Here is a 57,022-nt window from a genome sequence, read left to right as displayed (position 1 = left end):
CACGTACTCGGTGAGGCCGCGCCGGCCACGCCGCGGAGCCGGATAATCGTTCAGCAGTTCGTCGACGTAATAGGGGAACGACACGCTCTGCGTCGCGTTGTCCACAAGCGCGACAAAGAAATTCCGCGCATACAGCAACTCGCCGACAATGCCGTGAAGGCTGCGGAAAAATTCCAGCATGTCGCCATGCCGACTCGACAGTTCGGCGATCTGGAACAGCGCGCCTTGCAAGTGCTCAGCGCGCTTTCGTTCCGCTATTTCAAGGCGCAGGGCGCGATTCACCTCGGACAGCTCAGCGGTCCGGCGCGACACGGTTTCTTCAAGATCCGCCCGATGCAGGATGCGGTCGAGCGCCATTGCCACATGACGCGCGACCACCAGGAAGAGCGCGCGGTCTTCCACGCTAAAGATGCGCGCCACGTCGTAGACCTGCATCGCGATCATGCCGAACACTTCGTCGGATGCGTTCTTGAGCGGCGCGCCCATCCAGAACTCGGGCCGGTCGCCCACGCAATAGAAGCGGCCTTCGTGCTCGGCCGCGGCAATGCCCGCCGCGTCGATCAGCAGCGGCTGGCCCGTGGTCAGGACCTGGCCGGTGAGCGACAGGCACGACGAATCGAGCGTGTCATAGGCGGCGGGGTCGAGCGCGCAAGTGTCGATGACATCGACGTAATACGGATACGTAATCTCGTTGTTCGACGGGTTGTAGAGCGCGAGATAGAAATTCTCGGCATCGATCAGCGTGGCAAGCTGCCGATGCACGCCGAGCAGGAATTCTGAGCGGTCGCGAACCGAACTCGCGAGATAAGCGATCTCGTAGAGCACGCGCTGCGTGTTCTGCGCGCGCGCCAGTGCGTCTGTCTGGAGCGCTTCGCCAAGACTGCGCGCAAAGTCGGCGAGCGTGCGGTTTGCGGCATGCGCCGTCGGCGCGAGCAGCCAGCCGAGGATGTTTTCGCCGCTCCCGGTTGGCCACAGGCACAGACGGTGTGTCGTGCAAAAGGCGTGGAAGTCGTCGGCGGGAAGGATGGCTGGCCAGCCATCGTCAAGAGAACCCTGGGCCGCGAGATGCATGCCGGTGCCGGGCTGATACCACGCCCAACAGGTTGTGTCGATGAGCGTGGCGGCATTGCGCAATAACGAATCGATGCACGTATCCGTATTCACGCGCCTCGGCGCATTGGCGGCGGGGCGCGCAAAACCCGCGGCGGTGTCGTCGCGGCTTGCATCCGCCACAGGCGTGGCCGGCTTCACGGTATAGACGTTCATCAGCGCTCCGAGCCGACGGCGTTGCGGCTCCTCACTCACTTTTTGTTCGACGTCGGCGTATACAAATCGGCGTGGCGGGCGCGGCGGGTGCTTTGGCAGCAACCTCGAATAGTGCCAGGCCTGATTGTAATAACGGCAATGCGGCTTCCGGCTTTAGGAGCGCCGTAGGGCATCATAGCGGGCCGATTGTCCGGCCAGCAAAAAACACCGCATTATGCGACGTGCGAAAGGAGTTGAATACCGCCCTGATTTATTCGGCGCTTATTTCGGCTTACGCGCTTGCCGTGCGCGGACGCGGCGCCATAGCGCGCCGTTCGACCCCAACCGAAACCCCCAGCAACACGATTCCGCCGCACGCGAGAAGCGCGCCTGTCCAGCCAGTTGCCTCAAGGCCGAAACCGAGCGCCACGACCACGCCGCCAGCCCACGCGCCCAGCGCGTTCGCAATGTTGAAGGCTGAGTGATTGAGCGCGGCTGCTACGGTTTGCGCATCGCCGGCCACGTCCATCAGGCGAGTCTGCACGGCCGGGACCACGGCAATGCCGAGCCCCATTGCGAAGAGATTGAGCGTGGCGGTCCATTCGTTTGCCGATGAATACGCGAATGCCGCCAGCGCCGCCGCGTTCCAGATCAGCATGCCGAAAATGGTCCACAGCCGGGATTTGTCGGCGAGTACGCCTCCTATCAGGCTGCCCGCCGTCATGCCGACCCCAAGCGCGCCGAGCAGCAGCGGCACGCGCCACGGCGCGACGTGGGTCACGTTCAAGAGCGTCGGCGTGATGTACGTATAGACCGCGAACAAGCCGCCGAAACCGACCGCGATGACCGAAAGCGTCAACCAGACCTGCGCGCGGCGGAATACGCCGAGTTCGCGCCGGGGCGTTGCGCCCCCGGCGTGGATGGGTGGAAGAAAGACGCGCACGCCGATCATCGTAAGGATACCGAGCGTGCCGACCAGCAGGAAATCCGCGCGCCAGCCGAGCCATTGACCAAGCCAGGTTGCAAGCGGCACGCCGAAAATATTCGCGATGGTCAGTCCCAGCATCACGCGCCCGACCGCCCGCGCGCGCCGGTCGGGCGGCACCAGCGACGCCGCTGTCAGCGCGGCCACGCCGAAATACGCGCCGTGCGGCACGCCTGAAATAAAACGCGCGATCAGCAGCAGCGTGTAATTGGGCGCAAGCGCGCTCAGCAAGTTGCCGAATGCGAACATCAGCATCAGGCCGATCAGCATCGCGCGGCGCGGAATCTTGGCGAAGAAAATGGTGATGAGCGGCGCGCCGATCACGACACCGAGCGCATAGGCGCTGATGATGTGGCCCATGGTGGGCAGCGACGTATCGAGTCCGTGCGCGATGATCGGCAGGATGGTCATGGAAGCGAATTCGCCCGTGCCGATCGCCAGTCCGCCGACCGCTAGCGCGACCTCCGCCGGACCGGCTCCAAAAGGCGCGATGACACGGTCGAGCGGGCTTCCTGCGGAATTGTCGGGGATATCGATAATGGACATTGAGCGGAGAATGTGGGTTTGAGACGATGCAATGCAGCATTATCTCGAAATATCAAATCCTTCGCATGGCGCAACAACTCGAAATTCGGGGCAAATTTGCATTGCTGCACTGCCACTATTTATGGCTGCACGTCCGGCTCGCCTCCGTTGGCGGAAAATCGTTCACGATATGCTTGCGGCGTGACGCCGGTCGAGCGCAAAAAACCGCGTCGCATGGTTTCCTCCGATCCAAATCCACAGCGCGCCGCCACACGTTTGATCGGAAACGCGGTATCGCCGAGAAGACGCCGCGCCGCTTCGAGCCGCAGTTGTTCGATAGCGCGCGCGGGCGTGACGCCGGTTTGCGCCCGATAGTGCCGCACGAAACTGCGTTCGCTCATGCCAGCGCGCTCGGCGAGCGTCGCGACGGACAGGTCCGACGCCATGTTTTCCGCGATCCACGCGTGCAGTTCGCCAAAACGGTCTCCCGCTTTTTGCAGCGATAACGTCGCGCTGAACTGTGCCTGGCCGCCTGGGCGCTTGAGAAAAACCACGAGTTCGCGGGCGACTTCCAGCGCGAGCGCGCGGCCGAGATCGTCCTCGACCAGCGCGAGCGCGAGGTCGATACCTGCCGTCACCCCCGCCGACGTCCATACCGTGCCGTCGCGAATGAAGATGGGGGCAGGGTCCACATTGACCGCCGGATAGCGCTCGCCGAGCTGCTCGCAGTGCGCCCAGTGTGTGACGGCGCGGCGTTTATCGAGCAGACCGGCCGCAGCGAGCAGGAACGCGCCCGTGCATACCGACGCCACCCTGCGGCAGCGCTGCGCCCGCTCCCTGATCCACGCCACCTGCGCGGTTTCCCTCGACGCTGCATGGACACCGCGGCCGCCCGCGATGATCAACGTATCGGCTGTCTCACTCGCCAGCGGCAATGGATGCGCAACGAGGCCGAGTCCCGCCGTGCTCCGGATCTCGCCGGAAACGGCTGCAATGACGCGCGGCACGTATGGCGCGCGGCTTCCCGCAGCGAGCGAGAGTTCATTGGCCGACGCAAAGACCTGCAAGGGACCGGCAACATCAAGTAGCTGGACGTCGGGAAACGCGTAAATATCGATACCGCGTGGCGTCTTTTTCATGTTGGCGGCCTGGAAAGTGGCGTAAAACGAGGGTTAATTGGTAATCACGCCAAAGGGTAGCGGGGTATCGTCAGTGCGTCCAGTTCGCGCGTTCACTCTTCACGAGGTTTATCCCATGGCATTGCATATCGGCTTTCTTGTTTTCCCCAACGTGCAGCAACTCGATCTGACCGGTCCTCACGATGTCTTCGCGTCCGTTCCAGGCGCAACGGTCCACCTGATTGCCGGGACGCTCGATCCCGTGAAGTCGAGCAGCGGCCTGTTGTTGACGCCGACGATTATTTACAGCGATTGCCCGCAGCTCGACGTGTTGTGCGTGCCGGGCGGCTTGGGCGTCAATGAATTGATGGAAGACGCTGCCGCACTCGATTTCATCAAGCAGCAAGCGGCTGGCGTGCGCTTCATGACGTCCGTCTGCACGGGCGCGCTTGTCCTTGGCGCGGCCGGTTTGCTGCACGGACGCCGCGCAACCACGCATTGGGCGTTTCATCACTTGCTGGAGCAGTTCGGGGCAATTCCGGTCAAAGAGCGTGTCGTTCAGGACGGTAACTTGATGACCGGAGGCGGCGTGACGGCGGGCATCGATTTTGCGCTGACGCTATTGACCGGCTTGATTGGCGAGACGGAAGCCCAGGCCATCCAGCTTCAACTGGAATATGCGCCCGCGCCGCCCTTCAATTCAGGCACGCCCGATACAGCGCCTAAGGCTGTTGTGGACCTGGTGTGGAAGCGCGGCGAGAAAGGCCGCGCAATTCGCACCGAGCTTGTCAGGCGTGCGGCCGCACGACTGGATTCATAGCGTGTGCCCAGCCAGCACACGGCGGCGTGTTTCCTAAAGGAGAGGTGTGTCATGTCACGAGCCCGGATTGCATCGATCACCTTGCTGGCGTCGCTTGGAATAATCGTGGGCGCAACGCCTGATTCCTTCGCTCAAAGTGCGGACGCGGCATCGGCTGCGCAACCGATGTCAAAGCAAGCGCAGAAAGCCCAGCGTAAGGCCGACAGAAAAGCCGCACGCGCGAAGAATTCCGCGGAGCTGGGCGAACTGGAGAAGAACGGCTACAACCCGAGTGCGGATCGCAACGATTATCCGCAGGACATTCAGAAAGCTCAGAGCAAGGTGAATGCGGAGCATGGTCAATCGGGGCAATAGCGCGCACAAGCGTAGTGCGCTGTCGTGTTCAAAGTCGAGAGGCCGCCATGTCGAAATTTCATTCCGCACGTACCGGTTTTGTAGTCGTGACGATGACAATTGCATTTGCGTCATCCGCGCAGGCGCAAACCGCGCAGCCGAATAACTCGCCGCCGACGCGTGCCTCGGAGAAAGCGGACCTGAAGAATCTCGAAGCGCACGGCTACAAGCCGGCGGCCAATGAATCGAATTATCCAAACGATATCCAGCGTGCAGAGAAGGCTACGTACGGCTCCGGGGCGACAGGTTCGGCCAGCCCGAACAACGCGACGACGCCATCGACGCCGCAATAGCAGGGCGGATTCATCCGGATTGTGCAGAGGAAACCGGCGTCGGGGAACAGAATTTGCGGCCGCCCACCGGTTCGCCGGGCGGCACGGTGCTGCCCGCATTGACCAGGGCCCCAAGCTGAATGAGACGAAAAGCGCTCCTTTCCGCCATGTTGTGTGTCTGCATTACTGCCGGTGGTTGTTCCGCCATCGGTCCCAAACGGCTCAAGGCCGATCAGGTCGATTACGCAAGAGCGTTGGGCGAAGCGAAAAAGCGCGAGATACTCGCGGCGCTCGTAGGCATCCGCTTCGCCGACTCGCCGGCGTTCCTGAGCGTCAGCCAGATCATCGCCGCCTACACGTTCGATGCCACCGCAGGTTCCACGTTCAGCGCTGGCGACACCACGCAGAACTTCGCCGCTGCAACAGGCAGCGTTTCCTACTCGAACCATCCGACCTTCACCTTCACGCCGACAACCGGACAAGCCTTTGCAACGGCTTATATCCGTCCGCTTGCGCCGGCGCTCGTGCTGCCGCTGGCCGAAAGCGCGATTCCCATCGACTTGCTGTTGCGGATCACCGCGCAATCCATTGGCGGCTTGCAGAACGCGAACGCGATGGGCGGTCCTAACGCGAACGGCAGCGTGGGTTTCTTCGAACTGATCCAGGCGTTCCGGCGGCTTCAGCTTGCGGGTCAGCTTAACGTCGAGACGCGCGACGAGGACCATGTGAGCCGCGTGTACATCACGCTGGGCGCGACTACGAGCGGTGAGAACGCCGAGACGTCGAAGGACCTGATGCTGGTGCGCAACCTGTTGAAGTTGTCACCGAAGACGAAGACGTATGAGGTCGTCTATGGGCAATCGGCCCAGCGCGGCGAACGCATTCCAATGGTCACACGTTCCGTGCTCGGCATTCTCACCGACCTCGGAGCGCAGGTCGACGTGCCGGAAGAACTGGTGGCGCATGGGTCGACGAAGCCGACCATTGGCTTGATCGGGGTGGAGACGCGTCCCACGATCATTGTCCATGTCGGGCAGAAGCCGCCCGAGGATGCGTACATCGATATCCAGTACGGACCTTCGCAATACTGGATCGACCGGAGGGATTTCGATTCGAAGTACGCGTTCACCGTGGTGCAGATGCTGATGGCGCTGGCCGAATCCAATCAGGACGCCAAGACGCCGATCGTCACGATACCGGCGAGCTAGCGTACGTCGCGTACGTCCGGATCGATGCCGATGCTCAGTGCGCTTCTCCCCGGCCTGGTGGGCGGATCGGCACGCCGCCGCCGAACACGCGTGACTCGGACGTATCCGGCTCCGGTGTCTTCGCGGGCGGCGGCACGATAACCGGCTCGCGTGTCTCGACAACAGGCCGCATTTCACGCGCGTCATGGATGACATGCGCTTCGTGCGGGGCGCGCACGGCGGGCGCGGCGAACAGATGCGGTGCGCTGTTGCCGGCCGATGACGACGAAGCCGATGGCGCTGCCGCTGCCGTGTATGTGCTCTGCAGGTTTGCACTCGGTATTGTGCCGCGCGGGACAGCCGGCATGGCGACCGCCTCGCGGATCGGCGCGGTATGCACGGGCGGATGCGCGGCATTGTTCGCCGCCACCAGCGCGGCTGCGTCGGCGGCTTTCTTCGCTTGCGCCGCCTTGAAATTCACTCGCTTGAGCAGGACGCGCGAATCCGGATAGCTTGTATCGATTGCAATTGCTTCCTTCGCATAACGGCGCGCGCAGCGCCAGGAAGACGCGGCGTCGCAGGCCCGGGCACGCTGCATGGCGGCGTCGCGCGCGCTTTCTCGCTGGGCCAGCTCGTCACGAATGCGTTTCGCTTCAACGTCGTCCGAAAGTGTCGATGGAACCTCCGCGAGGTTCTTGCGCGCGGCGCTCAGGTCGTTCGTGAGCAGCGCCAGCCGCGCAATGTAGAGCGTCTCGCCGGGGCTGCCCGCTGGCGGCCGCTCGGCGGTCATCGCCGGTGAGATGGGGGTCATCGACATGCGCGGCAAACCGTTTTCAGTCAGCGCGGAGGGCTGCGGCGCGTGGCTCGCAATGGGAACGTCCGCGGTAGCGGTCGGGCTCGGGGCGAGCACGGCCGGGATCGTGGCGGCGGCCTTGGGTGAGGGGATGTCCGGCACGTTGACAACGGGCGCCGCCACGGTTTTCGTCGATGCGATTTGCGGCGCGGGAGCAGCAGCTATTGCAACGTCAGCCGGTTTGCCTGGCGGACGTGTAGTGTCTGGCGGTGTCGCAATATCTGGCTTGCTTGCGAGCGTGGTATCGGAAGCCGGATCCGGATGGATCGTCGATGCAACCAACGCCAGCAACATGTTGTAGTTGTCCGCGACCGTGTCATTGAACGCACGCGCATGCGCTTCCACTGTTGCGAGCGTAGCCAGTGAATACCTGGCGGCTGTTTCGTATATGGGCGGACTTGCGTCTGCGGTCTTGGCTGTTGTTGTGTCCGCAACCGCCGACGGTGCAATGGATTTTGCTGCTGTCGCAATGGGCGGCGTTGTGGCCACAGGTTTCTCAGGAACCGCCTGCTTCGCGATAACCGGCGCAACAGGCTGGCTTGACTGATTCGGCGTTGTCTTCACTGCATGCGTCGTGGCCTCGGTCGAAACCATAGTAGTGGGGATGGCAGGCTTGACCGGCGCCGGCTTCTCGGCGGCAATCGCTTGCGGCGCAGGCGCGGGCGCGGGCAGTGGCTGCTGCGTGCCCGTCGAACTCGCGGCGGCGAACACCGTTGCGCTGGCGGGCACGCCGACGTCCGCGTGATTCTCGGTAACAACAGGAACAATCACAGCCTTGCGCGCCGCGGGCTCCGGCAGCGCGGCCAGCCGCTGCACGGCAGGCGACCTTAGCGCCGGTGCGTGAGCCAGTCCTAGCGCGAGCGCAAGCATTCCGCCGCTTGCCAGATAGAACGCCACGCGCTTCAACACGCGCTTTCTTTCACGCGCGATGTTCATCTTGGTATCGAGCTCGTCGGGCACGCTCGGATAGGGCACAAGCATGCGGCCGGGCATCAGCACCACGTTTGCCCCATAGTCGACCGAGCTGGGCGTACCCAGCGTGCGCAGGGCGCGCGACTGGTTCGTGCCGCAATGCGGGCATTCATCTTCGCCGTGAGTCAGCGCATTGCCGCAGCGATGACACGCTGCATACAGGACGGGCGCGCGAAAAGATAACAGGCTCATGCCGAAGCCCTCTGGGCAGATGTTTGTGCCGGCCCACGTCACGATCAGGCGAGCCGGATTGTTCATATAAGAATAGTGCAATTAGTTCAGAAGTTAGTAGCCCGGTATGTTTTGTAGGCCGCATTGACGCGCATCGGCGACACTTTCTTCTCGCTGTATCGTGGTCTATGTGGGCTTGCGCACATTTCGTGGCGGATAGTGACATTGATCTGGCCGATAACAGCGGCCTGTTCACAATCTGGTTCGGTATCCGAATGTTTGGCTTTGAGGAACTTGAAGAAAATCCGTCTGTAAAGCGGCCCTGTAAACGCACTGTCCGGGACACGAAAGCGTTCCGTGTCCCGGACAGATCCGGCCATGTTGCTTGAAGAGGCTTACTTGAACCGGTACGTCGCGCCGACCTGGAAGAAGCGTCCCACGTTGGTGTAGAGCGACTGGTCGTAGCCCGTCAGGTCCGCGCCCGAGGTCCATTCGGTATCGAACGGAGGCTTTTTATCGAACAGGTTGTTGATGCCTGCGTAGATGGTCCAGTTCTTGAAGCCGTGATAGCTCGTGAACAGGTTGAACTGGCTATATGAAGCCACCGACAAGGGCGTGTCCCCGTTGATATCCGCAATCGCGTTCGTGTACGGACCGGTGTATTGCCATGTCAGCGTGGTCGTGAACTTGCGATAGTCCCAGGTCAGGTCCGTGTTGCCCTTCCAGCGCGGATTCGATGCACCGAACGGTTGGTTCAACGCCAGATTGTTGCCGGCGAAATCCGCTGTCGCCGCGCCCGGGCTGTGAAGCTTGAAATGCCACACATAGGCCCAGTCACCGGACAGCGTGAACGAACCCACCGGCGTGCCCACCGTCTTGCGCCAGTTGAAGTCGAAGCCGTCTGTATCGAGCGAGCCCAGGTTGATGAACTGCGAGTTGATATAGCGCAGCGTGCCGTCCGGGTTGCGGATCACCTGGGTCGGATCGTTCGCGGCGAGTACCGCCACCGGATCCGGCGTGCCGATTACACCGTCAATGCGCACCTTGTAGAAGCCCGCGCCAATGTCGGTTGTTGCATCCGGCGACAACTGGAAGCCGATGTTGTAGTTCTTCGTGTGCTCAGGCTGAAGGTTCGGATTGCCGTTCGTGAACTCGGTCGTGAACGCTTTGGTCGGGCCGCGCGGATCAAACGGGTCGGTCAGGTTCTGGTGTCCCGTGTACGACGCCTGTGCGTTTTCGACGAGTGTCGGCGCACGGAAACCACGGCTGAACGACGCATAGGTCGTGAATGCCTGCACCGGCTGATAACGCAATGCGAAGCTCGGCGAGAACGCGCCGCCAAAGTCGCTGTAGTGGTCATAGCGGCCCGATTGGGTGAACGTCAGCGCGCGGATGATCGGAATCTCGACCTGGTAGAACACGGCCGCCACGTTGCGCGAGCCGTCCACCGTCTGGATCTGCGCCGGCGACACGATACCCAGCGACGAATAGGTGCGCGGGTTGATGATCGAGCTCTCATGCCGGAACTCGGTGCCAAGACCCAGGCCCACGTTGCCCGTGGGCAGCGTGAAGAGGTTGGACGTCGACGTTTTCGCGCTGACCGTATCGAGCTTCGTGATGGCTTGCTGGAAGTCGTCCCTGAATACGCCGTCCAGGCCGTTGGGCGTCGAGCCCGGGTTCAGGAAGTTGTACGTGCCGTTTTGCAGCACGTTCTGCCAGCCCGCCACATCCAGCGAGTTGTAGAAGTGGCTGTCCACCGTGCTTTGCGAATGGCCCGCGTCCACCGACCAGTCCCAGTCGCCAAGCTTCGGCGTGGTGAACGATCCCTTGATCCCCGTCGATGCCTTCCAGAAGGTCGAGACCGTATCCACGCCAACGCCGGCGGTCGGGAAGGTGTAGTTGATCGGGGTATCGACGCCGAACGGGTTGAACGGATTGCCACCCGGCACAGTGCGGTTGAGCGGCGAGATGCTGTTGGTCGCCGGGTTGTACACGTTCGACAAGCTGCTCGCCGACTGCAGGCCGCCGTACTGCACGGTCTCGTCGCGGCTGCCCCAGAACTCGGCGTACGCCTGCATGTCGTCGTTGATCTTGAACGTGCCGCGCACCTTGGCGTTCAGCCGCGTGGTCGAAGGAACCAGCGAGTAGTCGTGGGCCGTGTTGTAGGTACACGTGGTGCCGCCCGTGCGGCCCGTCGTGGTGTTCGGCGGGCACGGATTGAGCGGGACGTTGGTGCCGTCCGGCGCGGTCCAGAAGCTTTGCTGGTTGTTGCCTGCTGGCGCGTTGGTGCCGCCGAAGCGCGTGAAGTCCTGGCTGCTCGTCATGTCGCGGTCGGCGAGTGTGGAGCCCGAATCGCGATACCAGCTTGCCGAACCCGTGACGTTGAAACGGTCCGTGTTGAGATTGCCGAAGCCGCCGAGCACGCTGAAGCTGCCTTGCGCGTCACCGGGGTGCTGCGCCTTGCCGAGCTGGCTGTCGATCTGGAAACCCTGGAAGTTTTTCTTCGTGATGATGTTGACCACGCCCGCAATGGCGTCGGAGCCGTATTGCGATACCGCGCCGGTCTTCACGATCTCGATCCGGTCGATGGTGTTCAGCGGGATCGTGTTGATGTCGAAGAAGGTGTCGGTGAAGTTGACCGCTTGCGCGTAGTTCGCGACGCGCTGGCCGTCGACCAGAACCAGCGTGTACTTCTCCGAGAGACCGCGCAGTGCAATGCCCGCGCCGCCCGGAGCCGTGCTGTTCATGGTCGATTGCGACCAGCTGCTCGCCGAGTTCGCCGACACGCCGCGCAGGAAATCGGCCACGGTGGTGTATCCGCTTTGTTCGATCTCCTTGGCTGTCACAGTCTGGACTTCTGTGTTGCCTACCTTGTCCGATGTGCGGATCAGCGACCCCGTGACTTCCACTTTTTCAAGTTTGGTCGGAGCCGTTGCCGGCGTGGATGCAGCAGGCGCGGCCGTGGTCGCGGAAGTCGTACCCGAAGCGCCACCGGTGCCGCTTGGGTCTGCGGTCTGTGCGTGCGCCATCGGATTGAATGCGGCGCTCAGCACGAGTTCGGCGCCAATGATGCCCTTGATCGCCGTTACCAATCTCTTCTGTTTCACGTGCTCTCCCTCTTGTCAGTGAGCATATTTGATCGAACCAACCCGGCCGGGACGTGTGTGTTGCACGAACCGGTCACGCGATGCTTTTCAACGCTTTTTATTGCGGGGCGCGTTTAAAACGCTGAATGCGTTGTTTGAGCATCGTCAGTCAAGGCGCAATCTCAATCGTGTTGAAAGGCGCCGTTGATAAGCGGCAGCACCAAGAGCACGAGTTATGCCAATTTGGGAAAAGGGATAAGCGGAAAAGCCGGATACGGCTATTTATTTATGCAATAAGGATTTGAAATAAATGCGTTTTATTTTTATTGAGAATTGTTGTTTAGTGAATAACAAGAAACGGTCAATTTAACGCTCATTACCATTTATTAATTTGGAATAATGTTGTAAATAGCGTGATTTAGAGTGATTCGTCTAAATATAGTGGTGCAAAACTTGCACCTTGAAAGGGAGCTAATGCATCGCGTTGTGCATTACGCTTTGAAAGTCGATTTTGGGGTTGTCACGGCGGGTGTGCACAGTATAAACATAATCAATGCGCTTTTGTAATACCCTCGATGAAACTCTTTGCCATGGAGGGATTGCGTCTATCCAGAAGGCCTAGGGTTTAGGAGCATATGAAGCGGACGATAATCGGAAAGATACCTTCCGCATATTCATTACGAAATTCTTTCATAAGCACCAGAGTAATCATTTGTTGCACAAAGGATGGGTTTTCTTATTTCACTGGTCGGCTTTGACGGGATTATCAGGCTTCCATCTATGCGATATTGGCAGTACGGCAACGACTGCAAAAAAAGTTCGCGAAAACAGGATCGGTCAACAAACTAAAATTCGCCGTAAGATCAACGCGTAATAGGCATTTGGCCCATCGCCGGTAAAAGGCTGGCGTATCTCCTGGCATAGCCGTTGCTTAGAAGGTCGCGCTTTTACGAGCGGCGTCGAAACGAAGCTGCCCGCTCAAAGAACTACCGTCATCTAAAAAATGATTAGCGTCGTTTGTCCTAACCGGAGTCCGCAGTGCTGAATACCCTCATTAATTATTCGGTCCAGTCGATGGGCCTCATTCCCCTCCTTGGCGTCATTTTCCTGCTGGGCATGGCCGTCATCATCGAGCGCATGGTGTTCTTCGCCAGAGCGGTGCGCGCAGGCAAGACCATCGAGCATGATCTGAAGCTGCTGAAGGCCAATCATCCGGAAGATGCCGCGAAGCTCGTCAAGCACTACGACTCGACCGTGCAGGCCGAACTCGTGAAGACCGCAATGAAGGTCAATGGGCGCGACGAAGCGGTGGTGGAGCGCGAAGTGGAAGAGGCGATCATGTTCCAGATGCCGCGCCTCGACCGTAACCTCTGGGTGCTCGATACCGCCGTCACGCTCGGGCCGCTGCTCGGACTGCTTGGCACGATCATCGGCATGGTGGAATCGTTCAACGTGCTGGGCGCGAGCGGCACGGCAAACCCCAACGGCGTGACGGGCGGTATTGGACATGCGCTTACCGCTACGGCATGCGGTCTTGTCATTGCCATCATCTGCGTGATCTTTCTCAACTACTTCAACAAACGTATCCGCATGACGGTCAATCAGTTCGACCTGATCAAGTCGTTGCTGGTCTCGCGCTTCTCTGCGCCGGTTCGCCGCAACGCGGATGTGCGCCCCGAGATCGCAGCATGAGATTGCGGCAAGCGTGTGCCGCATGAGAGTGCTTCACTGGCCGTATGAAGGGCATGCATTGACCGGGTGCCGTTTGGAAACAGAAGAGGTTTGAGATGAGTAGAAATCACCGCAGTCACTATCTGGGCGCGGAAGAGAAGGCACGCATCGAGATCATCCCGATGATCGACATCATGATGTTCCTGCTGGTCTTCTTCATGCTCGCCACGCTCAAGATGATCCAGGGCGCGGGCATCAAGCTGGACCTGCCGCAATCCAGCACCGCTGAAGCGTTGCAGCAGACCATCAAGGTATCGATCGGCGTGACGAAGACCGACGAGCTTTATCTCGACGCGAAGCCCATCACGCCCGACGAACTCACCGCGCATTTGAAGGGCCTCGTGGGTGATTCAAAGAAGGTCGATGTCGCCATCTCCGGCGACGAAGGCACGAGCTACAAGAACATCATTCACGTCATGGACCTGGTGCGCGCCGCCGGCATCAGTTCCGTGGCACTGGCGACGAATCCTTCGACATGAACGCTCCCGTACATCTGGTCAGCACGCCTCGCGTGCCTCTGGACGGGGCGCTGTGGGCGTCCAGGGGTGCGGCGAAAGACGGCAAGGTATCGATGAAAGTCGCGGTCGGCGCCGCGCTGCTGGTCGAGCTGTTGCTGATCGCCGGTCTTTCGCATGTGAACTTCACGCCCGATGCACCGCCGCCGCCCAAAGAACTGCGGGTTCGCATGGCGCCTCCGCCACCTCCGCCACCGCCGCCGCCCGAGGTGAAGAAGCTCGAGCCTCCACCGGCTCCCACGCCGCAAAAGCCGGTGCCGAAGAAGGTCGAGCCGAAGCCGCTGCCCACGCCCAGGCCGCCGCCGGCGAAGCCGTCGGCGGCGCCTAAGGAAGCGCAGATTCCGGCTGCCGCGAACCCGTCCGCCAATGCGCCCGCCGTGGCGACCACGCCGTCCAGTTCGCCGCCCAGTCCGCCTGTGGCGGCAACGGGCGCCGCGCCCGTTGCACCGCCTGCATTGCACGGCGTGGTCGATGGCCGAGGGCATTGCCAGTCGGTGCAGCCGCAGATTCCGCGCAAGGCGCTGCAGGACGGCATCTCGGCGGACGTGGTCGCACATCTGACGATCAATCCGGATGGCAGCGTGGGCGCAGTGAAGATCGTCAGGACCACGCCGCCGACTTCGGTGTTCAATGACGCCGTCACGACCGCCGCCAAGGCATACAAGTGCGAGAAGAATGCCGAGGCCTATGTGGGCGAGGTGACGTTCTCGTTCAAGACCGCGCCAGGCAGCGACGACGAATAACGGTCTGTACACAACCCTGAACTTCGACATGTCTTGTGATCGTGCAAGGCATGTCGAGGGCCGCTGTAACCGCCGATGGCTGTTGGCGGAAAGTCATGTATTCCGGGAGTTTCCTGATGTTTTTCGTTTCATCGAATCGTTCTTTGCGCGGCTTGCCTGTTTTGCTCGTAACCTGTCTGTTCAGCGCCGCGAGCGCTCCCAGCCTTTCAAACGCGGCCGTCATCCCGCCCGGCACGCAACTCGCCGCGAAGCAGGAACTGGTGCGCAACAACGGCAGCGAAGTCGAGACGCTCGATCCCAACGTCGCCGAATCCGTGCCGGCCAATACCGTCACGCGTGATCTCTTCGAAGGCCTGACCGCCGTTCGCTCCGATGGCGAAACGGTGCCCGGCGTCGCCGAGAAGTGGGAAATGAAAGACCCGACCACATGGATCTTTCATCTGCGAAAGAACGCCCGGTGGTCCAACGGCGAACCGGTCACGGCCGCGGATTTTGTCTTCGGCTGCCAGCGGCTTGTCGATCCGAAAACAGCCTCGCCCTATGCGAACACCTACGGCATGTTCCTGCTGAACGGAACAGAGATTGTCGCGGGCAAGAAGCCGGTTGCGTCGCTGGGCGTGACGGCTATCGACGCGAATACGTTGCAGATAAAGACGCCGTATCCCGTGCCCTTCCTGCCCGACCTGATGACGAACACGAACTTCGGGCCCATCAACAAGGCGGCGATGGAGAAAAACGGCAAGGACTGGACCAAGCCCGGCAAGCTTGTGAGCAACGGCGCGTTCATGCTGAAGGATTGGCAAGTCAACAACCGGCTCGTGCTCGCGAAAAACCCGAATTACTGGAACGCGGGCTACGTGCAATTGAATCAGGTCACGTACCTGCCTATAGAAGATGAAAACACCGACGTAAAGCAATACGAGTCCGGTGGCGACGACTGGGTTTATCAATTGCCATCGGGAACGTTCGCGCGCTACAAGCAGGCGTATCCGAACGAGATGCGCGCGGCGCCCATGCTCGGCTTGCGCTATTACTCGTTCAACAACAAAGATCCGTTGCTGAAGGACGTACGCGTTCGCAAGGCCTTGTCCATGGTGATCGATCGCGACATCCTCGCGCAGCGCGTCACGGCCGACGGGCAGATCCCGGCGTATGGCGTGATTGTGAAAGGCGTTAAGGGCGCGGATGTCAGCGCCTACGACTGGGCTTCCTGGCCCATGGCGAAGCGTGTGGAGGAAGCTAAAAAACTGCTGGCCGAAGCGGGCGTGAAGCCGGGCACCAAGCTGCAGTTCGCGATGAACACCAGCGAATATCACAAGAAAATGGCTATCTTCGCGGCATCGGAATGGAAGAGCAAGCTCGGACTTGACACCGATATCCAGGCCATGGAATTCAAGGTGTTGCTTAAAAAGCGCCATGACGGCGACTATCAGATCGCGCGCAACGGCTGGGTGGCCGATTACAACGACGCAAGCACGTTCCTCACGCTGGTTCAATGCGGCTCGGAACAAAACGACAACCAGGCGTGCAACCCGAAAGCCGACGCCCTGATGCGCGACGCGTCGAACTCCACCGATCCCGCCACGCGGCAGAAGCTGCAAACAGAAGCCGGCAAGCTTGCAATGGAAGACTATCCAATGTTGCCGCTGCTGCAATACACGCTGGTGCGCCTCGTGAAAAGCTACGTGGGTGGTTATTCCACGAAGAATCCGATGGACCACTACCGCAGCGAAGACCTGTACATCATCAAGCACTGAGTCCAGACCCGTCATGAACGATTCGCATGAACCCTTGAAGGGCGCGCTGTGGGCGTCCGCTCACGCACAGCATCGGCATCAGCCGATGGGCGTGTTCGTCGCGGCGGCGATCGTCGTGACAGGGCTGATGATCTACGGCCTCACACATGTAAGCTTCGCGCCGTTGCAAACGCCGCCCAAGGAGATGCGCGTGACCATGGCGCCGCCTCCACCGCCGCCGCCTCCACCGCCGGAGGTGCAAAAGATCGAGCCGCCGCCCGCGCCCACGCCCGTGGAGAAACCCAGGCCGACGCCAGTGAAACCCAAGCCGCTGCCCACGCCCAAGCCGCCGCCTGCAAAGCCGGCGCCAGCGCCCAGGGAAGCCAATATTCCGGCTGCGGCCACTCCCGCGCCGAACGCGCCGGCACTTGCAACAGCGCCTGCCAATACAACGCCGGCTGCGCCCGTTGCAGCGGCGGCCGCGCCGGCACCTGCACCTGCGCCCGGATTGCATGGCGTGGTGGACGGCCGCGGACATTGCCAGTCCGTGCAACCGCAGATTCCCCGCAAAGCGCTGCAGGACGGAATTTCGGCGACGGTAACGGCGCGTTTGTCGATTGGCACTGACGGCCAGGTAAGCGAGGTGAAGATCATGCGCGTCTCGCCACCAACATCCGTCTTCAACGAAGCCGTGATCGCGGCAGGCAAGGGCTATAAATGCGAGAAGAATCCCGAGCCATACGTGGGCGAGGTGCAGTTCTCGTTCAAGACAACCGCGAGCGACGATGAGTAATGAGGTAAGAGCGGTCCGGCGCAGGACGTTCACGACGCTCGCGCTTGGCATGGTGTTGGTGGTCCACGGTGCTTTTGCGAGTCCATCGATTGCGCAATACGACGAGCCGAAATATCCGGCTGGCTTCACGCATTTCGACTACGCGGACCCCGACGCGCCAAATGACGGCGACATGAATTTCCAGAATTACGACGAACTGCAAAGCTACGATTCCATGAATCCGTTCCTGGTTCGCGGCGCACCCGCGCCCGACCTGAAGAACCTCATGTTCGACACGCTGATGCAGCGAAGCTGGGATGAACTGGCATCGGAATATCCGTTGATAGCGGACGATGTCAATGTCGCACCGGACGGCAAGTCGGCGACCTTCCATATCAACCCAAAGGCGCGCTTTTCCAACGGCGATGCGATTACCGCCGCCGACGTGAAGTATTCCTTCGATACCCTCGCGAGCAACCAGGTTTCGCCCATCTACAATTCGCAGTTCGCCAACATCGCAAAGGCGACGGTGCTTGACCGCCTGACGGTGCGTTTCGATTTCAGGGAAGCACGCCGCGATGCACCGCTGATTGCCGGCGACCTCTGGGTGTTCTCGCCGAAATGGGGCATGAAGCCGGACGGCACGCGGCCTTCGTTCGACAAGATCGCCAATGTCCCGCCGCTTGCAAGCGGTGCGTACCTGATCGAGCAACGCAAGAACGACAAGCAGATTACCTACGCGCGCAACCCGGATTACTGGGCCGCGGACCTGCCGTCGCGACGCGGCATGTACCGCTTCAAACGCATTACATTCCGCCTCTTTACCGACCACTACACGTCGCTCGAAGACTTCAAGGCCGGGCACACGGATATGCGCGTGGAGTATTCGTCGGGTACCTGGGCGCGTAAGTACGTCGGCAAGAACATCGCAAACGGATCGCTTAGAAGAGGCCTGTTTCCCGATGGCCCCGCGCAGATGCAGGGCATTTTCATCAACACGCGCAAACCCCAGTTCGCCGATCCTCGCGTGAGGCGTGCGCTTACGCTCGCGTTCGACTACGAATGGCTCAACCGGCTGACGTTCTACGGGCAATACCGGCGCACCGGCAGTTACTTCCAGGACAGTCCGTTCGGCGCTACGGGCGTGCCCGATGCGAAGGAACTGGCGTTGCTTGAGCCGTATCGTCCGGAGCTTCCCGCCGCCGTGTTCGGCCCGATGCTCAGGCAGCCCGACACCACGCCGCCGCACTCCCTGCGCGCGAACTTGCGCGAAGCTCAGGCGCTGCTCAACGAGGCGGGATGGAACTATCGCGATGGTGCGTTGCGCGACGCGAACGGCACGGCCATGTCCATTGAAATCATGGACGACCAGCCCGGCATGGACGGCGTGATCATGCCTTACGTGCAGCAGTTGCAAACGCTTGGCATTCAGGCGCACATGCGCGAACTCGACAGTGCGCTCTATGGCAAGCGCATGGACGCGTTCGACTTCGACATGACCACGTACGTCTATTCGCCGGTGACCATTCCGGGCGGGGAACTCACGCGGCGCTTCGGCAGCGCTGCGGCATCTCAACCGGGCTCGGAGAATTTTCCAGGCGTCAGATCGAAAGCCGCCGATGCAATGATCGACGCCGCGCTCACGGCCAACACGCTCGCTGATTTGCAGACCGCCACGCACGCGCTCGACCGCGTCCTGATCAACGGCTATTACATTGTGCCCGAATACTACGCACCCAATGTGCGCGTGGGCTACAAGGCGCGCATGGGTTATCCGAAGGTTCTGCCGAACTCGTACTACGCCGAAGACTGGCTGATCGATTACTGGTTCGTTAAACCGGTGGCTACAGCCAGCACTGCGCCAACCCATTGAGTCCCTATGGCCGCTTATATCCTGAGACGCCTGTTGCTGATGATCCCCACATTGATTGGCGTGGTCACGCTCACCTTCGTGGTCACGCAGTTCGTGCCGGGCGGTCCCGTTGAACAGATCATGAGTCAGCTACGCCACGGCGTGAACCATGGCGGCGAAGCGGGCGGAGGCGGTGGTTATCACGGTGGGCAGGGCGTGGACCCGCAGCAGGTCGAGCAGTTGAAAAAGCAGTTCGGCTTCGATAAACCGCCGCTCGTTCGCTACTTCAGCATGTTGAAGAATTACGCAAGCTTCGACCTGGGGCAATCGTATTATCAGCACCAGAGCGTATGGGCCGTGATCCGTTCCAAGCTGCCTGTTTCCGTGACGCTTGGACTATGGACAGTCTTGCTGACCTATCTGATCGCGGTGCCGCTGGGTATTTCGAAGGCCATACGCAACGGTTCCCGCTTCGACACCGCGACCAGCATCCTGGTCCTTGCCGGGTACGCGATCCCCGGATTCGTGCTTGGCGTGCTGCTGCTGATGCTTTTCGGCGGCGGCTCCATGTGGCAAGTGTTCCCCATGCGCGGGTTGACCTCCGATGACTTCGACCAGCTCAGCATGGCGGGCAAGGTGCTCGACTACCTGTGGCATATCGCGTTGCCGGTTACCGCGTCGGTCGTCGGCAACTTCGCGATCGTCACCATCCTGACCAAGAACACCTTCCTGGAGGAGATCGGGCGGCAATACGTCCTGACCGCGCGAGCGAAGGGCGCGCCGCAGCGCGACGTGCTGTGGAAACACGTGCTGCGCAACGCGATGATTCCACTTCTGACCGGACTGCCCGCCGCGTTCGTGGGCGCGTTCCTCAACGGCAACCTGCTGATCGAGACGCTGTTTTCCCTCGACGGTATGGGCCAGCTTTCCTACGACTCGGTGATCCGCCGCGACTATCCCGTCGTGCTCGGATCACTGTTCCTCTTCACCCTGATTGGTCTTGTGACCAAGCTCATTGCAGATGTCTGTTATGTCCTCGTCGACCCCCGCATCCAGTTCGACCGGCTGGACCGGTGAGCGCGTGAGCCCGCCGCCGAAGCTGCCCGAGCCCACGCCTTCTCTGTCGCCCGGGCGGCGTGTATGGCTGCGTTTCAAGACCCAGCGGCTCGGCTACTGGAGCAGCATCGTGTTCGCGGTGCTGTTTGCGATCAGCCTGCTCGGCGAAGTGCTTGCGAACGACCGCCCGCTGATCGTGTGCTATGAAGGGCACTACTATTTCCCGGTGGTGAAGGACTATTCGGAAAAGATCTTCGGCGGCGACTTTCCGGCGCGTACGAATTATCTGGATCCGTATATCCGGGACCGGCTGGAATCGAAAGGCAATTTCGCGATTTATCCGCCAATCCATTTTCACTACGACACAGTCGATTACTTCGCGACGCGGCCCAACCCCGCGCCGCCGTCCGCCGCGAACTGGATCGGCACGGACCAGTTCGGCCGCGACGTGTTTTCGCGCCTGCTGTACGGCTTCCGGCTGTCCGTGCTCATGGCAATGGCGCTGACGGTTTCCGGCGTCGTGCTGGGCGTTCTGGCGGGCGCCGTGCAGGGATTCTACGGCGGGCGCACCGACCTGATCGGGCAGCGCCTGATCGAGATATGGAGTTCCATGCCGGACCTGTACCTGCTCATCATCTTTGCGTCGATATTCGAGCCCACCCTGTGGCTGCTTTTCATCCTGTTGTCGGCGTTCGGGTGGCTGGCGCTCTCGGACTATGTACGCGCCGAGTTCCTGCGCAACCGCTCGCTCGACTACGTGCGAGCGGCCCGCACCATGGGCCTTTCCAACTGGCAGATCATGTGGCGGCATGTATTGCCCAACAGCCTTACGCCCGTGATCACCTTTCTGCCGTTTCGCATGAGCGCGGCCATTCTCGCGTTGACTAGCCTGGATTTTCTGGGCCTTGGCGTGCCCGCGCCCACTCCCAGCCTTGGCGAACTGCTTGCCGAAGGCAAGAACAATCTCGACGCATGGTGGATATCGGGCGCCGCATTCGGCGCGCTGGTGGTGACGTTGCTGCTGCTGACCTTCATGGGCGACGCGTTGCGCACTGCCCTCGATACGCGCACGCGCGGCTCCGCCTTTGGAGGCGTCCGGAAATGACCACGCCCTTGTTGCAACTCGATCACCTCTCCATCCATTTCGGCGATAAAGCCGTCGTGCAGGATCTGAACCTTTCGATTGCGCGGGGCGAACGGGTCGCGCTCGTCGGCGAGTCGGGATCGGGAAAAAGCGTCACGGCGCTGTCGATACTCGGGCTCGTTGAGAACGCGCGCCAGGCCGGACGCATCCTGCTGGACGGCGATGACCTCCTGCAAAAGACCGAGCAGCAGATGCGCGGCATTCGCGGCCGCGACGTTGCAATGGTCTTCCAGGAACCAATGACCGCGCTCAATCCGTTGTTCACCATCGGCAAGCAGATTGCGGAGAGCTTGCGTCTGCACGAAGGCATGCGGCCCAATGCGGCGCGCGAACGCGGTATTGAACTGTTGCGGCGCACGGGGATTCCGGAGCCGGAGCGCCGTATAGATTGTTATCCGCATCAATTATCCGGTGGCCAGCGGCAACGCGCGATGATCGCAATGGCGCTTGCATGCCGCCCGCGGCTCCTGCTCGCGGACGAACCCACCACCGCGCTCGATGTCACCGTGCGCCAGCAGATCGTCGACTTGCTCATTGGCTTGCAGGAACAGGAAGCGGCCGAGCGCGGCATGGCGGTGCTGCTCATCACGCATGACCTGAACCTGGTGAAGCGTTTCGCGCAACGTGTCGCGGTCATGGAAAAAGGCGTACTGGTCGAAACCAACACAACGGCCGCATTGTTTGCGAATCCGCAGCATCCCTATACGCGCCGCCTGCTCGACAGCGAGCCGAGGCGCGCTATTGAGCCCATTGCGCCGAACGCGCGCCGCCTGCTTGAGGTGCAAGGTCTGGCCGTCGATTACCGGGCTCCGGCGAAGGGCTGGCGCTCCGCTTTCACGCAGTCGTCGTTCAGGGCGTTGCAGGATATCGACATCACGTTGCGCCGGGGTGAAACGCTCGGCGTGGTAGGCGAATCCGGTTCGGGAAAGTCCACGCTGGCTGCAACGATCCTCGGCTTGCAGCGGCCGGCGCAAGGTGGAATTCATATCGACGGACAGCCTGTCTCCACGCTCAGGAGCGCAAACTCGCGGCGGATGATTTCGTCGCGGCTGCAGGGCGTGTTCCAGGACCCATACGGATCGCTTTCTCCACGCATGACCGTCGAGCAGATCGTGGGCGAAGGGATCGCGTTGCATCGGCCGGAGGTGGATGCAACCGCACGGCGCCGGCGCGTCGCGGAATTGCTCGACGAAGTAGGCTTGCCGGCCGATGTCCTGCCGCGTTATCCGCAGGAATTTTCGGGCGGCCAGCGGCAGCGTATTGCCATAGCGAGGGCGCTTGCGGTCGAACCTGAACTGCTCGTGCTCGATGAACCGACGAGCGCGCTGGACGTATCGATACAGCAGCAGGTGCTCAACCTGCTCACGCGCCTGCAGAAAAAATACACGCTCAGTTACCTGTTCATCACGCATGACCTTGCCGTGATGCGCGCAATGGCGCACAGGGTCGTGGTGATGAAGGCGGGAAGGATCGTGGAGATAGGGGAGACCATGCAAGTGCTGCAAGCACCCGCGCATCCCTACACACAAGCGCTGCTTGCAGCTTCGCTGGTTGCGAGCGCAGCGGCGTGAGCCGGGCCGCGCCCGCTGATTCAGGACGTCAAGCCTGCCGGCCGCTTTCGAACGTATCCACCCATCCGCGATAGCGCCGGCCAATCTCCTTGGCTGCGTCCTCGCGGCTGATCTTTTTCGCTTCGAAATCGGCCACGGGTTCGAAGAAACTCGTGCGTCCAACCGCGAAGCCAATAAACCCCGGAACGCTGGCCGCCGTCTTGAGCCACGCCTTGACCTTCTCGTCGCTCGCGCCGCGCCCGAGGATGATGCAGCCCACGTCTGTGCGGCCGCCGCGTTGAGCAGTTTCCACGAGCTTCACCGCGTCATCGCGCTGGTCCAGTCCTTCGATCTTCCACACCGCCGGCTCGACGCCCGCATCCTGCAGCGCTTCAATGGCATTGCGCATCAGCGTTGGCCGGAGCTTGAGGTCGTAGGCGTCCTTGTCCTTGCCAACCTTTTCGAGTTGCGCATCCGTGGCGGGAACCAGCAGTTCGAACATGAAAGGCACTTGTTTCTTCGTGCAGTAGTCGGAAAGCTGCTTGAGGCGCGCGGTCTGGCGCTTGTTCAATTCGGCATCGCCTTCCGGGTTATAGCGAACCAGCGCTTTCGCGAAGGTCGGCTTGACCGAATCGAGATGCTTCTCAAAGTCGTCGCCGTATTCGAACAGGAATTCGTCCGAGCCGCTTTGTTCCGTCGATACCGCCGTGATGATGTGGTTCTTGGTTGCGTCGGCGAGGATGCTGGCGCCGAATTCCTCATCGACCAGAATGCCCGCCGCATCCGCCGATACCCCTTGCGACAATGCGTTCTTGAAACCTTCATAAATCAGTTGCTTGCTGTCCGATACCTTCGCATGCTGCTCGTCCGTCAGAGGCGCTTTCAGGTTGAACATGCCTTTGATGTAGGACGCGCGGTGATCGAACGGAAGGATGTAGAGCGGTTTGGTATAGCCAAGGGTCATGTCGACACTCCTGTAGGTCTGCGATTACGCTGCAAACGGGGTAGAACCGGGCGCTACCTTGCAACAGCGCCAGCGGGCGCCGGCAGCGGATGAACAGCCATTATGATCTTGCCGCAAGGCAAATGCAGAAACGCGTATGCAAGCGCGATGCCTGCTACGCGTTCGAAACTACCTGAAGCTGCTTGAAGATGTCCACGCCGGCAAGCACAGGATCAGCTTTTCACCTTGTGCAGCGCGCCGCCCTTGTGTACCGCGCGCTTGCCGCTCTTTTCGCTTTCGACCTCGTAACTCGGATCGTCGGCTGTAGCGCTGACGGCATGCCCATCCAGTTTCGTATGTTCCTTGATCACACGCGTGACACGTCCGCTGGTTTCGCCTTGCGGGGTGTTCCAGCTCACGTGATCCTTCACCTTGAATGTCTGGCTCATTTGCGCCTCCTGGCAATGGTTGTTGCATTGCCTGCGCAACCCGCGTGCCGTGGCCGACGATTTATTCGGGAATCGGTATGAAGGTTGCCACGGCCGCCGGATTCAGGAGACCGGCTCCTTGCTGCTTTCTTCGACGCGATGCGAACTGGCTTGGGCCGCAAAAGTATCCACGGATGAAGGCTTTGTGACGGTGCTTACACTCGGCACGTGTTTGCCGGGTGTAATCATTTTGCGCAGCCTTGGCGCGACCGACGTTGCCTCGAAGCAGAGCTTGATGCCAAAGCGTGCGCGATTCAACCAGTGCGCCTTCGACACAGCACGCCAGAAGCGTTTGGGGACGAACTCCGCATGACGCGACTCGCGTTCGATCAGCGCCTTGCCGTCCGGCAGATGCACGAACGAGCAATGCTGGAACCATCGCAGATCACGATGCGTATTGCCCGTCCAGTGCCGGCCTATAGCCTGATACGCGCCGAGTTCCACGATCTGCTGGCCTTCGTCGGCGAGGGTGTTGAGCGCTGCTGACACGAACGATTCGTCGCCGTGATGTTGAAGGCGCGCGATCTGGTCCAGATATCGTTCGCAATGGGCACGTGCGCGCGGCACCAGCGTCCTGAGGAACGCCGGCGTGCTCAACAGGAATTCACCGCCGAACCAGCGTGGGTTGAGCAGATGCGTGCCTGCAACGATTTCCAGATCCTGTATCACGCAGTCGCTTCCATACGCCGGGAATACCTGATCGGAAATATCGAACGCGCCTACGCCCACGTCCGCGCAACGCTTGAGCAACGCTTGATCGAGCGGCCGCATTGCAACGATATCCGAATCCAGCAGCATGAGCAGCGTATCCGGCCGGAGCATGTCCGTTACTTGCTCAAGCAGGTCGAGCTTGAAATGCGCGCCGTAAAATTCCGTGTTCCGTGGCACGTCGATGCTTGTGATCAACTCGACCACATACGGGCGCTGCGCGGCAGGCTCGGCGGCGCAAAGCGACTCAACACGATCGCGGGCATTCGTGAAAATGGTAAGGCGAGGCATGCCGGCACGCAGCAGGCTTTTGTTCAGGCACAGCGCCTGACGCGCGTAAGAGAGCGGATCTTTACTTGTGCTGTTGGGACTGGTAGCCGCCTGCATATCGACAAATACCAGCGTACAAGGAAAAATTTCCATTGGTTTGTCGTCCAAATCGTGATCCGGGAATTTGTTGCTGATTTGAATCGCGCCGTATTAAGTGGCACGCTTTATAAGCATCGTGGAAGATACGAATATCTTGTATCCGCCAAAATGCCCGACAGGTGAGCCATATACCGAGAAATTTGCATGGTTTGTTAAGGCCGCCCAATGAGTGGGCATAATCGGCCAGCATCCATCCGCAATGGGGGAATAATGCGGCAGGAGCGAGTGATAGACCGGAGTCCGTAGTAAAGGTGACTGAATTAATGCGGCGCAGTTGTCCCTCGGATAATCTTGTTGGGGCTTGAACTGATTACGTTTGTTCCCCGATTCGATGTTTTTGAAAACTGGAACCTCGCACCTGAATGCAACGTAACGCCGGATTTGGATGCTCGAATAACAACGAGCGTGTCCCACGCAAAAACCTGTAAATGCATTGTTGGGCGGCTTTAATATTTCTGTATTTGCTGCCCCACCGTTTGACTCAATGCTCGAATAATGGCCAGGCTGCTTCGCGGTCACTTGTGCTGCAAATGCGCATCGCGAGTAAGCTTTAGCCGGGCGCCTTCGCATGGGCACGGTTCTGGCGGCACATCCGGCGCATCATCCGGACACCATTCGCTGCTTAGCACGCTCGGCGATCCCCAACGAAATTCCCCGCATTGATTCAATCCACTTTCCTCAACATGAACAGGAGCTTTCCATGATGAATCGCGACAACCCCGTATGGCTGATCACCGGCTGCTCGACAGGTTTTGGCCGTGAACTCGCGAAACTCGTGCTCGAGCGCGGCTGGCGGGCCGTAGTCACCGCGCGTGATCCATCGACGCTCAAGGACCTGACCGAAGGCTATCAGGAGACTTCGCTTGCGCTGCAACTCGACGTCACCGACCGCAAGCAGATCGTGGATGTCGTTGCTCAATCGACGAAAAAATTCGGACGCATCGACGCTTTGGTAAATAACGCCGGCTATGGTTATCTGGCGGCGATCGAAGAAGGCGAGGACGACGCCGTGCGCGCGATGTTCGAGACCAATGTATTTGGTCTTGTCGATATGACCAAAGCCGTGCTGCCCATCATGCGCGAACAGAAGAGCGGACTGGTCGTGAACATTTCATCGATTGGCGGCATCACCAGCTTCGCGGCCACCGGCTATTACCACGGCACCAAGTATGCGGTGGAAGGCATCTCCGAGTCGCTCGCCATTGAAGTCAAGCCGCTGGGTATCGACGTGCTGATCGTTGAACCGGGACCGTTCCGCACGAACTGGGCAGGTCCGTCGATCAAGCAATCGGCAACGCGCATCGACGCCTACGCGGACACCGCCGGCGAGCGCCGCAAGCAGACCGAAGCGCGCAGCGGCAATCAGGCGGGCGATCCGGTTCGCGCGGCGCAGGCGATCATCGACGCGGCGCTGTCGGACACGCCGCCGTTGCGCTTGCTGCTCGGCAAGGCTGCGCTGGAACTCGCGCGCAAGAAGGTCGATTTGCTCAAGCATGACTTCGATACATGGGAGAAGACGACCGTTGGCGCGGATTTCCCGGAAGGATCGAAGTAAGCCGAGGCATGGCAGATCATCCCGCCACGGTCTTATCGAACCGGGCGGATTCATTCCCCTTCAACTGGAAAGGAAGCGACTGAAATGGAATATCGCTTGTTAGGCGAATCAGGATTCAAAGTTCCGGTGCTAAGCCTCGGCACTGGCACGTTCGGCGGTGGCAACGATTTTTTCAAGGCGTGGGGCAGCACCGACGCGGACGGCGCGCGGCGGCTGGTCGATATCGCGCTTGACGCGGGCGTTTCAATGTTCGACAGCGCCGACATCTATTCGGACGGCATGGCCGAGGAAATCCTTGGCAAGGCGATTGCCGGACGGCGTTCGCAGGTGATCGTATCGACCAAGGGCACGTTCCGTTTCGGCGAAGGCTTGAACGATGTCGGCTCGACCCGGCATCATCTGACCGAGTCCATCAACGGCAGTCTGAAGCGCCTGAACACCGACTACATCGACATCTACCAGCTTCATGGTTTCGACGCGATGACGCGCGTGGAAGAAACGCTCCGCACGCTCGATGACTTCGTGCGCGCGGGCAAGATCCGCGTGATCGGCTGTTCGAATTTTTCCGGCTGGCACTTGATGAAGTCGCTGTCGGCATCGGATCGCGAAGGACTCGCGCGGCATTCGGCGCATCAGGCGTATTACTCGCTGATTGGCCGCGATTTCGAGCATGAACTGATGCCGCTTGGACTCGATCAGAAGGTTTCCACGATCGTATGGAGTCCGTTGGGATGGGGACGCCTAACCGGCAAGATCCGCCGCGGCACGCCGCTGCCGGCGAACAGCCGCTTGCACGTGACGGCGGACAAAGGGCCGCCTGTTGCCGACGAATACCTCTACGGGGTAGTCGATGCTCTCGACGCCGTTGCGAAGGAAACGGGCAAGAGCGTGCCGCAGATTGCGCTGAACTGGCTGCTGCAGCGTCCTACCGTGGCGAATGTGATCGTGGGCGCGCGCGATGAAGCGCAGTTCCGCGAGAACCTGGGCAGCATTGGCTGGTCGTTGAGCGCCGAGCAGATCGCGATTCTGGACAAGGCCAGCGCAACTACGCTGCCGTACCCGTATTGGCATCAGAGCGGGTTCGCCGAGCGCAATCCGGCGCCGGTTTAAAGAGCCGGGGGCGCTGCGGCCGTCCTGGTCATATCACCGGTCTTCGACCACATCGCCACGCCCTGCAATCAGCCGTCCGAGTTCCCGCGTCGACAGCACCCGTCGACGCGGGTTCGTTGAGCCGAGTTCGTCCTCGGCGAGGTTTTCGATCACGGCAAGCAATACTTTGCGCGCCGTCTTGACATCGCGTTCGCTCATGCCCGTCACGCTGATCTCGTTCACTTCTTCCGCGAGCGGCACGAGTTTTTCTTTTAGTGCGCGGCCCTGTTCGGTCAGGAAAACGTGGATGTTCTTTTTGTTCTCCGGCATTTGCTGACGTTCCACAAAGCCCATGGCTTCCATTGCCCTCACGGCGGCGAACGTGGTCGGTTCCATTACGCCAGCCTGCGCGCTCAGTTCGCGTTGCGTGAGGCCATCGGTTTCCCACAGTATCCGCAAGAAGGTCCAGTGTCCGTATGACACGGCGTGCTCGGCCAGACGCAACTGCATGGCCCGCACCATCGCGCGCGTTGCGTCCTTCATCAAATGGGCAAGACGGTCGTTCGGCGCGGTGTCGTGCCAATGGCGCAGCATGGCCGTGGTCTCGCGTGGCGCGGCGTCTGATGATTTCTTGTCTGTCATGAAAGTGTCCCAAAGCCGGAGGTGTCGTCCGGATCGACATGATAGCCGGTAAAACGCGCGATATTTCGCGCGAGGGTTCCGCGCACAAGCGCGTGCGTTTCATCATGCATTCTTGTGCGGTCCCGGCACCATTCGCGCAAACGATACCGCCATGGAGGAGAGTTCCTGAGCAACCGGTGTCAATGGAACGCCGGCTCGCCTGAGCAGGCAGACGCGTGTGCTCGGCACGCGCTCCTTGATCGGCACCACCGATACATGCTCGCGGAAGAACGGATGTTCGGCGAGGCGCACGGGTTCGAGCGATAAATAATCGCTGTTTGCCACGCAGTGCAGGGTATCGAATACGGCTTCTGTAGTTGCTGCAATGTTCGGCGGTTCGAACCCCGCATCGTCGAACAGGACGGACAAGCGATTGGCGACGTCGCCCGGATGACGTGGCCGCGTGCTGACCCAGTTGCAGTGCCGCAAGGCTCGCAAGGACCTGGCTTTTACCAGGGGATGATCACGCCGCGCAATCACCGCGACCGGAGACTCGAACAACGTGGTGGCATCGAGATCATGGATATCGGCCTCTTGCGCCACCAGCGCCAGCGCGAAATCCAGACTTCCGTCCCGCACCCACGCAGTCAATACGCGTGACGTTGCGCTCGTCAGATGCACGTCGATACGCGGACACCGCTCACGGAAACTCGCGAGCAGCGCGGGGAACAGGCGCATCATGGCCTCGGCCGCGACGCCAAGCGAGACCTGTCCCGTCAGTTCGCCGCGCAACTGGCGCATTTCTTCCTCGGTCCTCGCGCATTCGCCGAGAATGACATCGGCGCGAATTCTCAGCCGCTCGCCAATGGAGGTCAGGCGCGCCCCGCGATGCCCGCGCTCGAACAACGGGCCGCCAGCGGTGATCTCGAGCTTTCTCAATTGCTGCGTCACGCCGCTTTGCGCAATGCCAAGGCGGCGTGCCGCTGCGCGCAGGCTGCCGGCTTGCGCGACCGCGACAAACACGCGAAGTTGGGTCAAGGTCAGTTCCACATGCACCGCCCGGTTAAGTGATATGAATCGAGTGATATGTAAAAGTGATCATGATAAGTAAATCGGCCCTGTTTGAGGGCATTTTGCACTCTTACTATTCGGACAGCTTCCCGACAACCCGTTGCAATCACCTACGAAGTGAGCGCCGATGAAAACTTTCTTCCCCAAGCGCGCCGCCGCCGCGATCGCCATGACGGCGGCAATGGCCTTCGCCATGCCAGCCTCTGCCAAGGACGCCAACGTATTGCGGCTTGGCATCGATCCGACGTATCCGCCCATGGACGTCAAGACGCCTGATGGTCACGTGGCCGGTTTCGACGTCGATCTCGCCGATGAAATCTGCCGCCGCATTGCGATGCATTGCGAATGGGTCGAAATGGAATTCTCCGGCATGATCCCGGCGCTTCAGGCGCGCAAGATCGACGCGATCATTTCGTCGATGGCGATTACCGAAAAGCGCATGCAGCAGATCGCGTTTTCGACCAAGCTGTTCCAGTTCAAGTCGCGGCTGATTGCGAAAGCCGGCGCACCCATGACAGTGAGCGCGGACGGTTTGCGCGGCAAGCGCATTGGCGTGCAGAGCGGCACGCAGTTCGAGACGTATGCGCAGAAGAACTGGCAGCCGGCCGGCGCGGAGGTCGTGGCGTACCAGAGTCAGGAAGGCGTCTTCAACGACCTGACATCGGGCCGTCTTGACGCGGCGCTGCTCGGGTCGGTTGAAGCGGAGCACGGCTTCCTGAAGACCTCCAGAGGCCAGGGCTTCGGGTTTGTCGGCGGCCCGCTGGAAATGGGCGATCACGGCACGGGCATCGGCATGCGCAAGGACGACACGGCGCTCAAGGCGAAGATCGACCAGGCCATAACGAGCATGCGCGCGGACGGCACTTATCAGAAGATTTCGCGCAAGTATTTCGACTTCGACGTGTACGGGAACTAAGCGGCAGTTAAGCGCCGACCGCGCCGTCTTTCATGGTTTTTGCAGGAGCATCAAATGCATATTCAACGCACGCCGCTGGTGTCAACTTCCATAGGCACTCATCGCGAGTTTGTCAGCTTTCACTTCGGCACGCCGGGTGCGGGGCAGAAGGTCTACATGCAGGCGTCGCTGCATGCCGACGAAACGCCCGCCATGCTCACCGCGTGGCGGCTCAAGCATCGCCTGATCGAACTGGAAAACGCGGGGCGCATTCAAGGCGAGGTCATCCTGGTGCCGGTTGCAAATCCGATCGGGCTTTCGCAGCATGTGCTCGGACAGTTCCTCGGACGTTTCGAACTGAACAGCGGCCACAACTTCAACCGGAGTTTTCCGCTGCCGCAAGCGGGCGCGTTGATGGAGCGCATCGGCACGCAATGGACTCAGGATGCCGACACCAATACCCGTTTGCTGCGCCGCGCCGTATGCGAGATGCTCTCCGAAGTGAAGCCGAAAAACGAGTTCGAGTCGCTGCGCCGCGAGATGATGGTGATGGCCGCTGACGCCGATCTGATCATCGACCTGCATTGCTCGCTCGAAGCAACCATGCATCTATACACGAGTCCGGCAAGCTGGCCGGCCGTCGAGCCGCTCGCGCGTTATTTGGGTGCAAGCGGCGTGCTGCTCGCAGCCGACTCGGGCGGCCAGTCATTCGATGAAGTCCACACGCAGTTGTGGAACGAAGTGCGCGCGCTTCTTGGCGATACCGCGCCGCTCGCCGCGCCCAATGTTGCATTGACGGTCGAGCATCGCGGACAGCGCGACGTGACGTACGAGTTCGCCGAGCAGGACGCGGAAGGGATCCTCGATTACCTGACGCATCGGGGTGTGATTGCAGGCGAAGCGCGCGCGTTGCCGCCGCTCAATCATCCCGCTACGCCGCTTGCAGGCAGCGAGCAGTTCATTGCGCCTGTCAGCGGTGTGCTGGTGCACCGCGCGGCGGTTGGCGCGCATCTGAAGGCGGGCGATCCGGTCTTCGATATCGTCGATCCAATCACGGACGAAGTCACCACGCTGACCACGAAGAACGATGGCATTTTCTACATGCGCCGCGCGATTCGCTTCGTGATAGCGGGTGCGCCGCTTGGCCGCGTCACCGGCGCAATTCCGTTCAGGACGGGCGTGCTGATCGGCGCGTGATTGATTACTTCAGTTCTGCCGCGGCGCCGCGTCCGCGCCCGCGAGCCGCAGAGATGCCTTCGCCGGCTTCCGGCGGCATGCGGGCGAACATCGGAAAGGAAGCCAGGACGACCAGCGCCGTGACAATGAACGCCGCAGCCAGTTGCCAGCGCTCGGCATGCGTCCCCGGCGACAGGATCATGGTCACCTGGATCGTGCCCGCGGCGACAGTTACGCCCACGGCTTTCATCAACTGCTGCGCGGTCCCTTGAAACGACGTGGCCGATGCAAGCTGGTCCTTGGGGACATCGGCGAAAGCCAGCGCGCCCATGGTGGCGAAACCGAGCGAGCGTGACAATCCGCCGAACAGCAGCAACAGGAAGATGGCGATCGCCGGCCAGCTTTGCGACATGAAGGAGCACGCGACCAGCATGGCGGCAAACGAAACGCTGCCCGCGCACAGGACCGTGCGCACGGAAAAATGCCGCAAGGCGGTCGACGTCATCGGCCGCATGCAGAACGATCCCAATGCGCTTGCGAACGTGACGAGTCCGCTGGCGGACGCGCTATAACCGAACCCGGCTTGCAGTGTCAGCGGCACCAGAAACGGCAACGCGCCCGCGCCCGCGCGAAAGAGGCTTCCTGCAACGGTCGCGGCATGGAAGGTCGGAATGGCGAGCAGCGAAAAGTCCACGGCCGGGTCCGGCACTCGCCGGCAATGCCTGAGCGCCAGCCAGAAAACCAGCACGCCCGCCGCAATGCAAGCCGGCGCCGCGAACGGCGGAAGCACGCCGCGCCCGGCGCATTCAATGCCGATCATGAAAAGCGTCAGCGATCCGCCAATCAACATCATGCCGCGCAGGTCGGGCGGCACCGGACGCTCGGCGGGCGAGGCGGGCAACAGACGCCACGCCAGAAGAATCCCCACGATACCCACCGGCACGTTGACCCAGAAGATACTGCGCCACGACAGCGCGTCGGTAAGAAATCCTCCTAGCGGAGGTCCCATCAACGGGCCGATGAGCGCAGGCATTGTCAGCCATGTGGTCGCTTGCAGCAGTTCTTCGCGCTTGACGCCACGAAACAGGATCAGGCGGCCGACGGGGACCATCATGGCACCACCGAGCCCTTGCACAATACGCGCGCCGATCAGTTGAGGCAGGTTTGCCGCGGCTGCGCATGCGACGGAAGACACCGTGAACAAGGCGATGGCCCACATGAAGACGCGTTTCGCGCCGAAGCGGTCGGCGACCCAGCCGCTCGCGGGAATGAAGACGGTCAACGCAACCAGATAGGCCGTGATCGCGCTGCTCAAGTGGACCGGATCGACACCAAGATCGCGCGCCATGGACGGCAACGCGGTTGCAACAATGGTGCCGTCCATGTTCTGCATAAAGAGGGCGCTCGCGACAATGGCGGCGGTCAGGCGGAAGTTGACAGGTTTCACAAGGGCTGGCGTGGTGGTGTCAATCGAATGCGTGGGATGAAAGTCTACTTGAAGCGCGGACGTGTCTGCTCATTACAAAATCCGTACGGCTAACACGATCATCGATGTGCTCAAGTCAGAAAACAATGCGCGGCTAGGGTAATCACTATGAAAAAGGGCGTCGCGCCGTTTGCGTGAAAGAGACTACGATGGCGTATGAAACTCAATTTCCCCAACCCAAGCCGTTCGTACGATACGTCGCGTCATTGCGTGTGCTTTTGGGGATATGACGGTTCGCGGGAAATCGCGTTCCAGATCGACAACGCCGCACTGTCCATCTTCAATCCACAGATGGGTTCGGGCGAATCCGCCGTGCTCGCGGCCTTCGACCTTAATCGCGAGCGCATACTGCTGAAGGCCGAAAGCCTTTACGTACGGGGCTCGCAGAACCTCTTCAAGATATCCTGAGCCGGGCTGTCGAAGCCTGAGTATTCCCGCGCCAGCAGTGTATTTTCTCCACGTATAAAATCGTGGCATGTCGAAGCTCACTCCCTCGCAAACATCCTCGCCGCCCGATCTGCCACATCAGCAGCCAGCGGAGCACGAGTTGCCATTGCATACGCCGAGTACGGCGTCCTTGCTTCTAGCGGCCTGCATAGCGACCATCGCGTGGCTGGCGCTTGCCGCGCAAACCGACATCACCGTCCACCGCATGCTTGCACGCGGCCTGAGCGTATTCGATGGCATCGAACGCTTGAGCAGCTATCTGACCAACCTCACGATCTTCGCGGTTGCCCTCTGCTTTTCCTGCGTGGCGGCGAGAGCGGGTTCGCCCATCGGACGTTTTTTCCGCAAGCCTCCGGTCGTCACGGCGGTCGTGGTTTATATCGTGTTCGTGGGGCTCGCTTACAACCTCCTGCTTCGATACCTATGGACACCTTCGGGTTATCGGGCTGTGTTGAACGAGTGCCTGCATACCGTGGTGCCGGTTTTATCCGCGTTTTACTGGGTGCTATTCGTGCCGCGCTTTCACCTGACCTTGCACAAGACGCTGCTCTGGCTGATCTATCCGCTCGGTTATCTTTGCGTCACGTTGTGGCGCGGCAGCACGTCGGATTTTTATCCTTATCCGTTTATCGATGTAGGCGAGCTTGGCTATCCGCATGTGTTGCTCAATGCGACCTTGCTGGTGCTCGCATTCCTGATCCTGATGGCCGTGTTCATTGCGCTCAATCACAGGCGCGCGCATTAGGCTGGGGTGCGGTTTATCTGGCCGATGTTTTTCCGGTATTTGCGTCATCGCCAAGCTTGATCATCTGTCCATGATGCAAGACTACAAACGCATCCTCCGGCAAGCCCGCTTCCGTGACCGCCTGCTTCAACAGCCGCGGCGCTTCGTCGAGCGGATCATCGGCTAGCTCGAAGGTGCCCCAGTGAATGCCTATCGATTTCTTCGAATGTACGTCCCGATGGATCTGCACGGCTTCAAAAGGATTGACGTGCTGCGGGCGCATGAACCACTCGGGCGCGTACGCGCCAATCGGAATCAGCGATAGATCAAAACCGCCGAAGCGATTGCCGATGTCCTTGAAGTCCGGGGAATAGCCGGTGTCGCCTGCAAAATAGAAAGAGAACGGATGTGCGTTGCCCGCCGGCGTCTTGACGACCCAGCCGCCCCAAAGCGTCTTCGCCCGGTCCCCGAGACCGCGCGCGGACCAGTGGCGGCTGGGAACGAAAAACACATCCAGGCCACTTGCGTGCGTCTCGTTCCACCAGTCGAGTTCCTGCACGTTGTCGATGCCCTTGTCGTGCATCCATGACTTGATGCCCATCGGCACGAGAAAGAGCGGCGGACCGCCAGCCTGCTTGTTCAACTGCTCTACGCTCGCGGTGTCCAGGTGATCGTAATGGTTATGCGAGATCAGGACGATATCGACATGCGGCAGGTCGGCAAGCGCAATTCCGGGCGGAACCTTGCGTTCGGGCCCGATGAACTGGAACGGCGAGGCACGCTTTGAGAACATTGGGTCGGTGACGATGTTCACACCATTCATTTGCAACAACGCGGTTGCGTGACCGATCCACGTCAGCGTGGTCTCGGTCCGATTCGCCCTGATCCATGCAATATCCGGATGATCCACCGGGAAGTGATAGCCATTGGCCGGCGGCTTCGGCAAGCCATTGATCAAGCGCTCCCATTGCCATTTCAGAAGCGACGCACGCGGCAGCGGCGAGTAATTGTTTTGATAACCGTCAGCCGTGTGATGGGCCATGCCTGCACCTTGAGGTTCAGCGGACTGGGTCTTGGTTGTACAGGCCGCAATGAGAAAGATCGTGGCGAGCGTCAGCAACGCCTGCCGCAAGCGGGCAGGCGTCAGTCTTGTGACGGCATCGGGCTTTTGCATGGGCCTTCCGGTCCGGCGTGACGTTGGCAGCTTCAAGGCTTGACGAAGCGCAGGGTCATGCGATCCGATTCGCCAATAGCCGCAAAGCGCGCGCGATCCACGTCGCCGCCGCGATACGTCGGCGGCAATGACCAGACACCGTTGGGATAATCCTTTGTATCGCGCGGATTGTCGTTGATCGCGCTGCTCGCCGCGAGCCTGAAACCGGCGGCTTGCGCGTGCTGGATCACATAGGCTTCGGTGAGGTAGCCTGTATCGATCATCTGTTGCAACGGCGTTCCCGGCTTCGCGCGATGTTCTTCCACGCCAAGCACGCCGCCGGGTTTGAGCACCGAATAAAACGCCCGCAGGTTGGCGTCGATCTGACCGTCTTCTATCCAGTTATGGATATTGCGGAAGGTCAGCACGCTATCCACTTGCAGCCCCGCAGGCAAGCCGGTGAACTGCCCGGACTGCAACGTGCCGAAAGGGACGTGGCCGTAGATCGCCGGGTTCGCTGCGAGCTTCTGCTCGAATGCAGCGTTGCTGCGGGCTTCGGCTTCCGGCAGCGAGCCGGGCACGCCAACGTATTCAGCCTCGTACAAGGTCCCGTGGTCCTTTAAATAGGGGCCCAGGATGTCCGTGTACCAGCCGCCGCCCGGAGCGATCTCCAGCACGCTTTGCGTTGGCGCGACGCCGAAGAATTCCAGCGTTTGCTTTGGATGCCGGTAGACATCGCGAGCCTGTGCTTTCTGGCCTCGATAGGGCGCGGCGATGGCGGTATCGAGGGAAGTGGATGCTGGCGCGTCAGGCGTCGCGCAGGACACCAGCAGCAGTGCCGCGGGCAGCGCGAGCAGCAGGCGCCGCGCGTGAAAGGTCGGGAGGAGTGTTTTCATGCGGGTCATTATCGGGGAAAGTCGCGCAACGCGCTGCGCGCTGGCGAACCGGCGCGCGCCGCCCCCCCGAATATCCCAAACCCGCAACCCGCACGCCGGCTGACGCTAGAGCACCGTCCTGACATGCCAAAGCTCAGGAAACAGCACCACGTCAAGCATCTTGCGCAAATAAGGCGCGCCGTTCGTACCACCGGTGCCTTGCTTGAAACCTATGATGCGTTCCACCGTGGTCACGTGGCGAAAGCGCCATTGCCGAAATGAATCTTCGAGATCAACCAGTTCTTCCGCCATCTCGTACAGATCCCAGTGCTCGCCCGGATTTCGATAAATGTCGAGCCATGCGGCTTCCACGCTCGCGTCGGGTTGGGTGGGCTGCGTCCAGTCGCGTTGAAGCCTTTCCCGCGCAATCGGAAAACCACGGCGCGCGAGCAGGCGGATGACTTCATCGTAGAAAGAGGGCGCTTCGAGCGTCGCCTTTACTTCGGCGAACACATCCGGCCGATGCGCATGGGCCTTGAGCATCTGCGCATTCTTGTTGCCCAGCAGGAACTCGATCTGCCGGTACTGATGCGACTGGAACCCGGACGATGCCCCAAGATACGGCCGCATGGCGGTATATTCGGAAGGCGTCATGGTCGCGAGCACGCTCCACGCCTGCACAAGCTGATCGAGTATTCGCGATACGCGCGCGAGCATCTTGAAGGCGGGCGGCAGTTCGTCGCGATGCACCGCGGCAAGCGCCGCGTTCAGTTCGTAGAGCGCGAGCTTCATCCACAGTTCGCTTGTCTGATGCTGCACGATGAACAACATCTCGTTGTGATCCGGCGACAACGGATGTTGCGCCGAAAGCAGCGTTCCGAGCGACAGGTAGTCGCCGTAACTCATGGAATGCGCGAAGTCGAGTTGGGCGTCGTGCCAGCCTTGCGGGTTTGCGTTTGCGTTTGAGTTTGCGTCGGCGGATGCGCCCTGGCTCATCGGGCACGTACCGGATTGCTTGTCGTCTGGTCGAGTCATCGCGCGTGCTCCCGGGCTCAGGTTACCGCGCCGCGTTCGGCGTATTCGGGTGCCCGCCACGCTTCGGTTTCAAGCACGTCGCGAAGGATCTCCACTGCGTCCCAGACGTCTACGTAGCGCGTATAGAGCGGCGTGAAGCCGAAACGCAGGATGCGCGGCTCGCGATAGTCGCCAATCACGTTTCGCGCAATCAGCGCCTGCATGACTTCATAACCGTGCGGATGCTCGAAGCTCGCCTGCGATCCGCGTTCGGTATGCGCTCGCGGCGTGACGAGTTGCAAGGGGAATTCGCGGCATCGCGTCTCGACAAGATCGATAAAAAGATCGCTCAGCGCAAGCGACTTTCGTCGCAGCGCCGCCACGCTGGTCTGCCCGAAAACGTCGAGGCCGCATTCGACCAGTCCCATGGAAATGATGGGCTGGGTGCCGCATAGAAAGCGGCCGATGCCGTCGTCCGGGCGATATTCGGGAACCATGTCGAACGGTTTCTTGTGGCCCCACCAGCCGGAAAGCGGTTGCGAGAACGCCCCTTGAAGGTGCTTTGGCACCCAGATAAAAGCGGGCGACCCCGGTCCGCCGTTCAGGTATTTATACGTACACCCAACGGCATAATCCGCGTTCGCGCCGTTGAGGTCGACCGGAACAGCGCCTGCCGAATGCGCGAGATCCCAGACGGCAAGCGCGCCTTTCTCGTGAATGATGCGCGTGAGCGCCGCCATGTCGTGCATTGCGCCAGTGCGATAGTTCACATGCGTGATCATGCCGAGCGCGGTGTTTTCATCGATAGCGCCCGTGAGTTCCGACGCGTGATCGACCAGGCGCAGTTCATAACCGCGATCCAGTTGTTCGATCAAACCCTGTGCAATGTAGAGGTCCGTGGGAAAATTCGAGCGTTCCGAAACAATCACGCGACGCTTGGGATCGCGCTCGTTCGCCACTCGCAACGCGGCGGACAACACCTTGAAAAGGTTGATTGAAATGGTGTCGGTGACGACCACTTCGTCTTCCGCCGCGCCAATCAACGGGGCGAGCTTATTGCCGAGACGCTTGGGCCAGGCGAACCAACCTGCCGTATTCCACGAGCGGATCAGCCCGTCGCCCCATTCGCCCGCAATGATTGCTGCCGCGCGCGATGCCGCCGCTTTAGGCGGCACGCCAAGCGAATTACCGTCCAGATAGATGACGCCGTCGTTCAGCGCAAACTGTTCGCGCAAAGGGCCTAGCGGGTCGTCGCGGTCGAGCGCCGCGGCATTGTCTCGGTGGTTCATTGAAGTGCTCATTGACGCTATTGATGAAGGTAAAAGCTTAGCCGAGAATGGTCGTTAATTGATTGCAAAAGAAACGCGATTGCTGCCGGGCTTTGCAATAATGTGCGATCAAAGCGGCATTGATCAAAGAGAAGTTTGAAGCGTTCCGTTATGCGAGGAATTCGGCCTGGCTTAGCTGGCCGCGCTTCGAGTCCGCTAAGCTTACGGCTCGATTGGCCATCGGATTTGCTCAAACGAACGAGCCTCGACGACACATGCCGCAAGCCTCCACACCCACGCCAGATTCAAGCACATGACACAAGACACCCTAGCTGCAACCTTGTTAGCCCACGTCGACAGCCAGTTCGACCAGGAGATCGCGTTCCTTCGCGCGCTTGTGCAAAAGCCTTCGGACAATCCACCCGGCGACTGCGCGGAGCACGCCGAAATGGCTGCAAAATGGCTTGAACAAATGGGCTTTGATGTCGAGCGGCACGCGGTTTCCACTGAAGACGTTCACCGCGCCGGCATGATCAGTGCAACGAACCTGGTGATTCGTCATCGCTTTGGCGCTGGGCCGGTCATTGCGCTGAATGCGCATGGCGATGTGGTCCCGCCCGGCGATGGCTGGAGCGCGGAGCCCTACGGCGCGGAAATCCGCGATGGCTTCATGTATGGCCGGGGCGCGGCGGTATCGAAGTCGGACTTCGCCACTTATGCGTTTGCGCTGAAAGCCTTGATCGATAGCGGCGCGGTGCTCGCGGGTACGGTCGAACTGCATTTCACGTACGACGAGGAAACCGGTGGTCTGATAGGACCCGGCTGGCTGCTGAGGGAAGGTATCGTCAAGCCGGACTACGCAATATGCGCCGGTTTTTCGTACGCGATCACGACCGCGCACAACGGCGCAATCCACCTCGAAGTCACCGTGCGCGGCAAGTCGGCTCACGCGGCACGGCCCGAAACCGGTCATGACGCGCTGGAAGCCGCATCCGCGGTGCTCAATGCGCTGTATGCACATCGCGCTGCGTTGCGTGATATTCATTCGAATACGCCGGGCATCGATCATCCCACGCTGGTTGTCGGCCTGATCAAGGGCGGCATCAATACCAATGTGGTGCCCGACAAGGTCGCGTTGCGGCTCGATCGCCGGGTGGTGCCCGAGGAAAATCCTCAGCATGTATTACATCGGCTCAAGGCGTTGATCGTGGCTGCGGTCGAGGGTTTGCCGGGAATCAGCGTGGATATCGAGGAAGTGCTTGTCACTTCTCCGCTGCGTTCGCTCGATGGAGCCGACCGCCTGTCGCAAGCGTTGCAGCGCGCAGCGAGGGTTACGCTGCAGCGCGACATTCCGACCGAAGGCGTGCCGCTCTATACCGACGCCCGCCTGTACTGCGAAGCGGGCGTCCCGACCGTCATTTATGGCGCGGGGCCGCGCACGCTGCTCGAGGCGAACGGACATCGGGCGGACGAACGGGTGGCGCTCGAAGACCTGAAGGTGGCGACTCAAATCATCGCAATAGCGCTTGCCGATCTGCTGAGTCCAGCCTGACTGGCGCCGGGATTTACGGACCTTTCTCTGACCACTCGATGACATCTTTGTCATCAATCGTCCAAGCTTCGCCGGGCGCGCTAACATAAGCCGAAAGGAGCCTTGCCCGCGGCTTGCGCTGCACGCAAGGCGTTCCGAAACCCGGAGGCTCATCATGCATGTCCCTAAGCAAAAAACCCTGGGCGTTGTCCGCTCGCGCGGCGTCGGCCTGCTAAGTGCAATCAGTCTGGGCGCGACCGTCCTGTTTCTGTCGATGCACGTCGCGCATTCTTCCGAAGCCGCGGTCATGCTGGCGCCGCCCGTGGTCGATGAACCCGTCGGCGCCACGCATCAGGAAACTGCCGTGCTGGCAGGCGGCTGTTTCTGGGGCGTGCAGGGCGTGTTCCAGCACGTCAATGGTGTGACGAAAGTCGTCTCGGGGTATGCGGGCGGCCAGGCCAATACCGCGCAATACGACACCGTGAGCGGCGGGCAGACCGGTCACGCCGAGTCGGTGCAGATCACCTACGATCCAACCAAGGTGACTTACGGGCAATTGCTGCGGATCTATTTTTCGGTCGCGCACGATCCGACCCAGTTGAACCGGCAGGGTCCGGATAGCGGCACGCAATACCGGTCGGCAATCTTTCCGGCCAACGACATGCAAAAGCGCGTGGCGCAAAGCTATATCGCGCAACTGGATAAGGCGCATGTGTTTCCAGCGCCTATTGTCACCAGGACGGACGCGCTCAAGGGCTTTTATCCGGCGGAGTCGTATCACCAGAATTACCTGACGCTGCATCCGGATGCGCCATATATTGCGATCAACGACCTGCCCAAGGTCGAAAACCTCAAGCGTCTGTACCCGGCGTTTTACAGGGATCAGCCGGTGTTGTTGAAAGTGGCATCGGAGTAATTAAAAAAATAGAAAGCGGCGGCGGATCTGAAAGTCCGCCGCCGTTTTTTCATCGGCTACTGTGCGGCTTGCGTCGACTTTCGCAGCTTCGCAACATCGCTTGGCGCAACCGCCGGCGCGCCATTGTTCCAGCCGGCGCGAATGAACGTCAGGACATCGGCGATTTGCTGATCGCTTAGCACCGGCGCGTATTTCGGCATCGGGTAAGCTGCCGGAATGCCCTGGATCACGAGATCCTGCGTGCCGTTCAACGTGACGTTGATCAACGACGAAGCATCTTTCTCGAGCAGGTTCGGATTGCCCGCAAGCGGCGCGAGCAGCGGGGCGAACGCCTTGCCATCCACGCCGTGGCAATGCATGCAATACGCGGTGTAGACTTTCGCGCCGGCGTCGTTGGCGGGATGGGCGAGCAATGCCGTGGTTGCTTTCGGATCGTACGCATAAGCCGGCGCGTGCGTGCCGCCCGCTGGCGGCAACGACTTCAGATACGCCGACATGGCCGCAATATCCTGATCGTTCATGCCTTGCGTGCTGTGGTTGATCACGTCGGTCATGGACCCGAACGCCGTTGCGTGCGCGTTCGCTCCGGTCTTCAGGAACTGGGTGAGATCGGCGTCGGACCAGCGTCCCAGTCCGACGTTCTGCTCGCCAGTCAGGTTCGACGCAAACCAGCCGTCGAGCACGCCGCCCGTAAGCCATGCACTGCCGCTTTCATCGAGCGCCTTCTCCTGGAATGCAATGCCGCGAGGCGTATGGCACGAACTGCAATGGCCGAGTCCCTGAATCAGGTACGCGCCGCGGTTCCACGCCACGTCATGGCCGTCCTTGTCGTGGTAGACGCCTTTATCGAGGAACACCATGTTCCAGAATTTGAGCGGCCAGCGCATGTTCAGCGGAAACGGAATATCCGATGGACGATTCGCCTGGTTCACCGGCGCCACGCCCTTCATGAAGTACGCGTACAACGCCTTCACGTCGTCGTCGCGGACCTTGGCATAGGACGGGTAGGGCATGGCCGGATACAGGTTGTGTCCGTCCTTCGACACCCCCTGGCGCACCGCCTTTTCAAAATCCTCCTCGGTCCATTTGCCGATTCCCGTCTCCGGGTCCGGCGTGATGTTGGTGGTGTAGATCCTGCCCATGGGCGTGTTCATGGGCAGGCCGCCCGCGAACGGCTTGCCCTTGGGCGCGGAATGACACGCCACGCAATCGCCGGCTTTCGCGAGATATGCGCCACGGGCTACAAGCGCGTCGTCGGCGGGCGCGGCGGCCAGTGAAAGCAGCGGGACGCCAAGCGTGAGAGCGATCGCGGAAACAAGTTGTTTGATCATTATGGGTTTCCTCACGCGCTCAGCAGTTGACGGCCCACGGGCAATTGCCGCAGACGTTTGCCGGTAGCGGCGTAGATCGCGTTGGTCAGCGCGGGCGCGAGCGCTGCCGTGCCCGGTTCGCCGATCCCGCCGGGCGCCTCGCTGCTCTTGACTATATGCACCTCGATTGGCGGTGTCTGGTCGATGCGCAGCATGCGGTAGTCGGTGAAATTGGCTTGCTCGACGCGACCGTCCTTGATTGTGATCTCGCTATAGAGCGCCGCCGTGATGCCGAAAATAATGCCGCCCTGAATCTGTGCTTCAACGGTATTCGGATTCACGACCATGCCGCAATCGACTGCGCACACCACGCGGTTGACGGCGACCTCGCCGTCGCCGTTCACGGTGACGTCCACCACCATGCCGAAGAAGCTTCCAAACGCGTGCATGACCGATACCCCGCGTCCCTGGCCCTTCGGCGGCGTGTTGCCCCAGCCGGCTTTCTGGGCAGCAACGTCGAGCACGTTCTGCGCACGCGGCGTCTTGCCGAGCAGGTCATGGCGATACTTAACCGGATCGATCTTGGCCTGGGCCGCAAGTTCGTCGATGAAACTTTCCACCACAAAGGTGCCGCGCGTTGGACCCACGCCGCGCCAGAACGCGGTGGGAATGTCCATTGGCTCCTGGCGAACGTAGTCGATGAACTGGTTCGGCAAATCGTAGGGCAGTTGCGCCGAGACTTCGACCGCGTCCGGATCGAGCCCGTTCTTGAAAGCGGGCGGCGCAAAGCGCGCCATGACCGATGACCCGACAATCCGGTGCTGCCACGCGACCGGTTTTCCATTGGCGTCGAGTCCGGCAGAAATGACGTCGTAGTAATACGGGCGATACATGTCGTGCTGCACGTCCTCTTCGCGCGTGTACGTGACCTTCACGGGCGTGCCGACTTGCTTGCCGATCTTCAGGGCCTGCGCGATGAAGTCAGTCTCCAGACGCCGGCCAAAACCGCCGCCGAGCAGATGGTTGTGCACCGTGATCTTGTCGGCGGGAAGGCCGGTGATCTTCATGGCTGTATCGACGGCGCGCGTGGGCACTTGCGTACCGACCCAGATGTCGCAACCGTCGGCGCGCACCGAGACCGTGCAGTTCACCGGCTCCATGGTGGCGTGTGCAAGAAAGGGCTGCTGATATATGGCGTCGACGCGCGTCTTGGCGTCGTTGAAGCCTTTCTTCGTATCGCCGTCCTTGCGGGCGACCGCTCCCTCGCGCTTCGATGCATCTGCGAGTTGCTGAACGACCTTCGCCGTCGAAAAATCGGCGCTGCGGCCCTCGTTCCACTTCAGGTCGAGCGCCGCCGCGCCGCGTTTGGCGGCCCACGTGTGATCGCCGACCACGGCCACGCCGTTGTCGAAACGAATCACCTGACGCACGCCCGGAATCTTCTTTGCACTGGTGTCGTCGACCGAAACCAGCGTGCCGCCGAACACCGGGCTGTTCACGATCGCGGCATACACCATGCCGGGCAGCCGGACATCGAGACCGAACACTGCCGTGCCATCGACTTTTTCCGGCGAATCGAGGCGCTTGTACGCCGTGCCGATCAGCTTGAAATCCTTAGGATCCTTGAGCGTTATTTTTTCCGGCGCGGGAAGCTTCGAAGCGGCGTCGGTCAGTTGTCCGTAGCCGATTCGCCGGCTGGTCGCGGCGTGCACCACTTCGCCGCGTTCGGCGTGACACGTCGCCGGATCGACCTGCCATTGTTGTGCTGCAGCGGAGATCAGCAGCACGCGCGCCGTTGCACCGGCGCGGCGCATGGGTTCCCATGCGTAGCGAATGGACGTCGAGCCGCCGGTTAGCTGGCCACCGAGCAACGGGTCCGTGAAGAGTTTTTCGTCAGGCGGCGCGTGATCGATCACGACGCTGTCCAGCGGCACCTCGAGTTCTTCCGCGATCAGCATGGGGATGGATGTGTAGATGCCCTGGCCCATTTCCACCTTGGGAATCACCAGGGTCACCTTGCCGCTGGCATCGATCTGGATGAACGCGTTGGGTTGGAACACGCCGCTTTGCGGCGTCTCGCTGGCGTCGCCGCCAATCACGGATTTGCCCTTGGGCGCTTCGCCCTGGCTCGCAGCGGGCACGCTGAAGCCGAGCATCAGGCCGCCGCCTATTGCAGCGCCTACCGACACACCTAGCTTCAGGAATGTACGCCGGCTCACGCCATCGGGCGCGCGGCGATTTTGTGCTTCGAGCAGTCCTCGCGACATGTCACGCCCCCTTGGCGGCGTGCTTGACCGCGGCGCGAATGCGGTTGTAGGTGCCGCAGCGGCAGATGTTGCCGGCCATGGCGGCGTCGATATCCGCGTCGGAGGGATTGGGATTCGAGGCAATGAGCGAGGCCGCCGACATCACCTGACCCGACTGACAGTAACCGCACTGCACGACGTCCAGCGCGACCCAGGCGTCCTGCACTTTCTTGCCGGCGGGCGTGGCGCTGACCGCTTCGATGGTCGTCACCTTGCGGGCCCCGACGGCTGCGACTGGCAGTACGCAGGATCGTACGGCGACGCCGTCGAGGTGGACGGTGCACGCGCCGCACTGCGCTATGCCGCAGCCGAATTTGGTGCCTGTGAGGCCCACCAGGTCGCGGAGCACCCAAAGCAAGGGCATGTCGGGCGGGGCGTCGACCGTGTGCGATTCGCCGTTTATGGAAAGGGTCGTCATCTGCAACTCCAGTTGTCGTGGGGATATTTTTGGTTTGCCTCAACCGCAGATTCTTATACAAGATTCCGGCGAATTCCGCTGAATTCATCGCCAGGCGTTCCGCGCCGATCGTTTAAAGAAAATATTCTGGAATAAAGCATGGGGTGGAGTGGTTAGCGCTGGCATTGCCGTCCTTTCAAGTCCTTCACGAGGTGCATGCCATGCCTTCCATTTTCCTTACTGCCTCGCGTGCCCGCTTTGTTACTGCCGCGGTCTTTCCTGTTGTTGTGATGTCGCTAGGCATGGGTGTCTCGCTCGCGCATGCGGCCGGCCCTTCGAATGCAGGCCCTGAAGCTCCGTTCCTTGCGGAGAACGACGACGCCATGACGCGCATGATGGACGCCATGTCGATCAAGCCGAGCGGCGATGTCGACCATGACTTCGTGGGCATGATGCTTCCCCATCATCAGGGCGCCATCGACATGGCCCAGGCCGAATTGCGCTATGGACACAACGAGCAGTTAAGACGCATCGCGCAGGAAATCGTCGTTGAACAACAGCAGGAAATCATCGCGATGCGGCTCGCGCTCGGTCAGCCGTTGCCGCCTTCGGCGCCGGCCCCGGATCAGGCGCAACCACCGTCTTCACCAGCCTCACCCCATGCAGTTCCTCCCGAAGCATCTTCAACCAAAACAATGAGCATGCCCATGTCGTCCATGCGCATGAAACAGGAGTCGAAATGAAACGAGTTTATTTATTTTCCGCAGTGCTGTCCGCGGTTTCATCGCTTGCGTTTGCAGGTCAGGCGCCCGGTCTTGCATCGGCGCCCGACGTGGCGATCAGTCATCACGACCGCGTCTACGCCGCCGAGCAGTTTTCCAACACGGTTTCGGTAACAGACCCGGCCGATAACAAACTCGTTGGCGTGATTCGTCTCGGTGATCCGTCGCCGGGCAATTTCAGCCCTTTATACAAGGGACAGGTGCTGGTGCACGGCATGGGTTTCTCACCCGATCACAAGACGATTGCGGTGGTCTCGATCGGTTCGAATTCGGTTTCTTTCATCGATACCCAGACCAACGCGGTCAAGCATGTGACCTACGTCGGGCGCGCGCCGCACGAAGCGTTCTTCACGCCGGATGGCAATGAAGTCTGGGTCACCGTGCGCGGTGAAAACTATGTGTCTGTGCTAGACGGACACACCTACGAGGAAAAGACTCGCATTGTGACGCCCGCAGGTCCGGGCATGCAGATTTTCTCGCCCGATGGCAAGTACGGCTACGTGTGTTCATCGTTCAATCCGGAGGTCGACGTAGTGTCGGTTGCGGATCACACGATTGTCGGGAAGGTCACGCAGACGAGCCCGTTCTGTCCGAACATCGCGGCCACGCCCGATGGCAAGCAGGTGTGGTTCACGCTCAAGGACACCGGCAAGACGCAGGTCTTCGATGCGCGCCCGCCGTTCGCTACGCTCAAGGTGATCGACACGGGTCCCATCACCAATCACGTGAACATCGTGCATAACGCTCACGGCACGTTTGCATATGTCACTGTCGGCGGATTGAATCAGGTGAAGGTGTTCCGCACCGATGACTTCTCGCAGGTCGCCACCATTGACGTTGGCAACTTGCCGCATGGCATCTGGCCGTCGGGCGACGGCACGCGTGTGTATGTAGGTCTGGAAAACGCCGACGCGATCACGGCAATCGATACGCTGACCAACAAGGTCATTGCAACGGTTCCGATCGGGCAGGCGCCGCAAGCGGTCACCTATGTGCCGAATGCAGTGCCTGAAGGCGATGGCACGCAAAACACGCAGCCGCTCGGGCTTGCGGGCGAGACGGCACACCTGAGCATGGTCGCAGTGGGCGGCAGCAATACGAATGGTAGCGCGCCTACCAGCGTCGCGCTGTTTGACCAGGGATTGCTGCAGGTGCTGCAGGCGTCCGCAACCGGTCTCACGCCGAAATCCCCCTACGTACTCGGACTCTCCGATAACCCCGACGGCAGCGGCAAGATAGAGTCGCTGGCCAGGTTCATGACCAATCCCGCGGGGTCCGCTATCGTCAACGCGATTGGCCAGATCAGGCAGGTGGTCGCGCCGGGCGCCAATGCATCCGTGGATAAACGGCGCTACCTGGTGATCGCTCCGCAAGTGTCGGGCATGCCGGGAGCGCCGGTGCAAGTGCAGGCGCTATAACAACTTCTGCCAGGTCACGCGTGTCCTAAGCCGCTGGAGGATAAACCCTCCGGCGGCTTTTTTGCGAGTCCTTATATATTTCCGATGCTAGCAATTCCGCGCGAAATTCAAGCGGCTCGTCAGCACGACGAAAGCGCGTGACGTGCATAAGACAAACTCATGATATTTTCGAAAATTCCAGGAATAAAAACAGTGAGAGAGGGGTTAGCCCTTGTACCAACCGCATGAATTCACGTTGGAATCTCTCAATCAACTGGAGTCGAAAAATGAAGAAGCTTGCCCTGTTTGCCTTGTCCGCCGCTGTCCTCGTCTCATCGAGCGCATTTGCACAAGGCCTCACCCGCGCCGAAGTGCGTCAGCAACTCGTGGAAGCGCAGCAAAATGGTTCGGAGTACGTCACTGATTCATCGTATCCGGATATCAGCCCCGCATTTCAAAACCAGTTCGCCAAGCGCCAGCAAAATTCCGCTGCGTATGGCGGCGTGGCTTCGGGTTCGAGCGTGAGCGCACCGCGTATGCCAATGGGCGGAACGCAAGGTCATGATACGTGTGTCGGCCCCGTTAGTTTCTGCAATATCTATGCAGGTTCGTAAGCGGCAACATATTCAGGAACAACGAAAGGGCGCTCGCTTGAGCGGATGCGGATAGGCTGGAGCGCCGATCACATCCCCTCAAGCGAGAGCCGAGCGAGCATCAAGCGGCTAGCGAGCACAAGACCCGGTATGACATGCAGGCACGCTCATTCGAGCGCCGCCGCCGGGCCAAAAAATTCATGACGAGTCTGCGTTTCGGGCACACCGAGCGCCTTCAAGGTCCGCTTCATCGCTTTCATGAATGGCAGCGGACCTAGAAAATAAGCGTCGACATCGCGCGTTTGCGGCAACCATTTCGCGAGGCGCGCTTCATCCAGATAACCCGTGCCATGTGCTGGCGCATCGTCTGCACGTGACTCGGAATAACAATAGAAGCGCTTTAATTGCGGATGTTTTTCCGCCTGTGCATCGACAAAATCGCGAAATGCGTGGACACCGCCATGGCGCGTTGCATGAATGAAATACACGTGCCGTTCGGTGCTTAGTGCTGCTTCGAGCATGGCAAGCGCAGGCGTGATGCCAACGCCGCCCGTGATCAGCACGAGCGGTTTGTCGCCGGGTTCGAGTTTGAAGTCACCCGCTGGCGCCAGCAGTTCAATGCTGTCGTTCTCCTTGAGATTGGCATGCAGATGATTCGACACTCGTCCGTTGGCCTCGCGCTTTACGCTGATGCGGTATTCACGCCCGTTTGCCGCCGCCGATAGCGAATAATTACGGCGGAGTTCTTCGCCGTCGAGCACTAGCCGAACGCCAATATATTGCCCCGGGTGGAAGGCGAGCAATTCCCCGCCGTCATCCGGGCGCAAATAGAACGACGTGATCTCGTCGCTCTCCACGACCTTGCGCGCGACCCGGAATAACCGCGTTCCGCGCCAGCCGCCCGGTGCGTTTTCGCGTTCGGCGTACATCGATTCCTCGAGGCCGATCAGCAGGTCGGCAAGTTGCCCGTAAGCGGCGGCCCATGCTTCGATCACGGCGTCCGTGGCGACCTCCGCGCCGAGCACTTCGCGAATGGACCGGAGCAGGCATGCGCCAACGAGCGGGTAGTGCTCGGGCAGGATATTGAGCGCGACGTGCTTGTTCACGATCTGCGAAACCAGACCGCCCAATTGATCGAGCTGATCGATGTGCTTTGCGTACATGAGCACGCCGTTGGCGAGCGCACGCGGTTGAGCGCCGCTCGCCTGATGGGCCTGGTTGAAATAGGGGCGCACCTCGGGGTGCTCAGTCATCAATAGCTCATAGAAATGCGTGGTCAGCGCCTCGCCGCCGCTTTCGAGAAGAGGAACGGTTGCCTTGACGATGGCACGGTGTTCTGCGGAAAGCATGTTGGAATTCCTTGTCGTGGGTTGAGTTGCGCGGAGTTAAGCGGTTGCTGTACCTTTTTATCCACGATTCGTGCCACACTTTCATCCTATTTGAATCAATGGGTTATGAATTGGAATGGTTAAATCGACTCTGGTCAAAAAGACTCATACCGAAGTCAAATTGACTCCAGGCCTTTTGCTTGATGCCCTAGTGCCGCTCATGCAGGATTTGTCGCGCGATCTCGCCGACGCGCAGCGTTACCGGCGCCTGCTGCACACCATGCGTACGTTATTCCCCGCCGACGCTGCCGCGTTGCTGCGGCTGGAAGGCGATACGCTGGTGCCGCTGGCTATTGAAGGGTTGAGCGTGGATACGCTCGGGCGGCGCTTTCGTGTAGCGGATCACCCGCGTTTCGTGCAACTGCTTGCCAATCCCGAGCCGACGCGCTTTGCTGCGGACTCCGATCTTCCTGATCCCTACGACGGCCTCGTCCAGGCGGTATCGGGCCATCTCGAAGTGCACGATTGCCTTGGATGTCCGCTCGTCATCAACGGACGGCCGTGGGGATTGCTCACGCTCGACGCACTCGATCCGGCGCGTTTCGACGGCATCGACATGGCGTCGCTCAGTGCGTTCCTGAGCCTCGCCGCGGCCACTGTCAGCGTGGTGGAACGCATCGATACGCTGGCTCGCACCGGTGAGGAGGAAAGCCGGCACGCTGAAGCGTACAGGCAAGCTCACGGACAAAACCGCCGCACGATGATTGGCAACAGCAAGGCGCATAAGCGCATGATGCAGGAGATCGGAATTGTTGCCGGGAGCGACCTGACCGTGTTGATCACCGGGGAGACGGGCGTTGGCAAGGAGCTTGTCGCCAACGCGATTCACGCGGCGTCGCCGCGCGCGAACAAACCCCTGATCAGCCTGAATTGCGCGGCTTTGCCCGACACGCTGGTAGAAAGCGAATTGTTTGGTCATGTACGGGGTGCATTTTCGGGTGCGTTGGCGGATCGGCGCGGCAAGTTCGAGCTTGCTCATGGCGGGACGCTCTTCCTCGATGAAGTCGGCGAACTTTCGCTTGGCGTGCAGGCAAAGCTATTGCGCGTCCTGCAGAATGGCCAGCTTCAGCGCATAGGTTCCGATCGCGATCATTCCGTCGATGTCCGCGTGATCGCGGCAACCAACCGCGATCTCGTGGAAGAAGTAAAGGCAGGGCGGCTTAGAGCGGATTTTTATCATCGGCTTAGCGTGTATCCGCTGCGGGTGCCGCCATTGCGCGAGCGCGGACGCGACGTATTGATGCTCGCCGGGAGCTTCCTTGAAGAAAACCGCTCGCGGCTGGGGTTGTCGAGTCTGCGTCTTGCAAGCGACGCCCAAACTGCATTGCTGGACTACGCATGGCCCGGCAATGTGCGTGAGCTTGAACATCTGATTGGCCGCAGTGCGTTGAAAGCGCTCGCGGCGCAAGCCGAGCATCCCCGTATTCTTACACTGACCGCCGCCCATCTTGGACTGGACGATGCCCGGAACGAAAGTGCTACTGCCGGTGCCACCAGGCCAGAAGCCGCCGCAGCCGATTTCCGCAGCGCTGTCATATCGTTTGAACGTGCCGTGCTGCAGGATGCGCTTGTGCGCAACAACCAGAACTGGGCGTCGACTGCGCGCGAACTGCAACTGGATCGGGCCAACCTTAACCGGCTCGCCAGGCGCTTAGGGTTGAAATAAAGATTTTGCTCATACCTATATCGCTTAAGCCACGGGTGCCTAGCGGTTCCCCGCGCTTGCCCCATTGGGTTTTCGCTAAAGAATTGATTTAAGGAACTGCGTACGTGAAATGAAATTTCCGTTATTTATTGATCTCGATCATTGAACGTCAAAGCTCTTCGTTTCGAGCTTTTGAATCATTACTCAATTGATTAATAATTCGCCAGGTCATGTGGATGTTGGCGCTCGGCAAAATGGCTTAAGTGCTTTAAGCTTCGATCAAGCCGCACGCCGCGGCTGGCAAAATCAAGTCCAACTGCCAGCACAGTACGTCGTATAAGAATTCGCTGTAGCACATGACTACAGATACAAAAACCCGATAGAGGACACAACGGTGGGCATTCGCAGCGTCGTCATCACACTAGTGCTGCTCGCAGTTTCAAGCGTCGGTGCATTCGCCGCCGGCGAGCCGCCCGCTGAAAAGGCGCCAGACACCATGCAGGCACGTGTCCTGGCGTGCGCCGCGTGTCACGGCGCACAAGGTGAAGGCACCAGCAACGATTATTATCCGCGGCTCTCGGGCAAACCCGCAGGTTATCTCTACAACCAGTTGCTCGCCTTTAGAGACGGCCGCCGGCAATACCCGCCAATGAATTATTTATTGGCTTATCTGCCCGACGCCTATCTACGTCAGATCGCTGAACATTTTGCCGGCGAGCGGCCGCCATTTCCTGTGCTTGCACCCGTCACCGCCGACCCGGCAACGCTGGCGCTTGGCAAGTCGCTCGTGAATAACGGTGCCCCGTCGCGCAAGATTCCCGCATGCGCCGCTTGCCACGGTGCGGCGCTTACCGGCATGGAGCCCGCTATTCCCGGCCTGCTCGGTTTGCATGCCGACTACATCAGCGCGCAGTTGGGCGCGTGGCGCTACGGTACCCGTAAAACGCTTGCGCCCGATTGCATGCATGACATAACCACCAAACTGGCCGAGCGCGACATCACGGCCATAGCAGCCTATCTGGCGTCGTTGCCGGCGCCCGCTAACCCTGTGCCGGTTGCAGCCGGTTCGCTCAAGATGCCGCTTGCTTGCGGCACCGTCCCCAACCCATAAGGCGAGGAAATCGACGTGTTCAGTTTCCGGGCCCTGATGCTTCTTTGCATGTTCGTTGTCGTGTCGGCTGCGCAAGCCGCAGACCCGTCAGTCGTCGCACGCGGCGAATATCTTGCGCGCGCGGGCGATTGCGTTGCGTGTCATACCGTACCCGCCGGCAAACTCTTTGGCGGCGGCCGGCCGATGGAAACACCATTCGGCACGCTCTATACGCCAAACATTTCGTCGGATAAGGAAAGCGGTATCGGCAAGTGGACCTCGGACGAGTTCTACACCATGATGCACACTGGCAAGTCGCGCAACGGCGAGCTGCTTTATCCCGCCATGCCGTTCGCGTCATATACCAAGGTCACGCGCGCCGATTCCGATGCGATCTTTGCGTATCTCCAGTCCACGCCGCCCATCCAGCAGGCCAACCGCGCGCATGAGTTGCGGTTTCCATTCAACCAGCGCTCCCTGCTGTACGGCTGGCGCACCCTGTATTTCCGTGCCGGGGAATACCAGCCTGATTCCACGCAGTCCGTTGAATGGAACCGTGGCGCGTATCTGGTCGAAGGTCTGGGTCATTGCACGATGTGCCATACCGCGATCAACGCATTGGGTGGCAACTCGGCCTCGAGGCGATTCGAAGGCGGCCTGATCCCGATCCAGAACTGGTATGCCCCGTCCCTGACATCGAATAAGGAAGCAGGGCTTGGCGACTGGAGTATCGAAGATATTGCCGATTTGCTGCAGGCGGGTGTGTCGAACCGGGGCGCCGTGTACGGTCCCATGGCGGAAGTCGTCTACGATAGCTTCCAGTATCTGACCGACGAAGACATTCGTTCGGTTGCGGTGTACCTGAAGACGCTGCCATCACGCGCCGGTGAAAAGATCACGCCGCCCACACCGGCCCTCGCTGAAGAAAAGAACACCATGTCGCCGCTCGGCAAGAAGATCTACGACGCGCAATGCGCCGTCTGTCACGCGGCGCAAGGGCAGGGCAAGCTGCCGCATTTCCCGCCGCTTGCTGCGAACCAGTCCATCCAGATGACGTCGTCGGTGAACCCGATCCGCATGGTGCTCAATGGTGGTTATGCGCCCGGTACGAAGAAAAACCCCATGCCTTACGGTATGCCGCCTTTCGCGCAATCGCTCTCGGATGTGGAGGTTGCGGCCGTGGTCACTTATATACGCACAGCCTGGGGAAATCACGGCACATCCGTGAGTGCGAAGGATGTCAACGTGTTGCGCTCAGCGCCACTTTATTGAGGACGTCATGACTGATTCAGAAAACGAAGATGCCGCCGTCGATGAAATCGTGCGTGACGGCCCGCACGGCGCCATTGCGCTTGCCGGCATTGCAACGGCCATTGTCATTGGCTTGTGGTTCGCGTTTTATTTCCTGGTCTTCCTGCCGCGTGGCGTTATCCAATGAGCAATGAACACCAGCCGCATGCATCGGCGGACATCGCCGCGCGTATCGAGCGCAAGTGGGCGCTGCTCGTGGCAATCATCCTGTGCGTGCTTGTCGCCATGACGGTTTTCACGGGACTGCATTGGGCAATGATGCCGCCTTCGCGCGTGGAAACCGTGCAGCCCGATACGCTCAATGTAAGCGGCGAATTTATCGAGAGCAATCTGGGCAGCGCGGTCGAAGCCGATGGCTCCGTGACGGTGCGCGTCGTCGCGCAACAGTACTCGTTCACGCCGCAATGCCTGCTGATTCCAGCCGATACTCCCATCACGTTTCGCGCCACAAGCGCGGATGTCGTGCATGGTTTCCTGATCACTAATACCAATATCAATTCAATGCTCGAGCCTGGTTATATCTCGACCTTCAAGACCACGTTCACGCAACCCGCCGAACATCTGATGCCGTGCCACGAATTCTGCGGCACCGGGCATCAGGGCATGTGGGCGCATGTGAAGGTCATCGATAAAACGGCTTTCCTCAAGATGGCAAACGCTAACGGTTCGCGGAGACTTAGCTGTGTTAAATAGCAAGCGACTCGTTCTCGCGCATTTCTGGCTCGGCTTCATCAGCTTCGGCGGCGCGTTGCTGCTCGGCGCATGGCAGATGTGGGTGCGCAGTCCGCTGCATCCCTGGCTGCACAATCCTGAGCTTTATTACCGCTCCGTGACGGCGCACGGTTCGGCGATGGGCTATGTGTTTCCCACGCTGATCGCAATGGGTTTCGGCTACGCGGTGACCGAACTCTCGCTGAAAAAAACGTTGATCGGCGTGCGCTGGGCATGGGCCGGTTTCATTCTCGTTGCAGTTGGCACTGTCACCGCGATGGTCCCGGTCGCCATGGGACTGGCGTCCGTGCTCTATACGTTCTATCCGCCGATGATCGCCAACGCGTTCTTTTATATCGGCATTGTGCTGGTGGTCGTGGGCTCGTGGATCTGGGTCGCGCTGATGTCGGTCAACCTGATCGCGTGGAAGCGTGAAAATCGTGGCGTGCCTGTGCCACTCGCCATGTTCGCGAGCGTTGCGGGCGCTTATTTGTGGGGATGGACCGCCGTGGGCGCGGCCATCGAGATCCTGTTCCAGATCCTGCCCGTGGCATTGGGCTTCAAGACGACCATCGACGCCGGGCTTGCCCGTGTGTTCTTCTCATGGACGCTGCACGCCATCGTCTACTTCTGGCTGATGCCGGCCTACATTGCGTATTACACGATCATGCCGCGTGCAATCGGCGGCCGCCTTTACAGCGATTCAATGGCGCGCATCTCGTTCATCCTGTTCCTCGTGGTTTCCATGCCGATCGGCATTCACCATCTTTTTGCCGATCCGCAAGTGGGCTCCGGCTTCAAGTTCATGCACTCGGTGTTCACAGCGCTTGTTGCAGTGCCGACCTTGTTGACGGTGTTCACCATCTGCGCGTCGGTGGAGATCGCTGCGCGCTTGCGCGGTGGGCGCGGCACTTTTGGCTGGCTCAAGGCGCTGCCCTGGGAAAACCCGATGATGCTTGCGCTCGCGTTTTCGTTCGTGATGCTGGGTTTTGGCGGCGCGGGCGGCATCATCAACATGAGCTACCAGCTTGATTCGACCGTCCACAACACACAATGGGTCACAGGCCATTTTCATCTGATCTTCGCAGGCGCGATCGTCATCATGTACTTTGCGATTGCTTATGATCTCTGGCCGCATCTGACCGGCCGTGCAATGACTCAACTCAAGCTGATGCGCTGGCAGTTGTGGCTGTGGTTCGTCGGCATGATCGTGCTGACTTTTCCCTGGCATTTCACGGGTATTCTCGGCATGCCGCGGCGCATGGCCTTCTTCGATTACACCGATCCGGAGCTTGCCGCGCAGGCCATGTCGGTGATCATATCGACTATCGGCGGGCTGATCCTGGTGGTGTCGGCGGTGATGTTTTTCGTCGTGCTGATTCGTGCGCATCGCGGGCCGCGTGTGGTGGTGGAAGAGTTTCGCTTTAGCGCGGCGGTGCATGAATCGAAGACCATTCCAGTCGCATTGAACAGCTTCGGCTTGTGGCTCGCGTTGATGATCGGCTTGACGCTTTTCAACTACGGCTATCCGGTAGCATCGCTCGTGTCGCGCTCGGACACGTCCGTGCCCGCAATTCGGATTGGAGGGCCGCAGCGATGAACGAAGAACGCCTCTTCTCGTTACGCAATCGCTGGTTCACCGTCACCGTAGGCGGCATGCTGGCGCTTGTCTTGCTGTCTGCCGGCATCGGGTTTATCTGGTTGCCGTCGGCGCAAAAGGATCAGCCGTTCCAGGGCGTCTGGAATGCGATCTGCAGCGCGGCAGGCGTGCCGCAACAATGGCTGCGCATCTCGGCGGCGACGCCCGTGCCTTTGACGCAGACAAGTCTTGTTGCCATGACGCCGCAATTGCTTGGCGCACCGAGCAGCGCTTCCATTGGACGTGGCGCGACGCTGGCCCTGCGATGCACGATGTGTCATGGTGCAGTGGGCGTGAGCGACGCCAATACGCCGAATCTCGCTGGTCAGTTTTCTTCGGTGATCTATAAGCAGTTGCTTGACTTTCAGTCCGGGGCGCGACGCAATGCGGTCATGTCACCAATGGTCGCCAATCTTAGCGATCAGGAAATGCGTGATCTAAGCGCTTATTATGCTTATTTGCCTAAGCCAGTTGCTTCGCGATCGGATGCGCAGACGCCTGTTTCCATGCCGGATATTGTGGCGCATGGCGCGCCCATGCGTAATATCGCCTCTTGCGCGTCATGTCATGGCGGGATCGATCATAAAGCCGGAACGCCCTGGCTCGAAGGAATGCCTTATGCCTATACGAAAGGGCAATTGCAGGCTTTTGCCGATGGCACCCGGCATAACGATATCAGCGAGCAGATGCGGAATGTCGCCAGGAATATGACCGCCGAGGAGATCGATGCCGCAGCGCGGTTTTATGCGGGGGTTCAGCCGTAGGGAGAGTTGGGTTTCGGTTGCCTGCTTTTTGAGCCTTCTCGCAGTTTGTTTTTAATGATTTTTTTAGCACTGTTAGCCACTGTCCGTGGCGGGACTTCATTTCTTTTTCCAACGGCGAAAAAGAAACAGAAGCAAAGAAAACGCCTTTCAACCGCTAATTCTTAAGTGTCCCAAGCGCGCAGTTTCATCTGCTTGGGACTTCAAAAGAACCGTTGCCGCCATAACCACCGTCAGCTGAAACCCTTCCCCTCCGTATCCCTACATCCACACGCTTCGCCACCAGCGCTCTCGGGCAAGTTCACGCTTGCGCTGGTTCGCACGCGATTAGTTTCACCGGCAGGACAATGTGTTGTCTTGGCGCGGCTATGTGTCGCGCACAAGCTCACCTACCATGCCGTATCGAAACGATATCTTCATCTTCACTCGCTATGCATACTTCCCGTTTCCGGTGGCTGCTCGCAGGCGCCGCCGTCACGCTTTTCGTGACCGCCGCACAGGCCCAGGTCGATACAACCAAAAGCACCGTCACGGCGACGTCCAAACAAATGAACGTGCCCGTCGATGGCAAGTTCAA

Annotated in this window: 51 protein-coding genes and 1 pseudogene (1 of these 52 cut by a window edge); 33 read left to right on the top strand and 19 right to left on the bottom strand. The window is 60.3% G+C overall.

The features are described from left to right. The 3 genes from AWB64_RS17030 to AWB64_RS17020 all read right to left on the bottom strand — a co-directional run. Nucleotides 1-1,266, bottom strand: the 5' portion of a protein-coding gene (locus tag AWB64_RS17030) for a sensor domain-containing phosphodiesterase (protein WP_060856614.1). The gene continues 1,656 nt to the left of window position 1, outside the view; the window shows 1,266 of its 2,922 coding nt (coding positions 1-1,266); its start codon is at nt 1,264-1,266; its stop codon lies beyond the left edge, outside the window. Between the two features lie 271 nt (nt 1,267-1,537). After that, nucleotides 1,538-2,776, bottom strand: a complete 1,239-nt coding sequence (locus AWB64_RS17025; RefSeq protein ID WP_082850519.1) for an MFS transporter — start codon at nt 2,774-2,776, stop codon at nt 1,538-1,540. A 119-nt stretch (nt 2,777-2,895) separates the two neighbouring features. Next, on the bottom strand, nt 2,896-3,894 hold the full coding sequence (locus AWB64_RS17020; RefSeq protein WP_060856613.1) for a GlxA family transcriptional regulator: 999 nt from the start codon (nt 3,892-3,894) through the stop codon (nt 2,896-2,898). A gap of 115 nt (nt 3,895-4,009) precedes the next feature. Here AWB64_RS17020 and AWB64_RS17015 point away from each other — a divergent pair, with 115 nt between their 5' ends. The 4 genes from AWB64_RS17015 to AWB64_RS17000 all read left to right on the top strand — a co-directional run bounded on the left by AWB64_RS17015 (nt 4,010) and on the right by AWB64_RS17000 (nt 6,566). Beyond that, nucleotides 4,010-4,693: a DJ-1/PfpI family protein gene (locus AWB64_RS17015; protein ID WP_060856612.1), complete on the top strand. Its 684-nt coding sequence runs from the start codon at nt 4,010-4,012 to the stop codon at nt 4,691-4,693. A 51-nt stretch (nt 4,694-4,744) separates the two neighbouring features. Beyond that, nucleotides 4,745-5,047 (top strand): DUF4148 domain-containing protein, encoded by a 303-nt coding sequence (locus AWB64_RS17010; protein ID WP_060856611.1) that lies wholly within the window; start codon nt 4,745-4,747, stop codon nt 5,045-5,047. Nucleotides 5,048-5,094: 47 nt separating this feature from the next. Further along, the gene (locus tag AWB64_RS17005) at nt 5,095-5,379 is read left to right on the top strand and encodes a DUF4148 domain-containing protein (protein WP_060856610.1); all 285 of its coding nucleotides are present in this window, start codon (nt 5,095-5,097) and stop codon (nt 5,377-5,379) included. A 119-nt stretch (nt 5,380-5,498) separates the two neighbouring features. After that, nucleotides 5,499-6,566 carry a hypothetical protein gene (locus AWB64_RS17000; RefSeq protein ID WP_060856609.1) on the top strand — a complete coding sequence of 356 codons (1,068 nt, stop codon included), beginning with the start codon at nt 5,499-5,501 and terminating at the stop codon, nt 6,564-6,566. A 34-nt stretch (nt 6,567-6,600) separates the two neighbouring features. Here AWB64_RS17000 and AWB64_RS16995 read toward each other — a convergent pair whose 3' ends face one another. Both AWB64_RS16995 and AWB64_RS16990 read right to left on the bottom strand, forming a co-directional pair. Continuing rightward, the gene (locus AWB64_RS16995; RefSeq protein ID WP_167353923.1) at nt 6,601-8,562 is read right to left on the bottom strand and encodes a hypothetical protein; all 1,962 of its coding nucleotides are present in this window, start codon (nt 8,560-8,562) and stop codon (nt 6,601-6,603) included. Nucleotides 8,563-8,936: 374 nt separating this feature from the next. Further along, nucleotides 8,937-11,648, bottom strand: a complete 2,712-nt coding sequence (locus AWB64_RS16990; protein WP_060856607.1) for a TonB-dependent receptor plug domain-containing protein — start codon at nt 11,646-11,648, stop codon at nt 8,937-8,939. Nucleotides 11,649-12,665: 1,017 nt separating this feature from the next. On the opposite strand from AWB64_RS16990, the gene AWB64_RS16985 reads away from it, so the two are divergent. The 9 genes from AWB64_RS16985 (at nt 12,666) to AWB64_RS16945 (ending at nt 22,747) form a co-directional block, all read left to right on the top strand. Then, nucleotides 12,666-13,319 carry a MotA/TolQ/ExbB proton channel family protein gene (locus tag AWB64_RS16985; protein ID WP_060856606.1) on the top strand — a complete coding sequence of 218 codons (654 nt, stop codon included), beginning with the start codon at nt 12,666-12,668 and terminating at the stop codon, nt 13,317-13,319. Between the two features lie 95 nt (nt 13,320-13,414). Continuing rightward, complete coding sequence (locus AWB64_RS16980) at nt 13,415-13,837, top strand: ExbD/TolR family protein (RefSeq protein WP_060856605.1); 423 nt, start codon at nt 13,415-13,417, stop codon at nt 13,835-13,837. After that, a complete protein-coding gene (locus tag AWB64_RS16975) occupies nt 13,834-14,616 on the top strand; it encodes an energy transducer TonB (protein ID WP_060856604.1) in 783 nt (260 codons plus the stop codon). Before AWB64_RS16980 ends, AWB64_RS16975 begins: the two co-directional genes overlap by 4 nt. Before the next feature lie 116 nt (nt 14,617-14,732). Beyond that, nucleotides 14,733-16,373 carry a peptide ABC transporter substrate-binding protein gene (locus AWB64_RS16970; RefSeq protein WP_082850518.1) on the top strand — a complete coding sequence of 547 codons (1,641 nt, stop codon included), beginning with the start codon at nt 14,733-14,735 and terminating at the stop codon, nt 16,371-16,373. 13 nt (nt 16,374-16,386) lie between these two features. After that, nucleotides 16,387-17,145, top strand: coding sequence for a TonB family protein (locus AWB64_RS16965; RefSeq protein WP_060856603.1), 759 nt, complete (start codon nt 16,387-16,389; stop codon nt 17,143-17,145). Beyond that, on the top strand, nt 17,138-18,997 hold the full coding sequence (locus AWB64_RS16960) for an extracellular solute-binding protein (RefSeq protein WP_060856602.1): 1,860 nt from the start codon (nt 17,138-17,140) through the stop codon (nt 18,995-18,997). The genes AWB64_RS16965 and AWB64_RS16960 overlap by 8 nt, the downstream gene beginning before the upstream one ends. A gap of 6 nt (nt 18,998-19,003) precedes the next feature. Continuing rightward, nucleotides 19,004-20,053, top strand: coding sequence for a microcin C ABC transporter permease YejB (locus AWB64_RS16955; RefSeq protein WP_060856601.1), 1,050 nt, complete (start codon nt 19,004-19,006; stop codon nt 20,051-20,053). Next, the gene (locus AWB64_RS16950; RefSeq protein WP_060856600.1) at nt 20,007-21,137 is read left to right on the top strand and encodes an ABC transporter permease; all 1,131 of its coding nucleotides are present in this window, start codon (nt 20,007-20,009) and stop codon (nt 21,135-21,137) included. Before AWB64_RS16955 ends, AWB64_RS16950 begins: the two co-directional genes overlap by 47 nt. Further along, the gene (locus AWB64_RS16945) at nt 21,134-22,747 is read left to right on the top strand and encodes an ABC transporter ATP-binding protein (protein ID WP_060856599.1); all 1,614 of its coding nucleotides are present in this window, start codon (nt 21,134-21,136) and stop codon (nt 22,745-22,747) included. The genes AWB64_RS16950 and AWB64_RS16945 overlap by 4 nt, the downstream gene beginning before the upstream one ends. A 28-nt stretch (nt 22,748-22,775) precedes the next feature. On the opposite strand, the gene AWB64_RS16940 is transcribed toward AWB64_RS16945, so the two are convergent. The 3 genes from AWB64_RS16940 to AWB64_RS16930 form a co-directional block, all read right to left on the bottom strand. Beyond that, the gene (locus tag AWB64_RS16940) at nt 22,776-23,690 is read right to left on the bottom strand and encodes a 2-deoxy-5-keto-D-gluconate 6-phosphate aldolase domain-containing protein (RefSeq protein WP_060856598.1); all 915 of its coding nucleotides are present in this window, start codon (nt 23,688-23,690) and stop codon (nt 22,776-22,778) included. Between the two features lie 212 nt (nt 23,691-23,902). Further along, nucleotides 23,903-24,118 carry a hypervirulence associated TUDOR domain-containing protein gene (locus AWB64_RS16935; protein ID WP_060856597.1) on the bottom strand — a complete coding sequence of 72 codons (216 nt, stop codon included), beginning with the start codon at nt 24,116-24,118 and terminating at the stop codon, nt 23,903-23,905. 102 nt (nt 24,119-24,220) lie between these two features. Next, on the bottom strand, nt 24,221-24,979 hold the full coding sequence (locus AWB64_RS16930; RefSeq protein ID WP_157766644.1) for a hypothetical protein: 759 nt from the start codon (nt 24,977-24,979) through the stop codon (nt 24,221-24,223). A gap of 9 nt (nt 24,980-24,988) precedes the next feature. Here AWB64_RS16930 and AWB64_RS31595 point away from each other — a divergent pair, with 9 nt between their 5' ends. The 3 genes from AWB64_RS31595 to AWB64_RS16920 all read left to right on the top strand — a co-directional run bounded on the left by AWB64_RS31595 (nt 24,989) and on the right by AWB64_RS16920 (nt 27,959). After that, nucleotides 24,989-25,417: a hypothetical protein gene (locus AWB64_RS31595; RefSeq protein WP_157766643.1), complete on the top strand. Its 429-nt coding sequence runs from the start codon at nt 24,989-24,991 to the stop codon at nt 25,415-25,417. A gap of 577 nt (nt 25,418-25,994) precedes the next feature. After that, nucleotides 25,995-26,849: an oxidoreductase gene (locus AWB64_RS16925; protein WP_060856741.1), complete on the top strand. Its 855-nt coding sequence runs from the start codon at nt 25,995-25,997 to the stop codon at nt 26,847-26,849. An 84-nt stretch (nt 26,850-26,933) separates the two neighbouring features. Continuing rightward, nucleotides 26,934-27,959, top strand: a complete 1,026-nt coding sequence (locus AWB64_RS16920; RefSeq protein WP_060856596.1) for an aldo/keto reductase — start codon at nt 26,934-26,936, stop codon at nt 27,957-27,959. A 33-nt stretch (nt 27,960-27,992) separates the two neighbouring features. On the opposite strand, the gene AWB64_RS16915 is transcribed toward AWB64_RS16920, so the two are convergent. Together AWB64_RS16915 and AWB64_RS16910 are read right to left on the bottom strand one after the other, a co-directional pair. After that, nucleotides 27,993-28,580, bottom strand: a complete 588-nt coding sequence (locus tag AWB64_RS16915; RefSeq protein WP_060856595.1) for a MarR family winged helix-turn-helix transcriptional regulator — start codon at nt 28,578-28,580, stop codon at nt 27,993-27,995. Between the two features lie 102 nt (nt 28,581-28,682). Further along, a complete protein-coding gene (locus AWB64_RS16910; protein ID WP_244164094.1) occupies nt 28,683-29,597 on the bottom strand; it encodes a LysR substrate-binding domain-containing protein in 915 nt (304 codons plus the stop codon). Between the two features lie 160 nt (nt 29,598-29,757). On the opposite strand from AWB64_RS16910, the gene AWB64_RS16905 reads away from it, so the two are divergent. Both AWB64_RS16905 and AWB64_RS16900 read left to right on the top strand, forming a co-directional pair. After that, nucleotides 29,758-30,546 (top strand): transporter substrate-binding domain-containing protein, encoded by a 789-nt coding sequence (locus tag AWB64_RS16905; protein WP_082850517.1) that lies wholly within the window; start codon nt 29,758-29,760, stop codon nt 30,544-30,546. A 54-nt stretch (nt 30,547-30,600) separates the two neighbouring features. Further along, the gene (locus AWB64_RS16900) at nt 30,601-31,722 is read left to right on the top strand and encodes a succinylglutamate desuccinylase/aspartoacylase family protein (protein WP_060856593.1); all 1,122 of its coding nucleotides are present in this window, start codon (nt 30,601-30,603) and stop codon (nt 31,720-31,722) included. A 4-nt stretch (nt 31,723-31,726) separates the two neighbouring features. Here the strand turns inward: AWB64_RS16900 and AWB64_RS16895 are convergent, their stop codons facing one another. Continuing rightward, nucleotides 31,727-33,148, bottom strand: a complete 1,422-nt coding sequence (locus AWB64_RS16895) for an MFS transporter (protein ID WP_060856592.1) — start codon at nt 33,146-33,148, stop codon at nt 31,727-31,729. 195 nt (nt 33,149-33,343) lie between these two features. Between AWB64_RS16895 and AWB64_RS16890 the strand changes: the two genes are divergently transcribed. Together AWB64_RS16890 and AWB64_RS16885 are read left to right on the top strand one after the other, a co-directional pair. Beyond that, nucleotides 33,344-33,595: a DUF1488 family protein gene (locus tag AWB64_RS16890; protein ID WP_060856591.1), complete on the top strand. Its 252-nt coding sequence runs from the start codon at nt 33,344-33,346 to the stop codon at nt 33,593-33,595. Between the two features lie 67 nt (nt 33,596-33,662). Then, on the top strand, nt 33,663-34,379 hold the full coding sequence (locus AWB64_RS16885) for a Pr6Pr family membrane protein (protein ID WP_167353922.1): 717 nt from the start codon (nt 33,663-33,665) through the stop codon (nt 34,377-34,379). Between the two features lie 13 nt (nt 34,380-34,392). Here the strand turns inward: AWB64_RS16885 and AWB64_RS16880 are convergent, their stop codons facing one another. From AWB64_RS16880 to kynU, 4 genes are all read right to left on the bottom strand, one after another. Continuing rightward, entirely contained in the window at nt 34,393-35,400 is a 1,008-nt protein-coding gene (locus AWB64_RS16880) for an MBL fold metallo-hydrolase (RefSeq protein WP_244164097.1), read from the bottom strand. Between the two features lie 164 nt (nt 35,401-35,564). Then, a complete protein-coding gene (locus AWB64_RS16875) occupies nt 35,565-36,407 on the bottom strand; it encodes a class I SAM-dependent methyltransferase (protein WP_099050553.1) in 843 nt (280 codons plus the stop codon). A gap of 105 nt (nt 36,408-36,512) precedes the next feature. After that, nucleotides 36,513-37,382: a tryptophan 2,3-dioxygenase gene (gene kynA / locus AWB64_RS16870; RefSeq protein WP_244164096.1), complete on the bottom strand. Its 870-nt coding sequence runs from the start codon at nt 37,380-37,382 to the stop codon at nt 36,513-36,515. 56 nt (nt 37,383-37,438) lie between these two features. Then, complete coding sequence (gene kynU / locus AWB64_RS16865; RefSeq protein ID WP_060856588.1) at nt 37,439-38,689, bottom strand: kynureninase; 1,251 nt, start codon at nt 38,687-38,689, stop codon at nt 37,439-37,441. A 292-nt stretch (nt 38,690-38,981) separates the two neighbouring features. Here kynU and AWB64_RS16860 point away from each other — a divergent pair, with 292 nt between their 5' ends. Together AWB64_RS16860 and msrA are read left to right on the top strand one after the other, a co-directional pair. Continuing rightward, nucleotides 38,982-40,220 (top strand): ArgE/DapE family deacylase, encoded by a 1,239-nt coding sequence (locus AWB64_RS16860; RefSeq protein ID WP_060856587.1) that lies wholly within the window; start codon nt 38,982-38,984, stop codon nt 40,218-40,220. Nucleotides 40,221-40,374: 154 nt separating this feature from the next. Next, nucleotides 40,375-41,115 (top strand): peptide-methionine (S)-S-oxide reductase MsrA, encoded by a 741-nt coding sequence (msrA, locus tag AWB64_RS16855; RefSeq protein ID WP_060856586.1) that lies wholly within the window; start codon nt 40,375-40,377, stop codon nt 41,113-41,115. Between the two features lie 56 nt (nt 41,116-41,171). On the opposite strand, the gene AWB64_RS16850 is transcribed toward msrA, so the two are convergent. From AWB64_RS16850 to AWB64_RS16840, 3 genes are read right to left on the bottom strand one after another with little or no spacing between them, the layout of a single operon-like run. Then, nucleotides 41,172-42,446, bottom strand: a complete 1,275-nt coding sequence (locus AWB64_RS16850; protein WP_060856585.1) for a c-type cytochrome — start codon at nt 42,444-42,446, stop codon at nt 41,172-41,174. An 11-nt stretch (nt 42,447-42,457) separates the two neighbouring features. Beyond that, the gene (locus AWB64_RS16845; protein ID WP_060856584.1) at nt 42,458-44,692 is read right to left on the bottom strand and encodes a xanthine dehydrogenase family protein molybdopterin-binding subunit; all 2,235 of its coding nucleotides are present in this window, start codon (nt 44,690-44,692) and stop codon (nt 42,458-42,460) included. 1 nt (nt 44,693) lies between these two features. After that, complete coding sequence (locus AWB64_RS16840) at nt 44,694-45,149, bottom strand: (2Fe-2S)-binding protein (RefSeq protein WP_060856583.1); 456 nt, start codon at nt 45,147-45,149, stop codon at nt 44,694-44,696. Nucleotides 45,150-45,418: 269 nt separating this feature from the next. Between AWB64_RS16840 and AWB64_RS16835 the strand changes: the two genes are divergently transcribed. The 3 genes from AWB64_RS16835 (at nt 45,419) to AWB64_RS16825 (ending at nt 47,921) form a co-directional block, all read left to right on the top strand. Then, on the top strand, nt 45,419-45,871 hold the full coding sequence (locus tag AWB64_RS16835) for a DUF305 domain-containing protein (RefSeq protein WP_082850525.1): 453 nt from the start codon (nt 45,419-45,421) through the stop codon (nt 45,869-45,871). Next, nucleotides 45,868-47,328 carry a YncE family protein gene (locus AWB64_RS16830; protein ID WP_060856581.1) on the top strand — a complete coding sequence of 487 codons (1,461 nt, stop codon included), beginning with the start codon at nt 45,868-45,870 and terminating at the stop codon, nt 47,326-47,328. The genes AWB64_RS16835 and AWB64_RS16830 overlap by 4 nt, the downstream gene beginning before the upstream one ends. Before the next feature lie 266 nt (nt 47,329-47,594). Then, the gene (locus tag AWB64_RS16825; protein ID WP_063493227.1) at nt 47,595-47,921 is read left to right on the top strand and encodes a DUF4148 domain-containing protein; all 327 of its coding nucleotides are present in this window, start codon (nt 47,595-47,597) and stop codon (nt 47,919-47,921) included. 146 nt (nt 47,922-48,067) lie between these two features. On the opposite strand, the gene hmpA is transcribed toward AWB64_RS16825, so the two are convergent. Then, nucleotides 48,068-49,249 carry an NO-inducible flavohemoprotein gene (gene hmpA, locus AWB64_RS16820; protein WP_060856580.1) on the bottom strand — a complete coding sequence of 394 codons (1,182 nt, stop codon included), beginning with the start codon at nt 49,247-49,249 and terminating at the stop codon, nt 48,068-48,070. 115 nt (nt 49,250-49,364) lie between these two features. Between hmpA and norR the strand changes: the two genes are divergently transcribed. The 8 genes and pseudogenes from norR to AWB64_RS32290 all read left to right on the top strand — a co-directional run. After that, entirely contained in the window at nt 49,365-50,954 is a 1,590-nt protein-coding gene (norR, locus tag AWB64_RS16815) for a nitric oxide reductase transcriptional regulator NorR (RefSeq protein WP_060856579.1), read from the top strand. A gap of 403 nt (nt 50,955-51,357) precedes the next feature. Continuing rightward, the gene (locus AWB64_RS16810) at nt 51,358-52,044 is read left to right on the top strand and encodes a c-type cytochrome (RefSeq protein ID WP_510183556.1); all 687 of its coding nucleotides are present in this window, start codon (nt 51,358-51,360) and stop codon (nt 52,042-52,044) included. 36 nt (nt 52,045-52,080) lie between these two features. Beyond that, nucleotides 52,081-53,295 carry a c-type cytochrome gene (locus AWB64_RS16805; protein WP_082850515.1) on the top strand — a complete coding sequence of 405 codons (1,215 nt, stop codon included), beginning with the start codon at nt 52,081-52,083 and terminating at the stop codon, nt 53,293-53,295. 7 nt (nt 53,296-53,302) lie between these two features. Beyond that, nucleotides 53,303-53,461 (top strand): hypothetical protein, encoded by a 159-nt coding sequence (locus AWB64_RS31390; RefSeq protein WP_099050552.1) that lies wholly within the window; start codon nt 53,303-53,305, stop codon nt 53,459-53,461. Continuing rightward, entirely contained in the window at nt 53,458-54,027 is a 570-nt protein-coding gene (locus AWB64_RS16800; protein WP_060856577.1) for a cupredoxin domain-containing protein, read from the top strand. The genes AWB64_RS31390 and AWB64_RS16800 overlap by 4 nt, the downstream gene beginning before the upstream one ends. Continuing rightward, a complete protein-coding gene (locus tag AWB64_RS16795; RefSeq protein WP_060856576.1) occupies nt 54,017-55,645 on the top strand; it encodes a b(o/a)3-type cytochrome-c oxidase subunit 1 in 1,629 nt (542 codons plus the stop codon). Before AWB64_RS16800 ends, AWB64_RS16795 begins: the two co-directional genes overlap by 11 nt. Beyond that, the gene (locus tag AWB64_RS16790; RefSeq protein ID WP_060856575.1) at nt 55,642-56,448 is read left to right on the top strand and encodes a c-type cytochrome; all 807 of its coding nucleotides are present in this window, start codon (nt 55,642-55,644) and stop codon (nt 56,446-56,448) included. The genes AWB64_RS16795 and AWB64_RS16790 overlap by 4 nt, the downstream gene beginning before the upstream one ends. Before the next feature lie 428 nt (nt 56,449-56,876). After that, nucleotides 56,877-57,022 (top strand): annotated as a pseudogene (locus AWB64_RS32290) (YceI family protein); the annotation flags it as partial.

It is taken from the genome of Caballeronia sordidicola (assembly GCF_001544455.2).
Taxonomy (GTDB): Bacteria; Pseudomonadota; Gammaproteobacteria; order Burkholderiales; family Burkholderiaceae; genus Caballeronia; species Caballeronia sordidicola.
The sequence above is the reverse complement of the archived record's forward strand: the minus strand, read 5'-3'. Positions and strand labels throughout refer to the sequence as shown.

What these genes read in the sequence shown, in the direction of transcription:
- AWB64_RS16890 (WP_060856591.1), top strand. Translation starts at nt 33,344, where the DNA reads ATGAAACTCAATTTCCCCAACCCAAGCCGTTCGTACGATACGTCGCGT.
- AWB64_RS16960 (WP_060856602.1), top strand. Translation starts at nt 17,138, where the DNA reads ATGAGTAATGAGGTAAGAGCGGTCCGGCGCAGGACGTTCACGACGCTC.
- AWB64_RS16880 (WP_244164097.1), bottom strand. Translation starts at nt 35,400, where the DNA reads ATGGCCCATCACACGGCTGACGGTTATCAAAACAATTACTCGCCGCTG.
- AWB64_RS16845 (WP_060856584.1), bottom strand. Translation starts at nt 44,692, where the DNA reads ATGTCGCGAGGACTGCTCGAAGCACAAAATCGCCGCGCGCCCGATGGC.
- AWB64_RS16995 (WP_167353923.1), bottom strand. Translation starts at nt 8,562, where the DNA reads ATGAGCCTGTTATCTTTTCGCGCGCCCGTCCTGTATGCAGCGTGTCAT.
- AWB64_RS16980 (WP_060856605.1), top strand. Translation starts at nt 13,415, where the DNA reads ATGAGTAGAAATCACCGCAGTCACTATCTGGGCGCGGAAGAGAAGGCA.
- AWB64_RS16800 (WP_060856577.1), top strand. Translation starts at nt 53,458, where the DNA reads ATGAGCAATGAACACCAGCCGCATGCATCGGCGGACATCGCCGCGCGT.
- AWB64_RS16900 (WP_060856593.1), top strand. Translation starts at nt 30,601, where the DNA reads ATGCATATTCAACGCACGCCGCTGGTGTCAACTTCCATAGGCACTCAT.
- AWB64_RS16825 (WP_063493227.1), top strand. Translation starts at nt 47,595, where the DNA reads ATGAAGAAGCTTGCCCTGTTTGCCTTGTCCGCCGCTGTCCTCGTCTCA.
- kynU (WP_060856588.1), bottom strand. Translation starts at nt 38,689, where the DNA reads ATGAACCACCGAGACAATGCCGCGGCGCTCGACCGCGACGACCCGCTA.
- AWB64_RS16850 (WP_060856585.1), bottom strand. Translation starts at nt 42,446, where the DNA reads ATGATCAAACAACTTGTTTCCGCGATCGCTCTCACGCTTGGCGTCCCG.
- AWB64_RS16920 (WP_060856596.1), top strand. Translation starts at nt 26,934, where the DNA reads ATGGAATATCGCTTGTTAGGCGAATCAGGATTCAAAGTTCCGGTGCTA.
- AWB64_RS16885 (WP_167353922.1), top strand. Translation starts at nt 33,663, where the DNA reads ATGTCGAAGCTCACTCCCTCGCAAACATCCTCGCCGCCCGATCTGCCA.
- AWB64_RS16830 (WP_060856581.1), top strand. Translation starts at nt 45,868, where the DNA reads ATGAAACGAGTTTATTTATTTTCCGCAGTGCTGTCCGCGGTTTCATCG.
- AWB64_RS16805 (WP_082850515.1), top strand. Translation starts at nt 52,081, where the DNA reads ATGCTTCTTTGCATGTTCGTTGTCGTGTCGGCTGCGCAAGCCGCAGAC.
- AWB64_RS17000 (WP_060856609.1), top strand. Translation starts at nt 5,499, where the DNA reads ATGAGACGAAAAGCGCTCCTTTCCGCCATGTTGTGTGTCTGCATTACT.
- AWB64_RS16930 (WP_157766644.1), bottom strand. Translation starts at nt 24,979, where the DNA reads ATGCTCCGGCCGGATACGCTGCTCATGCTGCTGGATTCGGATATCGTT.
- AWB64_RS16860 (WP_060856587.1), top strand. Translation starts at nt 38,982, where the DNA reads ATGACACAAGACACCCTAGCTGCAACCTTGTTAGCCCACGTCGACAGC.
- AWB64_RS17020 (WP_060856613.1), bottom strand. Translation starts at nt 3,894, where the DNA reads ATGAAAAAGACGCCACGCGGTATCGATATTTACGCGTTTCCCGACGTC.
- AWB64_RS17025 (WP_082850519.1), bottom strand. Translation starts at nt 2,776, where the DNA reads ATGTCCATTATCGATATCCCCGACAATTCCGCAGGAAGCCCGCTCGAC.
- AWB64_RS16915 (WP_060856595.1), bottom strand. Translation starts at nt 28,580, where the DNA reads ATGACAGACAAGAAATCATCAGACGCCGCGCCACGCGAGACCACGGCC.
- AWB64_RS16840 (WP_060856583.1), bottom strand. Translation starts at nt 45,149, where the DNA reads ATGACGACCCTTTCCATAAACGGCGAATCGCACACGGTCGACGCCCCG.
- AWB64_RS31390 (WP_099050552.1), top strand. Translation starts at nt 53,303, where the DNA reads ATGACTGATTCAGAAAACGAAGATGCCGCCGTCGATGAAATCGTGCGT.
- AWB64_RS17005 (WP_060856610.1), top strand. Translation starts at nt 5,095, where the DNA reads ATGTCGAAATTTCATTCCGCACGTACCGGTTTTGTAGTCGTGACGATG.
- AWB64_RS16945 (WP_060856599.1), top strand. Translation starts at nt 21,134, where the DNA reads ATGACCACGCCCTTGTTGCAACTCGATCACCTCTCCATCCATTTCGGC.
- AWB64_RS16905 (WP_082850517.1), top strand. Translation starts at nt 29,758, where the DNA reads ATGAAAACTTTCTTCCCCAAGCGCGCCGCCGCCGCGATCGCCATGACG.
- AWB64_RS16940 (WP_060856598.1), bottom strand. Translation starts at nt 23,690, where the DNA reads ATGACCCTTGGCTATACCAAACCGCTCTACATCCTTCCGTTCGATCAC.
- AWB64_RS16925 (WP_060856741.1), top strand. Translation starts at nt 25,995, where the DNA reads ATGATGAATCGCGACAACCCCGTATGGCTGATCACCGGCTGCTCGACA.
- hmpA (WP_060856580.1), bottom strand. Translation starts at nt 49,249, where the DNA reads ATGCTTTCCGCAGAACACCGTGCCATCGTCAAGGCAACCGTTCCTCTT.
- AWB64_RS16965 (WP_060856603.1), top strand. Translation starts at nt 16,387, where the DNA reads ATGAACGATTCGCATGAACCCTTGAAGGGCGCGCTGTGGGCGTCCGCT.
- AWB64_RS16975 (WP_060856604.1), top strand. Translation starts at nt 13,834, where the DNA reads ATGAACGCTCCCGTACATCTGGTCAGCACGCCTCGCGTGCCTCTGGAC.
- norR (WP_060856579.1), top strand. Translation starts at nt 49,365, where the DNA reads ATGGTTAAATCGACTCTGGTCAAAAAGACTCATACCGAAGTCAAATTG.
- AWB64_RS16935 (WP_060856597.1), bottom strand. Translation starts at nt 24,118, where the DNA reads ATGAGCCAGACATTCAAGGTGAAGGATCACGTGAGCTGGAACACCCCG.
- AWB64_RS16835 (WP_082850525.1), top strand. Translation starts at nt 45,419, where the DNA reads ATGTCGCTAGGCATGGGTGTCTCGCTCGCGCATGCGGCCGGCCCTTCG.
- AWB64_RS16955 (WP_060856601.1), top strand. Translation starts at nt 19,004, where the DNA reads ATGGCCGCTTATATCCTGAGACGCCTGTTGCTGATGATCCCCACATTG.
- AWB64_RS16970 (WP_082850518.1), top strand. Translation starts at nt 14,733, where the DNA reads ATGTTTTTCGTTTCATCGAATCGTTCTTTGCGCGGCTTGCCTGTTTTG.
- AWB64_RS17015 (WP_060856612.1), top strand. Translation starts at nt 4,010, where the DNA reads ATGGCATTGCATATCGGCTTTCTTGTTTTCCCCAACGTGCAGCAACTC.
- kynA (WP_244164096.1), bottom strand. Translation starts at nt 37,382, where the DNA reads ATGAGCCAGGGCGCATCCGCCGACGCAAACTCAAACGCAAACGCAAAC.
- AWB64_RS17010 (WP_060856611.1), top strand. Translation starts at nt 4,745, where the DNA reads ATGTCACGAGCCCGGATTGCATCGATCACCTTGCTGGCGTCGCTTGGA.
- msrA (WP_060856586.1), top strand. Translation starts at nt 40,375, where the DNA reads ATGCATGTCCCTAAGCAAAAAACCCTGGGCGTTGTCCGCTCGCGCGGC.
- AWB64_RS16790 (WP_060856575.1), top strand. Translation starts at nt 55,642, where the DNA reads ATGAACGAAGAACGCCTCTTCTCGTTACGCAATCGCTGGTTCACCGTC.
- AWB64_RS16950 (WP_060856600.1), top strand. Translation starts at nt 20,007, where the DNA reads ATGTCCTCGTCGACCCCCGCATCCAGTTCGACCGGCTGGACCGGTGAG.
- AWB64_RS16875 (WP_099050553.1), bottom strand. Translation starts at nt 36,407, where the DNA reads ATGAAAACACTCCTCCCGACCTTTCACGCGCGGCGCCTGCTGCTCGCG.